Annotated in this window: 46 protein-coding genes (2 of these 46 running past the window's edge); 23 read left to right on the top strand and 23 right to left on the bottom strand. The window is 64.8% G+C overall.

All coding sequences use genetic code 11. The features are described 5' to 3' along the window. Window positions 1-2,058 carry the 3' portion of a YhgE/Pip domain-containing protein gene (locus tag FHG09_RS07440; protein ID WP_152347009.1) on the top strand. The gene continues 120 nt to the left of window position 1, outside the view, so the window shows 2,058 of its 2,178 coding nt (coding positions 121-2,178); the start codon falls outside the window, past its left edge; its stop codon occupies window positions 2,056-2,058. A 91-nt stretch (window positions 2,059-2,149) separates the two neighbouring features. Here the strand turns inward: FHG09_RS07440 and FHG09_RS07435 are convergent, their stop codons facing one another. Beyond that, entirely contained in the window at window positions 2,150-2,869 is a 720-nt protein-coding gene (locus FHG09_RS07435) for an AAA family ATPase (RefSeq protein ID WP_152347008.1), read from the bottom strand. A gap of 87 nt (window positions 2,870-2,956) precedes the next feature. After that, window positions 2,957-3,556 carry a LysE/ArgO family amino acid transporter gene (locus FHG09_RS07430; protein WP_227492618.1) on the bottom strand — a complete coding sequence of 200 codons (600 nt, stop codon included), beginning with the start codon at window positions 3,554-3,556 and terminating at the stop codon, window positions 2,957-2,959. Window positions 3,557-3,626: 70 nt separating this feature from the next. On the opposite strand from FHG09_RS07430, the gene FHG09_RS07425 reads away from it, so the two are divergent. After that, entirely contained in the window at window positions 3,627-4,526 is a 900-nt protein-coding gene (locus FHG09_RS07425) for an ArgP/LysG family DNA-binding transcriptional regulator (RefSeq protein ID WP_152347006.1), read from the top strand. A 20-nt stretch (window positions 4,527-4,546) separates the two neighbouring features. Here the strand turns inward: FHG09_RS07425 and FHG09_RS07420 are convergent, their stop codons facing one another. Beyond that, window positions 4,547-5,008 carry a DUF6176 family protein gene (locus FHG09_RS07420; RefSeq protein ID WP_227492617.1) on the bottom strand — a complete coding sequence of 154 codons (462 nt, stop codon included), beginning with the start codon at window positions 5,006-5,008 and terminating at the stop codon, window positions 4,547-4,549. Window positions 5,009-5,639: 631 nt separating this feature from the next. Beyond that, the gene (locus FHG09_RS07415; RefSeq protein WP_152347005.1) at window positions 5,640-6,224 is read right to left on the bottom strand and encodes a TetR/AcrR family transcriptional regulator; all 585 of its coding nucleotides are present in this window, start codon (window positions 6,222-6,224) and stop codon (window positions 5,640-5,642) included. Between the two features lie 147 nt (window positions 6,225-6,371). Between FHG09_RS07415 and FHG09_RS07410 the strand changes: the two genes are divergently transcribed. Then, window positions 6,372-6,845 (top strand): hypothetical protein, encoded by a 474-nt coding sequence (locus FHG09_RS07410; protein WP_152347004.1) that lies wholly within the window; start codon window positions 6,372-6,374, stop codon window positions 6,843-6,845. A 51-nt stretch (window positions 6,846-6,896) separates the two neighbouring features. Beyond that, window positions 6,897-9,071 (top strand): RecQ family ATP-dependent DNA helicase, encoded by a 2,175-nt coding sequence (locus FHG09_RS07405; RefSeq protein ID WP_413773145.1) that lies wholly within the window; start codon window positions 6,897-6,899, stop codon window positions 9,069-9,071. Between the two features lie 166 nt (window positions 9,072-9,237). Here the strand turns inward: FHG09_RS07405 and FHG09_RS07400 are convergent, their stop codons facing one another. Together FHG09_RS07400 and FHG09_RS07395 are read right to left on the bottom strand one after the other, a co-directional pair. Beyond that, window positions 9,238-9,999, bottom strand: a complete 762-nt coding sequence (locus FHG09_RS07400) for a VOC family protein (protein WP_152347003.1) — start codon at window positions 9,997-9,999, stop codon at window positions 9,238-9,240. A gap of 67 nt (window positions 10,000-10,066) precedes the next feature. Next, window positions 10,067-10,840: an isocitrate lyase/PEP mutase family protein gene (locus FHG09_RS07395; RefSeq protein ID WP_152347002.1), complete on the bottom strand. Its 774-nt coding sequence runs from the start codon at window positions 10,838-10,840 to the stop codon at window positions 10,067-10,069. A 123-nt stretch (window positions 10,841-10,963) separates the two neighbouring features. Between FHG09_RS07395 and FHG09_RS07390 the strand changes: the two genes are divergently transcribed. Next, entirely contained in the window at window positions 10,964-11,674 is a 711-nt protein-coding gene (locus FHG09_RS07390) for a DUF998 domain-containing protein (protein ID WP_152347001.1), read from the top strand. 78 nt (window positions 11,675-11,752) lie between these two features. On the opposite strand, the gene FHG09_RS07385 is transcribed toward FHG09_RS07390, so the two are convergent. After that, window positions 11,753-13,477: an amidase gene (locus FHG09_RS07385; protein ID WP_152347000.1), complete on the bottom strand. Its 1,725-nt coding sequence runs from the start codon at window positions 13,475-13,477 to the stop codon at window positions 11,753-11,755. 214 nt (window positions 13,478-13,691) lie between these two features. On the opposite strand from FHG09_RS07385, the gene FHG09_RS07380 reads away from it, so the two are divergent. Then, a complete protein-coding gene (locus tag FHG09_RS07380) occupies window positions 13,692-14,453 on the top strand; it encodes a winged helix-turn-helix transcriptional regulator (protein ID WP_152346999.1) in 762 nt (253 codons plus the stop codon). Here FHG09_RS07380 and narI read toward each other — a convergent pair. The 5 genes from narI to FHG09_RS07355 form a co-directional block, all read right to left on the bottom strand. Beyond that, window positions 14,447-15,178: a respiratory nitrate reductase subunit gamma gene (gene narI, locus FHG09_RS07375; RefSeq protein WP_152346998.1), complete on the bottom strand. Its 732-nt coding sequence runs from the start codon at window positions 15,176-15,178 to the stop codon at window positions 14,447-14,449. The two genes, FHG09_RS07380 and narI, sit on opposite strands and share 7 nt — an antisense overlap. After that, window positions 15,175-16,026 (bottom strand): nitrate reductase molybdenum cofactor assembly chaperone, encoded by an 852-nt coding sequence (gene narJ, locus FHG09_RS07370; protein ID WP_152346997.1) that lies wholly within the window; start codon window positions 16,024-16,026, stop codon window positions 15,175-15,177. The genes narI and narJ overlap by 4 nt, the downstream gene beginning before the upstream one ends. Window position 16,027: 1 nt before the next feature. Further along, the gene (gene narH, locus FHG09_RS07365) at window positions 16,028-17,680 is read right to left on the bottom strand and encodes a nitrate reductase subunit beta (RefSeq protein ID WP_152346996.1); all 1,653 of its coding nucleotides are present in this window, start codon (window positions 17,678-17,680) and stop codon (window positions 16,028-16,030) included. Between the two features lie 62 nt (window positions 17,681-17,742). Continuing rightward, window positions 17,743-21,525, bottom strand: a complete 3,783-nt coding sequence (locus FHG09_RS07360; protein WP_413773144.1) for a nitrate reductase subunit alpha — start codon at window positions 21,523-21,525, stop codon at window positions 17,743-17,745. After that, complete coding sequence (locus FHG09_RS07355) at window positions 21,522-22,865, bottom strand: MFS transporter (RefSeq protein WP_152346995.1); 1,344 nt, start codon at window positions 22,863-22,865, stop codon at window positions 21,522-21,524. The genes FHG09_RS07360 and FHG09_RS07355 overlap by 4 nt, the downstream gene beginning before the upstream one ends. Before the next feature lie 207 nt (window positions 22,866-23,072). Between FHG09_RS07355 and FHG09_RS07350 the strand changes: the two genes are divergently transcribed. Then, the gene (locus tag FHG09_RS07350) at window positions 23,073-23,987 is read left to right on the top strand and encodes a molybdenum cofactor guanylyltransferase (protein ID WP_152346994.1); all 915 of its coding nucleotides are present in this window, start codon (window positions 23,073-23,075) and stop codon (window positions 23,985-23,987) included. On the opposite strand, the gene FHG09_RS07345 is transcribed toward FHG09_RS07350, so the two are convergent. Then, window positions 23,968-24,276, bottom strand: coding sequence for a hypothetical protein (locus FHG09_RS07345; RefSeq protein ID WP_152346993.1), 309 nt, complete (start codon window positions 24,274-24,276; stop codon window positions 23,968-23,970). The genes FHG09_RS07350 and FHG09_RS07345 overlap by 20 nt on opposite strands. A 155-nt stretch (window positions 24,277-24,431) precedes the next feature. Beyond that, complete coding sequence (locus tag FHG09_RS07340; protein WP_227492616.1) at window positions 24,432-26,093, bottom strand: APC family permease; 1,662 nt, start codon at window positions 26,091-26,093, stop codon at window positions 24,432-24,434. A 543-nt stretch (window positions 26,094-26,636) separates the two neighbouring features. Between FHG09_RS07340 and FHG09_RS07335 the strand changes: the two genes are divergently transcribed. Beyond that, window positions 26,637-27,290, top strand: coding sequence for a GntR family transcriptional regulator (locus FHG09_RS07335; protein ID WP_152346992.1), 654 nt, complete (start codon window positions 26,637-26,639; stop codon window positions 27,288-27,290). Between the two features lie 111 nt (window positions 27,291-27,401). On the opposite strand, the gene ykgO is transcribed toward FHG09_RS07335, so the two are convergent. Then, on the bottom strand, window positions 27,402-27,524 hold the full coding sequence (gene ykgO / locus FHG09_RS07330) for a type B 50S ribosomal protein L36 (RefSeq protein WP_039212194.1): 123 nt from the start codon (window positions 27,522-27,524) through the stop codon (window positions 27,402-27,404). Window positions 27,525-27,593: 69 nt separating this feature from the next. Between ykgO and FHG09_RS07325 the strand changes: the two genes are divergently transcribed. Beyond that, window positions 27,594-28,604: a GTP-binding protein gene (locus tag FHG09_RS07325; protein WP_193627306.1), complete on the top strand. Its 1,011-nt coding sequence runs from the start codon at window positions 27,594-27,596 to the stop codon at window positions 28,602-28,604. A gap of 19 nt (window positions 28,605-28,623) precedes the next feature. Here FHG09_RS07325 and FHG09_RS07320 read toward each other — a convergent pair whose 3' ends face one another. Beyond that, window positions 28,624-29,025: a Fur family transcriptional regulator gene (locus FHG09_RS07320; protein ID WP_152346990.1), complete on the bottom strand. Its 402-nt coding sequence runs from the start codon at window positions 29,023-29,025 to the stop codon at window positions 28,624-28,626. Window positions 29,026-29,192: 167 nt separating this feature from the next. On the opposite strand from FHG09_RS07320, the gene FHG09_RS07315 reads away from it, so the two are divergent. The 3 genes from FHG09_RS07315 (at window position 29,193) to FHG09_RS07305 (ending at window position 36,010) form a co-directional block, all read left to right on the top strand. Then, window positions 29,193-30,371 carry a CobW family GTP-binding protein gene (locus FHG09_RS07315; RefSeq protein ID WP_152346989.1) on the top strand — a complete coding sequence of 393 codons (1,179 nt, stop codon included), beginning with the start codon at window positions 29,193-29,195 and terminating at the stop codon, window positions 30,369-30,371. Window positions 30,372-30,509: 138 nt separating this feature from the next. After that, window positions 30,510-31,931 (top strand): integrase core domain-containing protein, encoded by a 1,422-nt coding sequence (locus FHG09_RS07310; RefSeq protein WP_193627305.1) that lies wholly within the window; start codon window positions 30,510-30,512, stop codon window positions 31,929-31,931. 419 nt (window positions 31,932-32,350) lie between these two features. Further along, a complete protein-coding gene (locus FHG09_RS07305) occupies window positions 32,351-36,010 on the top strand; it encodes an efflux RND transporter permease subunit (RefSeq protein WP_152347252.1) in 3,660 nt (1,219 codons plus the stop codon). Window positions 36,011-36,095: 85 nt separating this feature from the next. On the opposite strand, the gene FHG09_RS07300 is transcribed toward FHG09_RS07305, so the two are convergent. After that, entirely contained in the window at window positions 36,096-36,836 is a 741-nt protein-coding gene (locus FHG09_RS07300) for a FadR/GntR family transcriptional regulator (protein WP_227492615.1), read from the bottom strand. A 324-nt stretch (window positions 36,837-37,160) separates the two neighbouring features. On the opposite strand from FHG09_RS07300, the gene FHG09_RS07295 reads away from it, so the two are divergent. Both FHG09_RS07295 and FHG09_RS07290 read left to right on the top strand, forming a co-directional pair. Continuing rightward, window positions 37,161-38,849, top strand: coding sequence for an L-lactate permease (locus FHG09_RS07295; protein ID WP_152346986.1), 1,689 nt, complete (start codon window positions 37,161-37,163; stop codon window positions 38,847-38,849). 71 nt (window positions 38,850-38,920) lie between these two features. Continuing rightward, complete coding sequence (locus FHG09_RS07290; RefSeq protein ID WP_152346985.1) at window positions 38,921-40,189, top strand: alpha-hydroxy acid oxidase; 1,269 nt, start codon at window positions 38,921-38,923, stop codon at window positions 40,187-40,189. An 80-nt stretch (window positions 40,190-40,269) separates the two neighbouring features. On the opposite strand, the gene fepB is transcribed toward FHG09_RS07290, so the two are convergent. Further along, the gene (fepB, locus tag FHG09_RS07285; protein ID WP_152346984.1) at window positions 40,270-41,304 is read right to left on the bottom strand and encodes a Fe2+-enterobactin ABC transporter substrate-binding protein; all 1,035 of its coding nucleotides are present in this window, start codon (window positions 41,302-41,304) and stop codon (window positions 40,270-40,272) included. 139 nt (window positions 41,305-41,443) lie between these two features. Here fepB and FHG09_RS07280 point away from each other — a divergent pair, with 139 nt between their 5' ends. Continuing rightward, entirely contained in the window at window positions 41,444-42,466 is a 1,023-nt protein-coding gene (locus FHG09_RS07280) for an ABC transporter substrate-binding protein (RefSeq protein WP_152347251.1), read from the top strand. A 31-nt stretch (window positions 42,467-42,497) separates the two neighbouring features. On the opposite strand, the gene FHG09_RS07275 is transcribed toward FHG09_RS07280, so the two are convergent. Continuing rightward, entirely contained in the window at window positions 42,498-42,881 is a 384-nt protein-coding gene (locus tag FHG09_RS07275) for a MerR family transcriptional regulator (protein WP_152346983.1), read from the bottom strand. A 188-nt stretch (window positions 42,882-43,069) separates the two neighbouring features. On the opposite strand from FHG09_RS07275, the gene FHG09_RS07270 reads away from it, so the two are divergent. From FHG09_RS07270 to FHG09_RS07245, 6 genes are all read left to right on the top strand, one after another. After that, window positions 43,070-44,593: a SulP family inorganic anion transporter gene (locus FHG09_RS07270; RefSeq protein WP_152346982.1), complete on the top strand. Its 1,524-nt coding sequence runs from the start codon at window positions 43,070-43,072 to the stop codon at window positions 44,591-44,593. 326 nt (window positions 44,594-44,919) lie between these two features. Next, window positions 44,920-46,782, top strand: a complete 1,863-nt coding sequence (gene dnaK, locus FHG09_RS07265) for a molecular chaperone DnaK (protein WP_152346981.1) — start codon at window positions 44,920-44,922, stop codon at window positions 46,780-46,782. Next, a complete protein-coding gene (locus tag FHG09_RS07260; protein WP_152346980.1) occupies window positions 46,782-47,456 on the top strand; it encodes a nucleotide exchange factor GrpE in 675 nt (224 codons plus the stop codon). Before dnaK ends, FHG09_RS07260 begins: the two co-directional genes overlap by 1 nt. 180 nt (window positions 47,457-47,636) lie before the next feature. Next, window positions 47,637-48,650 carry a DnaJ C-terminal domain-containing protein gene (locus FHG09_RS07255; protein ID WP_152346979.1) on the top strand — a complete coding sequence of 338 codons (1,014 nt, stop codon included), beginning with the start codon at window positions 47,637-47,639 and terminating at the stop codon, window positions 48,648-48,650. A 14-nt stretch (window positions 48,651-48,664) separates the two neighbouring features. Then, window positions 48,665-49,105 carry a heat shock protein transcriptional repressor HspR gene (locus FHG09_RS07250; protein ID WP_152346978.1) on the top strand — a complete coding sequence of 147 codons (441 nt, stop codon included), beginning with the start codon at window positions 48,665-48,667 and terminating at the stop codon, window positions 49,103-49,105. Window positions 49,106-49,136: 31 nt separating this feature from the next. Beyond that, window positions 49,137-50,012, top strand: coding sequence for a DUF1206 domain-containing protein (locus tag FHG09_RS07245; protein ID WP_152346977.1), 876 nt, complete (start codon window positions 49,137-49,139; stop codon window positions 50,010-50,012). Window positions 50,013-50,156: 144 nt separating this feature from the next. Here the strand turns inward: FHG09_RS07245 and FHG09_RS07240 are convergent, their stop codons facing one another. The 3 genes from FHG09_RS07240 to FHG09_RS07230 form a co-directional block, all read right to left on the bottom strand. Further along, window positions 50,157-51,512: an LPXTG cell wall anchor domain-containing protein gene (locus tag FHG09_RS07240; RefSeq protein WP_152346976.1), complete on the bottom strand. Its 1,356-nt coding sequence runs from the start codon at window positions 51,510-51,512 to the stop codon at window positions 50,157-50,159. Between the two features lie 241 nt (window positions 51,513-51,753). Further along, complete coding sequence (locus FHG09_RS19790) at window positions 51,754-53,901, bottom strand: hypothetical protein (protein ID WP_193627304.1); 2,148 nt, start codon at window positions 53,899-53,901, stop codon at window positions 51,754-51,756. A gap of 221 nt (window positions 53,902-54,122) precedes the next feature. Continuing rightward, entirely contained in the window at window positions 54,123-55,238 is a 1,116-nt protein-coding gene (locus FHG09_RS07230) for a diacylglycerol/lipid kinase family protein (RefSeq protein WP_227492614.1), read from the bottom strand. An 81-nt stretch (window positions 55,239-55,319) separates the two neighbouring features. Between FHG09_RS07230 and serS the strand changes: the two genes are divergently transcribed. After that, the gene (serS, locus tag FHG09_RS07225) at window positions 55,320-56,600 is read left to right on the top strand and encodes a serine--tRNA ligase (RefSeq protein WP_152346975.1); all 1,281 of its coding nucleotides are present in this window, start codon (window positions 55,320-55,322) and stop codon (window positions 56,598-56,600) included. A 111-nt stretch (window positions 56,601-56,711) separates the two neighbouring features. Continuing rightward, window positions 56,712-57,572, top strand: coding sequence for an HAD family hydrolase (locus FHG09_RS07220; RefSeq protein ID WP_227492613.1), 861 nt, complete (start codon window positions 56,712-56,714; stop codon window positions 57,570-57,572). A 62-nt stretch (window positions 57,573-57,634) separates the two neighbouring features. On the opposite strand, the gene FHG09_RS07215 is transcribed toward FHG09_RS07220, so the two are convergent. Then, a protein-coding gene (locus FHG09_RS07215) for an HAD family hydrolase (RefSeq protein WP_227492612.1) crosses the window boundary here: on the bottom strand, window positions 57,635-57,671 show its 3' portion. Its footprint extends 806 nt past the window's final position; 37 of the gene's 843 nt are visible here — the last part of the coding sequence; the start codon falls outside the window, past its right edge; it ends in the stop codon at window positions 57,635-57,637.

The following is a 57,671-nucleotide window of genomic DNA, read 5'->3' as shown; positions in this document are numbered from 1 at the left end:
TGGAACCCGACCGACCACCTCGACAAGCTGCAGGCGGCCGTCGTCAACGAGGATGCGGGGGCGGAGAAGCCCGATTCGGACGGGGAGAGGCTCGACGCAGGTAAGGAACTCGTCGACGAGATCACGCCGAAGGGCGAAGGCGGATTCGACTGGCAGGAGACCAGCCAGGAAGAAGCCGATGAGGGGCTGGCCGAGGGGAAGTATTTCGCGGTCCTCGAGATCCCCTCGGACTTCTCGGAGATGCTCGTATCCACGGGCGGTGACGATCCGGAGCAGGCAGGGCTGCGGCTGCGCACCGACGACGCCCACAACTTCATCGTCGGGCAGGTGGCCGGGACCATCCTCTCCGAGATCAAGGGAGGGCTGAGCGAGACGACGACTGCCGAGTACGTCAGCCAGGTGTACCTCGGTTTCAACGATATCCATTCGGAGACGGAGAAGGCTGCGGACGGTGCGTCCGAACTGCACGACGGAGCAGGCGAGCTCCACGACGGCACCGGAGAGCTCGTCGACGGGACGACGAAGCTCGACAAGGGCATCGGAACGCTGCAGACCGGGCTCATCGACCTCGACGACGGTGCGGGTGAGCTGAAGAAAGGCAGCGGCGACCTCTCCGAGGGCGCCGATGCCCTGGCGAAGTCCACCACCGAAGCGAAGAACGGGTCGAAGAAACTCGCCGACGGTGCCGGGCAGGTCGCCGACGGCACCTCCGAACTGCGCGACACCGCCGACGAGGCCACGCAGAAGGCCGAAGACGTCAAACGCAAGGCCGATGACGTCGTCGATGGGGCGCGTCCCAAGCTCGAACGCGCCGAAGGGGACTTCGACGATGCCCGGATCACCGTGCGCGGGGACATGGATGACAGGATCAAGCAGCTGCAGAAGGACTATCCGGACGACCCGAACGTCAAGAAGCTCGCCGAGGATGCCAACGGCCTCGGCGAGGACCTCGATTCCGCGCACAAGCGCGCCTCCGACGCAAAGGATGAGGCCAAGAGCCTCGAGGACAAGCTGACCGACGCTGTCGATGGAGTGATGGACAAGATCCGCACTGCCGATAGGAAGATCGGTCAGCTCGACGACGGAGCACAGAAGGTCGCGACCGGTGCCGATGACCTCCACTCGGGGCTGATCAAGCTCGACGCCGGTGCGGGAGAGCTCGCCAAGGGCGCCGGCGACCTGCATGACGGTGCGGTCCAGCTCAAGGACGGCACCGCCAAGGCCAAGGACGGTGCCGACGACCTCAAGGACGGTTCCTCGCAGCTCGTCGACGGGTCGACCGAGCTCGACAAGGGCGCGGGCAAACTCGATGACGGGTCCGAGGAACTCGCCGACGGGCTGAAGAAGGGGCTCGAGCAGATCCCGACGTACGACAAGAACGACCGGGAGAACCGTTCGGATGTCGTGGCTGTTCCCGTTGACGCGGACAAGGCCAAGGACAATGCGGTCGGTGCATATGGCGAAGGACTGTCCGCGTTCTTCGTCTCCTTGGCGCTGTGGATCGGCGGCATGATCACCTATATGGTGCTCAACGCCATTCCATATCGGGCGTTGTTCTCATCGGCCACCTCGTCGCGGATCGCCTGGGCAGGCTATGTTCCCGGGCTGCTCTTCGGCATCGCCCAGGTCGTGGTCCTCTATGCGATCCTCACTTTCGCCTTGGACTTCTCCGCCGGGGCGTGGGTGTGGACGCTGCTGTTCTCAATGCTCGTGGCGGCGTGTTTCCACTCCGTGCATCAGCTGTGTGTTGCGGCCCTGGGAGGGGTCGGCAGACTCATCGCGCTGGTCCTGCTCATGCTGCAGATCGCCTCGGCGGGCGGAACCTATCCGGTGGAGACGGCGCCGAAGATCTTCCAGATCATCTCGCCGTTCCTGCCGATGACCCACGCGGTCAGCGGTCTGCGTACCCTGGTCGCCGGCGGTGACATGTTCATCGCGGCGCAGGCCGCCGTGGTCCTGCTGCTGATGACCGCACTCTGTCTGGTTGCGACGATCGTGGTCTGCAGTCGCAAGCGCATGGTCACACTCACTCAGCTCCACCCGAGCCTGCAGCTGTAGGCCCGGGTCAGGGTGCGGGGCCGGCCAGGATTCGATCGTTTCCGCGATCGGCGACTCGGCTGTCGACTCGGCCTGACGCTCGATCGGCGACTCAGTCGTCGAGGTAGCGCAGGTACCTCTGCGGGTCGTGGAGGAAACGGCGCCAGTGATCGACCATGTCGAGGTCCTCCCACGCGGATTCGCGCAAGCCCCAGTCGCCGACCTCGACGATCTTCGCGTTGTCGGCCCGGGCCAGGATGGGGGAGTGGGTGGCCATGACGGTCTGCAGGCCCTTCCGCTGGCGTTCGCGGATGAGCTGAAGAAGAGTCAGCGAGGCCGTGAAAGACAGCGCGCTCTCGGGCTCGTCGAGGATCCACAGTCCCAGGTCCATGAAACGGCCCGTGAGCATGTCGAGGAACATCTCTCCGTGCGATCGATGCGCATAGTGATGGCCGCGCATCGAACCGACGCCCATGAGATAGGCCATGTTCTCGTGCATCGTTTCAGCGCGGAGGAAGAATCCGCTGCGGTTCGTCGTCGCTCCGCGCACGATCTGCAGATGTTCACTCAGCTCGGGAGGAGCCTCGACGTGGTCGCGCACCTCCCAATCGGAGCCGCCGCCGTGAGGGAGGTCGAGGGCAGTGGCGATGGCCTCGATGATGGTCGACTTGCCGGAGCCGTTCTCGCCGACGAAGACGGTTGTGCGATCGAACTCGAAGCCGGCCAGGACGTCGCGGACGGCCGGCAGCTCACGCAGCCAGGGACTCAGCTCGGGCGGGGACAGGCCGTGCTTGGCCACCGAGCGCAGCGGCAGATCGACTCGAGGATCCATGTCTGCGACGGTATGTGTCGGCACTGACACCGCCCCGGATCGACCAGCAAATCGGGGGCAACGCTGCGAGTCGCACCCAGCCGCTCCCTATCCGAGCGCGAGCCGCACCGCGAGGATGATGAGCACGATCGCGATGAGCACGTCGAGGACCTGCCACACCCGCGGCCGGCCCAGGTATCGGGAGAGCCCGCGGGCGCCGTAGCCGATGACGAGGAACCAGCTGATCGAGCCGAGCATCGCCCCGAGGGTGAACGGCCAGACTCCGTCCGCGCCCTGTTGGTTCGCGAGGTTGCCGAGCATGACGACGGTGTCGAGGTAGACGCCCGGGTTGAGGAACGTCAGAGCCAGAGTGGTGACGATGACGGACTTGAGGGTCCGCTGATGAGTGTCAGCCTTCAGCCCGGTGGCTTCGCGCGCCGATTTCAGGCTCGTCCACGCGAACCACAGCAGGTAGGCCACGCCCAGCCAACGCAGGACCTCGAGTGCCCACGGCGCGAGCAGCACGATCGCTCCGATCCCCACCGTGCCCGCTCCGATGAGCAGGACGTCGGCGACGATGCAGATGGTGACGACGACGCCAAGGTGCTCACGCCGGATCCCCTGTCGCAACAGGAGGGCGTTCTGCGGGCCGACGGCGATGATGAGCGACCAGCCGGTGAGGAGTCCGGTGACGAGATGAGTGAGCACGGACTCAAGATTAGAGACTGACTCGGCGTAAGAAAAACAACAGAATATGCATCTGATGCACAATTGCTTCATGAACATCGATCACGTCAAAGCGCTCGCTGCCGCCGTCGACGAAGGCACCGTCGAGGGGGCGGCCTTCGTCCTCGGCATCACCGCCTCGGCGGCGAGCCAGCGCATTCGCACGCTCGAGTCCCGCCTCGGGCAGGTGCTCATCCGACGGACGAACCCGGTAACCGTCACCGAGGCGGGGCAGGCCATCCTCCGCTACGCTCGGCAGGTCGAGCTGCTCGAGTCCGAGGCGCTCGACCGGCTGCACGGCATCGACGCCGATTCCCTCGGGCCGGGCGGATCCGGTGACAGGCGACGGGAGCCCACCGTGCTGAGGGTGGGTGTGAACGCCGATTCGATGGCGACGTGGTTCCGCCCGATCTTCGCCGAGGCGGCCGACTGGGACGATGTCGTCCTCCGCGTCGAAATGGTCGACCAGGACAAAGCCCTGCCGCTGTTGGCGTCCGGCGAGGTGCTCGGCACGATCACCTCGACGGCGACCGGCGGGTACGGGACGACGGTCGTCGAGCTCGGGACGATGCGCTATGTCGCTGTCGCCGAGCGCTCTCAGTTGGACCGGCATTCCACTGGCGCCGAGGCGGATCTGACGCGGCTGCCGATGGTGAACTTCGGGCAGGACGACGACCTGCAGTTCGAGTTCCTCCGCCGCCGTGGAGTCGAGGCAAGACCGCCGATGTCGGTCGTGCCGGGGTCAGCAGAGTTCGCAGCCGCGGTGGAGGCAGGTCTCGGCTGGGGAATGGTCCCGGTCCTGCAGCTCGACCGCCTCGATGCCGACCTCGTCGAGATCGGTGAGAACCCGCATATCGATGTCCCGCTGTACTGGCATCACTGGAAATTGGCCTCGGACAAGCTCGCCCGACTCACCGAGGCGCTGCGCCGTGCGGCCGCCGCCATGCGGTGACCACTTGAACATCATCAGGCTCAGCCGTTGTCATGCCCCGACTCGGCGTAGCGTTTCATTGATGCGAGCAACTGGGCGGGTGCCAACATGAAACGCGGCTCGAGCTCTTCCCAGCCCGGTTCCTTTGCCTGCTTGCTGTAGGCGACGTGCGCTGCATCGATGGGTATCGATTCGTCGTTCCCTCGGCCGTCTTCGCCCATGAGTGAGAGGTGATAGATCCACGTGGAGCCATCTGCTTCTGTGTGGCGAAACGTCGCTTCGAACAGTTGCCGCTCCGCTGGGAGACTCTCCTGCAATTCGTCCGGCCGGCTATTGAGCATGTTCATCCACTCGTCAAATGTCTCTTCTTGACCAGGTCGAATTCGGGATCGACTCAGTTCAAGCCGCATGCCCTTCGGGACGGAAGCCGGCATCGGAAACCCGCTGAAGTCGCGCGGGGTAGGGGTGAAAGGCATCTGGAACGATTGTTCAACATTGGACATGGTTCCAACTTAACGCTTTGATCCGGTGGCACGCTTGCGGTCATCCGAAATACTTGAGACACGGAGTGCGTCTTGTGCGATGTGGATTCGACGGAGGAGCAAGCCGCGATTCTCTTTTGGGACCGTGAGTTCCTTGGTGTCGTCCTACTTCGGCCGATGGCCAATTCATCTCCTCTTGTTTCCTGGATTGCACTACGACGATGTACCTGGCTACCTGACCTCAGAACCGGAATCAGCTGGTCAACTTATGCAAACCGCGTCCTTTGGCGGCCGACTATGGACCGCGAAGTAGAGGATTTCGGATAACTTGGAACTTTTGACCAGACGCCAACCAACCGATATTTCATCCCCATCTTCACTTATTGGGCAGAGCGCAACTGCAAGATTGGCTAGCGTGAAGCTGACGCTCTCAGCAGGGTCCCCAGCCATCTAAGTTGACTGCTTCGGCCGCAGCCATGCGGCCAGTCTCGGCCGAGGGCCAGCCGCTCATCGTTGAGCCGGTTCCCGGCCCACTGGGTGGACGAAATGGTCACGGAAAACCGTGCAGAGCGGGACCAGAATGACCACCCAAGAGTCTCTTTGGGCATCCCTGGATGCTTGCTGCTCGGGCACGAAGCGGCGGATCGGCCGCTCAGGGGCTGAGGAGCTTGTCGATCGTCCATCTCACCTGCTCGTGGGCGGCGTCGACAGTCATGGTCTCCGGGGTGATGATCGAATGCAGGGCGATGCCGTCGATGGAGGTGAAGAGGGCTTTCGCGATGGGGGCCACCTCGGTGGGGTCGACGTGCCCCTCCTCAGCGAGCAGATTCAGCCACCGATGCAGGCTGTCATAGGTGACCCGGTGACCGTGCTCGAGGAGCCGGCGGGACACGGCCCGCTTCTCGGCCCCGAGAGCATGCAGGTGCATGGAGAACCAGGTTTCGAGCTGCACGTCCCGATGCTCATGGGTCGGCAGGAACTGCGCACAGCATTCATAGAGCCGGTCGGCCGGGTCGAGGGCCGCATCGGCGATGGAGAAGTCATTGATGACAGTGTCGATGGACTTCAGCGCGACCGCCTCGTGGAGGTCGGACTGGGAGGGGAAATAGTGGCGCAGGGTCGACGGGCCGACACCGGCTTCCTTGGCCACGGCGCGCACACTGAGGTTCGCCTGCCCGGGTTGCGACCCCTCGGCCAGTCGGATGGCCGCGGCGATGATCTCATCTCGCTTCGACAACCGAACTCCTCGCTTCATTGACAATGATGCTTTCGCTCAGTGTATAGTACGTTGTACTAGTACGGTGTGCCAAGGCGTCGACGCGGCGCGGCAGGAACAGTGTGCTGACCCGACCAGAGGACCCGAACGGAAGAAGAGAGAGCCCTCATGATCGACAGTCTGCAGGAATTCGCCGGAAACTTTCCCGACTGGCTGCAGTGGGCGGGCGTTCTGCTCGTCTCCGCTATCCCGTTCGTCGAGTCGTACTTCGGCTCTGTCATCGGTGTTGCCATCGGCTTGCATCCCGTGGTTGCCATCCTCGTGGCCGTCATCGGCAATGTCGTCTCGATGCTCGCCTTCGTCTATGGGGCCGGTGCCATTCGTGACAGGGCGACGAAGAACAAGGAATCTGATGAGTCTCCGAAGCGGCAACGGCTCAAGCGCATGTTCGATAAGTTCGGCGTGCCGGGGGTCTCGCTGCTCGGCCAGACTCTCCTGCCTTCGCAGATCACCTCGTCGGCGATGGTCGGTTTCGGTGCCAACCGCAATGTCGTGGCTTTCTGGCAGGTCATCTCGATCATCCTCTGGGGCGTCCTCTTCGGTGTGCTCGCCACCCTGGGCGTCGAGTACGCACTGCGCTGAAGCTCGGGCGGCCGGCCCGGTCGTGTCAGGGCCTCCGCCTAGACTGGGCCCATGACGGAATCCACCCCGACTTCCTGGCCCGAGAGCACCCACGTGAACGGTTCTGCCCCCGAGCCGCCCATCTCCACGGACCGTGCTGGGGACGACTTCGCCGCCTCCGCGCAGTCGATGCTGACCGAGCTGACCGCAGACCCGAGCGCGCAGTTCCGCGACGGTCAGCTCGAAGCGATCCGTGACCTCGTCCAAGGCAGGAAACGCGTCCTCGTCGTCCAGCGCACCGGGTGGGGCAAGTCCGCCGTGTACTTCGTCGCCACCCGTATGCTCCGGGCCGCCGGCACCGGCCCCAGCCTCATCATCTCCCCGCTGTTGGCGCTCATGCGCGACCAGATCGCCGCAGCCGAACGCGCCGGAGTCCGCGCCGCCAGCCTCAACTCCTCGAACGTCACCGAATGGGACTCCGTTCTCGACGACCTCAAAGCTGGCAGCCTCGACGTCCTCCTCGTCTCCCCGGAACGGCTGAACAATCCGCAGTTCCGCGACGAAGTCCTGCCGCAGCTGCTGAGATTCCTCGGCCTCATCGTCGTCGACGAGGCCCACTGCATCTCCGATTGGGGCCATGACTTCCGCCCCGACTACCGCCGCATCGGCCGGATCCTGTCCGAACTGCCGCATGACACCCCGGTGCTCGCGACGACCGCAACCGCGAACTCCCGGGTCGTCACCGACGTCGCCGAACAGCTCGGCGACGACACCACCGTCGTCCGCGGTGAGCTCGCCCGCGACTCGCTGCGTCTCGGCGTCCTGCCCGGGCTCGATGCGAGTGCTCGCATTGCCTGGCTGTCCTCACACCTGAACGACTTCACCGGGTCCGGCATCGTCTACACGCTCACCGTCTCCGCCGCCGAGGACATCACCCGGATGCTGCGCGAACAGGGCCACGAGGTCCGCGCCTATACGGGCCGGACCGATGCCGAAGAACGTGCCGAACTCGAACAGCAGCTCAAGGACAACCGCCTCAAGGCGCTCGTGGCCACATCGGCGTTGGGAATGGGCTTCGACAAACCCGACCTCGGTTTCGTCATCCACATCGGTGCCCCGTCGTCGGCCGTGGCCTATTACCAGCAGGTCGGTCGCGCCGGCCGTGCCACGGACTCCGCCGACGTGCTCCTGCTGCCTGGGGCGGAAGACGAACAGATCTGGGAGTACTTCGCGACCGCGTCGATGCCGAACCAGGACGACGCGAATACTGTGCTCGCGGCCGTCGCCGAGGCGGACGCCCCACTGTCCGTGGCTCGCTTGGAGACGTTGGTCGGAACCAAGCGTTCCCGGCTGACCCTGCTGCTCAAGACCCTCGAGGTCGAAGACGCGGTGATGAAGGTCAAGGGAGGGTATGTTTCGACCGGTCAGGGCTGGACCTATGATCGACAGCGGTATGAGAAGGTCGCGGCCGTGCGTGCCGCGGAGGCCCGGGCCATGCTCGACTACGAAGCGACTGGTCAGTGCCGGATGGAATTCCTCATCCGACAGCTCGACGACCCCGACCCGCAGCCCTGCGGCCGCTGCGACAACTGCGCCGGCGTGTGGTTCTCCGCCGAGATCTCCGACGAACAGCGTCAGGCCGCGGCCGGAACCCTGCACAAGATCGGTCTGCCCATCGAACCGCGCAGCACCTGGCCCAGCGGCCTGGCCAACATCGGTGTGCCCCTCAAGGGGCGGATCCCCGCCGAAGAGCTGGCCGAGGAAGGGCGCGCGATCGCTCGCCTGTCCGACCTCGGGCAGGGGCAGAGCCTGCGATCGTTCCTCGCCCCGGATGCTCCCGATGCCGAGGTGCCCGGCCAGATCGGCAAATGGTGCCTCGAGGTTCTCGGGCAGTGGGACTGGACCACCCGCCCCGAAGTGGTCGTGTCGATCCCGAGCAACCGTCGTCCAGTGACCGTGCGGTCCCTGGCTGCGAATCTGGCTGCGGCCGGGCGGCTCCTCGACGGCGGTGAGCTGCTGCAGGTCGGTGACCACGGCACTCCGGACGTCAACAGCGCCTTCCGCGTCAAAGACTTGTTTGAGGCCTTCGTCGTTCCGCCCGAGGTCGAGGAAGCGGTGGCTGGGAAGTCGGTGCTGCTCGTCGATGACGAGGTCGTCTCCCGATGGACGATGACGATCTGCGCGCGCCTTTTGCGGCGGGCGGGCGCCGCCTCGGTGCTGCCGTTCGCGCTCGCGTTGCGGGCCTGAGGTCGCGGGGCACGACAGCGAAGACCGCTGCGGCGACGATCTCCCCGAGCCCGAGGCTGAGGAATCGTCGCCGCAGCGGTTCAAATCGGTCGGTGGTGGTCATGGTCGGATCAGTGACTGCCGCGCTGCAGCCGACTGGAACGGTGCCGGGCCGCCTTCGGGACGGTCACGGGTTCTGCTGCAGCTGGAACGTCGCACCTTCGGGATCGGTGACCGTGACGATGCGACCGTACGGGGAATCTTCGGGACCGGCGATCACCTTGCCGTCGAGCTCGGTCACCTTCGCGGCCGCGGCATCGGCGTCTTCGACGTTGAAGTAGGTGCGCCAAAAGGAATTCTGCACCCACTCGCTGGCATCGCAGATTCCGGCCACGGCATCGTCACCGTCGCCGTGCGTGGAGTACGGGAAGCCTTCCATCGGGGTGATGTCGAAGGAGAAGACCTTGCCGTAGAACTCATTCGCGGCCTGGTAGTTCGTCGTCATCAGCTCGAACCACACGGGAGTTCCCGGGGTGAGCGGAGTGTCGAAGCCGGAGAACTCTCCGGGCTGCCACATGCCGATGGGCGAACCCGTCGGATCGACGACGACGGCCATCTGGCCGAGCGGGCCGACGGGCATGGGGCCGACGACATCCGCGGCACCGGCGGACAGCGCGGCCTGGTGGGTTCCGGCGATGTCCCCAGTGTGCAGGTAGGTCGACCAGGCCGTGGGCATCTCCGGGCTCGGGGAACCGTCCATGTTCATGGCTCGCATGGCACCGCCGACGTCGCTTCCGTCCTTCCTGATCATGTGGTAGTGGCCGAATTCCTCACCCATGTCGGTGAATTCCCAGCCGAAGAGCTGGTTGTAGAAGTTTTGGGCGGCTTCGAAGTCCTGGCAGACATAGTCGATCCAGATCGGCTGGCCTTCGCGGGGGCTGGCGGGCATTGCGTCTCCTCTTGAGGTGGGGTGGAGGTGAGGTGCAGTTGTTCGTGCCGACAGCAGAGGGATGACCCTACTGCCAGGCGCGCGTGAAGTCGGCGAAGCAGTCGGTCACCGCCGCCTGCAGAAGCGGACCGAAGGTCACGCGCCCGACCCCGAGCTCGGTGAGCTGGGCGAGGTCGAGTTCTTCGGGCACCGCACCCTTGATCGGGTGAGCGGTGACGTTGAGCGGCAGAGTGATCTGGGCGAGGATCGACTTGAGCGTGCCCACATCGGGCAGCCGCACGGGGTAGACGGAGTCCGCGCCGGCCTCGGTGCACAGACGGAGACGACGGACCACCTCGGCGGTGGGATCGTCGAAGTCGCCGGGATATTTGAATACGTCGGTGCGGGCGTTGATGACGACGTGGACTCGTTGGGCTTCGGCGGCTTGGCGCAGGCTCCAGATGTATTCGGCGTGCTCCTCGGGGCTGCGCATGCTGCCCCGACTGTGGATCGTATCCTCGATGTTCACGCCGACCGCTCCGGCGTCGAGGAGGCCGGCGATGAGTTCGGGTGCGGGGGTGTCGTAGCCGGATTCGAGGTCCGCGGTGACGGGCACATTCACCGCCGAGGTGATCCGGGAGATTCCCTCGAGCGCTTGCTCGAGCGTCATGTTCTCTCCATCGGCATGGCCGAGAGAATCGGCCAGCGGGTGCGATCCGATGCTCAGGGCATTGAACCCGACGTCGACCATGGCGCGAGCCGACCAGGCGTCCCAGACGGTCGGCAGCACGAGCGGTTCGTCCTGGTGGTGTCCTTGCAGGAGGGTGAAGGCGCGTTCGGCGAGAACTGTGTAATCGACCATGGTCAATACTGTTCCATCCTGTGCGACCGACACGCCAGGGTTCTGGCAGGTTCACCAGAAGGTTTCAGGGAGGCGCGGTGATACCGTGAACAACATCCGAGGTAGTCGCACGGAGGGACCGAGATGGTCGGTTCGGGCACCATCCGCGTTTCGCCCAAACCCGAGCGGGTGTGGGCACTCCTCGCTGTGCTCGCCGGACTGGCCACCCTCCTCATCGAGATCCCCGCGGCGCTGCTCTCCGAAGGCGGCTACTCGTTCACCCAGCAGCCCATCAGCCATCTGGGGATGACCGGCTGCGGGGAATGGGGAGACGCCGAAATCCCGGTCGAGGGCTGTTCGCCGGCCCATCCCTTCGTCAACGGCGTCTCCATCATCGCCGGATCGATCCTCGCGATCATCGCCTTCATCTGGCACGACTGGATCGCCCCGAGTCGCTGGGGCAGGTGCGGTTCATTCCTGCTCGCCGCCGGTGGAATGCTGCTGGCAGGAACCGGAATGGTCCCGGCAGATATCTCCCCGACCCTGCACGCCGTCTTCGGATTCGGCGGATCAGCGATCCAGAACCTCGGCCTGCTCGCGGCTGGCATCGCTTTGATCCGGTGGCCGGAGAGTCGATGGATCGGCCCCGTCGGATTCGGCGGACTCACGCTCGGACTGGGCGTCCTGGGTCTCGCCGGAACACTGCTCATGACGAGCCCTGAGAGTTGGAACCTGCCCGATGGCATCATCGAGAGGGCCGCGTCCTACCCGTTCCTCGTCTGGTTCATCCTCGCCGGATGGATGCAGCTGCGCGACGCCTCCAGGCGAAAATGCGAACTCGCCTCCGGGCGCTGAGTCTCAGTGTTGAATTCTCGGGTCGGCGCGACAGGAACGATGCGACAGAGTCAGTGAACCCGTGCAGCCGAGATGGCCCTACAGCCGCGGAGCCCGCGGCGGCACCTCCCGGCGGTCACCGGTGGCTTCGAATGCCGCGGCGATCTCGATGAGCGCGGAATCGTCCCAGCCGCGCCCGGCGATCGTCAGACCCACCGGGATTCCGGTGTCGGCCATCGTGCCCATCGGCACCGTCACCGACGGGATGCCGAGGTGGCGGGGCACGAGGTTGCCATTGGCCACCCAGGTGCCGTTGCGCCACCCGAGATCGGCCGAGGCTTCGTTGACGTCCATGTCCGCCGGACCCACATCGGCTATCGCCGGGAAGACCACCGCATCGAGACCGTTGGCGTCCATCCACTCTTCGAGGTCGACCCGGCGGGTCTCCTCGAGTCCGCGCACACCGGATTCGAGCTCCGGAATCTCCGTCACCGAGGTGTACCGATTCGCCCGCACCTGCTCCGGATAGGTGGCGATGTCATCGTCGAAGCCGTCGTATCGGTCCGGCAGGGCGCCGGGCGGATGAGGGAAGATCAACGTTCCGTCCACGTCGGCGAGGGTGGAGAGATTCGGGTCGCCATTCGCTGAGAGGAAATCGTCCCACGCCCACGAGGACAGGTCGTTGATCTCCCGGTCGAGGTACTCGGCGGTGACGAAGCCGCGGGTCGCGATCGTCGGGGCACCGGGCCGGTCGCCTTCGTAGTTGCTCACGACCGGGAAGTCCGTCTCGATGACCTCGGCGCCCGCGGACTCGAGGTCGGCCCGGGCGGCCTCCCACGCCTCCATCACCGAGGCGCGGGTCACGATCCGTTGTCCCGTGGGCCCGCCGATTCCGCCGTCCGGGTTCGTTCCGGCCTCGTCATCGGCGTTGATGTACATCCGCGGCACCCCGAGGCGCTTTCCGGCGAGCACCGTGCGGGCCGCTTCGACGGATTCCGGGAGCAGGGCGGCGTATGAGTCGGGACGGATGGCGCTCGCCTGCGGGATCTCCACCCACGGCTGGACGCGCCAGAAATCCCCGCGGGTCTCAGCGTCGTCGCCGACGATGACGTCGAGGACTTCGATGAGGTCGGCCATCGTGCGGGTGTGGGGGACGACGACGTCCATCGTCGGCACAAGTGGCCAATTGCCGCGGACACTGATGACCCCGTGGGAGGGAGTGTAGGCGATGAGTGCATTGTGCGAGGCCGGAGCGCGACCCGAGGACCAGGTCTCCTCGCCGAGGCCGAAGGCCGCGAAGCTCGCCGTCGTTGCCGTGCCCGAACCGTTCGACGACCCGGACGCGAACGCGCTGGTCAGCCAGTCGGGATTGTAGGGGCTCTCGGCACGGCCGTAGAGTCCGCGCTGCATGCCGCCGTTGGCCATCGGGGGCATGTTCGTCAGCCCCAGGCAGATGGCACCGCCGTCGCGCAGCCGTTCGATCGTGAAGGCATCCTTCTGCGCGACGAGGTCGGCGAAGGCCGGCGACCCGGAGGCGACGGTGAGGCCCGCGACCATATAGGAGTCTTTCGCGGTGTACGGGATCCCGTCGAGGGGGCCGCGCGCGTCACCGCGCGCTCGCCGCTCGTCGGAGGCGGCCGCCTCGGCGAGGGCTTGCGGATTCTCAACGATCACGGAGTTGAGTGCGGTATTTGTGTCGGGGCCGTCGAACGCGGCGATCCGGTCCTGATAGGCCTCGACGAGCTCCACCGAGGTGGTGCGGCCGTCTTCGAGGGCGGCTCGCAGATCGGCGATGGACGTTTCGACGACATCGAACTTCGACATGTTCATCCTCCGGGCACTCGACGGTGCGTGGCGCACTCGACGGTGCGTGCGCGATGTGGGTGTGTTCCTGCCCAGAGTAGCGCCGATTCGGCTGGCCCGCGTTGCGGAATCCGTTGCCTCCGGCAGGTGAAAACAAATTCTACGCATTGTAGAATACAGGTGGAGATGGTCTCCGAACTGTTCCCCACTGAGGCAGTCGCAAGGACGTGATGGCATGCCGCGAAGAGTGAACGACTATCGAGGACTGGCCGAGGTCAGTCGGGTCCTGCTGCTGGGCGCGGTACAGAATCACCCGGGCAGCCGACTCAGGGAGCTCGCCGACGAGGTCGGATTGCACATCAACACGGCCCGTGACCATCTGCGGGTGCTCATCGACGAAGGATTCATCTACCTGCATCCCAAATCGACGGGAGTGAGAGGCAGACCGCCGATGGTCTACCACCCGGTCGACGATCCGGAGTCGAACTCGGTCGCGGCCGAACGCATCGCCCGAGCCCGCGAACATCACGAGGTGCTGACCCGCCTGATGGCTGGCGCGGAGCTGCGGCCGACCGGTCTCGACGCTCTCGGCGACCAGGCAGGCACTCAATTCGATCTGCTCTACGAACATCTCGACGATTCGGGAATGGAGCCCGAGCCCGATGCCGAAGAGCTGCGAATCTCGTTGGCTCCATGTCCGCACTATCGGATGGTGGGCGAGGACCGAGCGATCGCCTGCGGAATCCACGCGAAGATCGTCAGGGATCTCCTCAGCCAGCTGCCGGGTCCGCTGGAACTCGACCGGCTGCAGCCGTTCACTTCGGCGGACACCTGCCAGATCCTGCTGCGCGACGCCCACTGCCCGGGCACCTCGGCGGAGTCGGAAGCCGGACCGGGGGCCGGACCGGAAGTCGGACCGGGGGCCGGTGCCGCGCGGGGCTCCCAGCCCGAGCCGGGCAATGAGGCCGACTCGGATTCGGAGGACGGTCCTCAGTAGTCGATGGTCTCCCATCCGCGGCGCTGCGGCTGACGCTGCCTGTCCTTCGAGCGGTAGATGATGTACGGCCTGGTCAGGTAGCCCAGCGGGGCGGCGAAGACGTGGACGAGCCGGGTGAACGGCCACAGCGCGAAGATGAGGATCGCGGACATGACATGGACCTGGAAGCCCAGAGGCGCCTGTGCCATGAGGCTGACATCGGGCTGGAACATCCAGAACTGGCGGAACCACACGGACACTCCCTCACGGTAGTCGTAGCCGCTGAGTGCGGAGTCGAAGATCGTCGAGTACACCCCGGCGAGGATGACGATCGCGAGCATGAGGTACATGAGCTTGTCGAGGCGGGTCGTCGCCCCGAAGACGCGGTTGTTCGTCCGTCTGCGGTAGATCAGCAGGGCGAGTCCGCCGACCGTCGCAGCCGCAGCTCCCAGGCCGACCGTGATCGCCATGAAGTGGTACATGTGGTCGGTGATGCCCACGGCGGAGGTCCAGGTCTTCGGGATGCCGAGGCCGATGACATGGCCCAGGAAGACGAAGATGATGCCGTAGTGGAACAGCGGTGAGCCGATCCGCAGCAGCTTCGATTCGTAGATCTGGCTCGACCTCGTCGTCCACCCGAACCGGTCGCGACGGAAGCGCCAGACATGGCCGAGGACGAACACGGCCAGCGCCATATAGGGGATGATCACCCACAGGAACGTCTCGAGCACTGTCGGTGAGTTCATGATCGCTCTCCTGTCACTTCCGTCAGCGGAATGAATGTCTGCCCTCCGCCTGACGAGCAGCCGCCCGGTGCCGCCCGGGCCGAGCCGGGCGGCATCGAAGCGCCAGGTGCTGCTGCCATCGCCGCTGCGGTCTCGGCCGCACTCGGCGGGGCGTCGCCGTACCCGCCGAGCCCGTCGATCCCGACGGTCTCCGTGGCCGGGCCCTCGGCGGCCAATCGTTCGACGGCATGGATGTCGTCACCGTCGAGGGCGGGCAGGGTGGCGCAGACCGCACGGATGGTCCCCGCCCAGGGCGAACCGATCTCGGCCAGGTGCAGGCGCAGCAGCTCGATCCCGGCTCGGTTGGCCAGCAGGATCCGCACCCCTGCAGTGAGATCATGCCCGGCGGCGAACTCGAGGACATAGGTGAGATGGTCCGGCAGCTGCGATTCGTCCATATCCAGTCCCGCCGCCCGATAGATCTCCTTGATCTCGAGCAGCGCCTGCCCGCGCTTGCGCGTGTCCCCGTTCGAGAAATACGTGAGGAACAGACAGCCGCGCCGCCTGGTATCGAAGGTCTCGACATAGTCGGCGCGCAGACCGATGGGATCACCGGCACCGAGGTGGCCGATCGTCGCCCCGAGATCCTCCCTCAGGTGATCAGGCACTCCCGCATGGTCGAGCAGTACTGAGAACTGCGGAAGCCGTTCAAGCAGATCCTCATCGGGGTAGTCGATGAGCCACGATGCGACTGCGAAGACGGCTCGCAGCGCCTCATCGTCGAGCCCCGGGGCCGTCTGCCCACCGGACTCGGCATGCGCGGCGGCGCGTTTCGTCCACTTGGACAGGAATTTCAGCGGTCTGTACATCTCAGGCCCCTGCCGGTCCGTCTGCGCTGGGGAACAGGCCGGTTGGTCGGCCCTTCCCGTTCCAATTCAGCAGGTTGAGCCGACCGCGCAGATGCGAACGCTCTTCCCCGTCCTCGGCGCTGCGTTCGGCCAGCGGATCCGAGACCCCCGTGGTGCCCGCGAATCCGCTGGAGGCGATATCGGGCATCTCGCTCATCCCGGGTCCGCCCTCGGCATTGAGGGGGCAGTCGGAGCCGATGCCCTCGAGGCTGTGCGCCTGTTCCGAGTGGCCGGCGGGGATGACATAGCGTTCGTCGTACTTCGCGATCGCCAGCAGCCGGTACATGTCCTCCATCTCCTCGGGCCCCATCCCCACCGAGTGCGGGATGCGCTCATCGGGTTCGACGCCCATATTGATGTCGCGCATGAACGCCCGCATGGCCGCCATGCGCCGGAGCACATCGGCGACGACATCGGTGTCGCCGGCGGTGAAGAGGTTCGCGAGGTACTCGATGGGGATGCGCAGCTCGTCGATCGCGGCGAAGAGATTCACCGCGTTCTCCGCGTCGTAGCCGGTGTCCTTGACGACGTCGACGACCGGCGACAGCGGCGGGATGTACCAGACCATCGGCATCGTCCGGTACTCCGGATGCAGCGGCAGTGCGAGGTCGTAGTCCTTGATGAGCTTGTACACCGGGGAGCGCTGGGCCGCCATGATCCAATCGTGCGGGACGCCGGCCTGTTCGGCTGCGTTCATGACATCGGGGTCGTGCGGGTCGAGGATGAGGTCCTTCTGCGCTGCGAAGAGGTCCTGCTCATCGGGGACCGAAGCCGCCTCGGTGACACGATCGGCATCGTAGAAGACCAGCCCGATGTAGCGCAGACGGCCGACACAGGTCTCCGCGCACACGGTGGGTTCGCCGTTCTCGATCCGCGGGTAGCAGAACGTGCATTTCTCGGCCTTGCCGGTGCGGTGGTTGAAGTAGATCTTCTTGTACGGGCAGCCGGAGATGCACATCCGCCAGCCGCGGCAGGAGTCCTGGTCGACGAGGACGATGCCGTCCTCCTCACGCTTGTAGATTGCGCCTGAGGGGCACGAGGCGACGCAGGAGGGGTTGAGGCAGTGCTCGCAGATGCGGGGCAGGTAGAACATGAAGGTCTCTTCGAACTCAAGCTTGACCTTGTCTCCGATCGATTTGAGCATCGGGTCGAGATCGGCCTTCGCGTAGGTTCCGCCGAGGTCGTCGTCCCAGTTGCCCGACCATTTGATGTCCATGCGCTCGCCGGTGAGCAGGGACTTCGGCGGGGCCGTGGGAATGTGCTTCTGCTCCGGAGCCGAGAGCAGGTTGTCGTATTCGTAGCTCCACGGCTCGTAGTAGTCCTCGATGCCCGGCAGCTTCGGGTTCGAGAAGATGGACGCGAGCTTCTTCAGCTTGCCGCCGGCCTTGAGCTTGAGCCGACCGTTCCTGCTCAGCGCCCAGCCGCCCTGCCACTTCTCCTGATCCTCGTAGCCGCGCGGGTAGCCCTGCCCGGGCCGGGTCTCGACATTGTTGAACCACACGTATTCGGTGCCCTTGCGGTTCGTCCACGCCTGTTTGCACGTGACCGAGCATGTGTGGCAGCCGATGCATTTGTCGAGGTTCATCACCATCGCCATCTGCGCCATGATTCTCATCAGTGTGCCTCCTGTTCCCGAGTCGGTGTCCGGTGCTGGTCGTCTGTGTCGGCCACGGCTGCTCAGTACTCCACGTTCTGATTTCTGCGACGTCGGATCACGGTCACCTCGTCGCGCTGATTGCCTGTGGGCCCGTAGTAGTTGAACGCGAACGACAGCTGGCCGTACCCGCCCACGAGGTGGGTCGGCTTGATCATGATCCGCGTCAGCGAGTTGTGGATGCCTCCGCGCCGTCCGGTCGTCTCCGTGAGCGGAACGTTGACCGTGCGCTCCTGCGCGTGGTGCATGAACGCCGTCCCCTTCGGCATCCGGTGGGACACGACGGCGCGGGCGGCGACGACGCCGTTGCGGTTGATCGCCTCGATCCAGTCGTTGTCGGAGATGCCGACGGCCTCGGCGTCCTCGACGCTCATCCAGATCGTCTGTCCGCCGCGGCCGAGGCTCATCATGAAGAAATTCTCCTGATACATCGAGTGGATCGCCCATTTGTTGTGCGGGGTCAGGTAGCGCACCGCGATCGAGGTGCCGTCCGAGTCGCCGATCTGCGGTTCGCCGAACAGCGCGTTCATATCCAGGGGCGGGCGGAACGTCGGCAGTGCGTCGCCCATCTCGAGGAACCAGTCATGGTCGACGTAGAACTGATAGCGCCCGGTCAGCGTGTGCCAGGGTTTGAGCCGCTCCACATTGATTGTGAAGGGGGAGTAGCGGCGGCCGCCGGATTCGGAGCCTGACCACTCCGGGGATGTGATCACAGGCACGGGTGCGGCCTTCGCATCCTCGAAGGAGACCTGCTTGCCCTCGTGCTCGGCGGACAGATCGGCCAGCTTCTGCCCGGTGCGCCGCTCGAGGGTGGTGAAGCCCTCGGTGGCCATCAGTCCGTTCGTCGTGCCGGACAGGCCGAGGATGTAGTCGGCGGCGCGCCGGTCGGTGTCCAGCCGCGGCTGGCCCTTGCCCGCACCCTTGCTCGCGACTCCGTTGAGCCGACGCAGCCGTTCGACGTGATGGTCGACGTCATAGCGGATGCCGCGGGCGTTCATCCCCTGGGACTCGAGCAGCGGACCGATCGAGGTGTATTTGTCGTGGATGGCAGTGTAGTCGCGTTCGACCTCGACGAGTTTGGGCATGGTCCTGCCCGGCACCGGTTCGCATTCGCCGAATTTCCAGTCCTTGACCCGCCCATGCGGGGTGTTCAGCGCGTCCGGGCTGTCGTGCTGGAGCGGTTGGGCCACGACATCTGTGCGTGTGCCCAGGTGGGTGCGGGCGAGCTCGGAGAACCTCTCGGCGATCGTCGCCCAGGTCTCCCAATCGTTGCGCGACTGCCACGGGGTGGAGATCGCCGGATTGAACGTGTTGACGAAGGGATGCATGTCCGTCGTCGACAGGTCATGCTTTTCGTACCAGGTTGCCGCCGGCAGCACGACGTCCGAATGCAGCGTGGTCGTGGTCATCCTGAAGTCGAGGGTCAGCAGCAGGTCGATCTTGCCCTGGGGCGCGTCTTCGCGCCAGTCGACGTCGCGCGGTCGCAGATTCTCGGGCGTCTCCTCGGCGGAGACCGAGTTGTCCACACCGAGCAGGTGCTTGAGGAAGTACTGGTCGCCCTTGGCCGAGGAACCCAATGTGTTCGCCCGCCACATCGACCAGATGCGCGGATAGTTGTTCTGCGCATCCGGATCCTCGACGGCGAAGCGAAGCCTGCCGGCCTTGAGCTCGTCGACGATGTGCTCCGCGCTTGTCTTGCCGGCCGCGCTCGCCGCCTCGGCGATGTCGAGCGGATTGTCATCGAAGGTCGGATAGTACGGCTGCCAGCCCAGACGCGCGGATTGGGCGACGGCATCGGCGGTCGACATCCCCGTGAACTTTCCGTGCCCGGCCCGCGCCGAGAGCATATCGGCCCCGAACTGGTCGTAGCGCCATTGATCGGTGTGCATGTACCAGTACGTCGTCTGCGTCATCTGCCGCGGCGGACGCACCCAGTCCAGGGCATTGGCCAGGTGCAGCCACCCGGTGAAGGGACGGATCTTCTCCTGCCCGACGTAGTGGGCCCAGCCGCCGCCGTTGACTCCCTGCGTGCCGCACAGCGTGGTCAGGGTGAGGAAGGTGCGGTAGGTCTGGTCCGAGTGGAACCAGTGGTTCGTGCCCGCGCCCATGATGATCATCGACCGGCCCTTCGAATCACGCGCATTGGCGGCGAATTCGCGGCCGATGCGGGCCGCTGCCTGCCACGGCACACCCGTGATCGCCTCCTGCCAGGCCGGGGTGTTCGGACTCGACGCGTCCTCATAGTTCTCTGCCCACGTCCCGGGCAGGCCCGGCCGTCCGACACCGTATTCGGCGAGCATGAGGTCGAAGACCGTGGTCATGATCCTCTCGCCGAGGCGGACGACCGGAACCCCGCGCGTGATCTCATCGATCTCGCCCTGGGCGGCGATGTCGAAGCGCGGCAGCCGGACCTCGACGGCATCGGCGTCGGTTCCGGCGGCCTCGGCGATGGACAGGGCCGGGTCGATGTCCTCGAGGTCGAGGTTCCACCTGCCCTCACCATCGGCGGCGAAGCGGTGGCCCAGGGTTCCGTTGGGCACGGCCGGTGAGTTCGTGGTCCTGTCCCACATCGCAGGTTTGAAGTCCGCGTCCTCGGTGTCGGCCTCGGGCGTGACCGCGGAGCCGAGATCGGTGGCGGTGACGAAGCGACCGGGCCGATAGCTGTCGCCGTCGCGTTCGAGTTCGACGAGGAACGGCAGATCCGTGTACCTGCGCACATAGGAATCGAAGTAGTCCGTCGTCGTGTCGACGAAGAACTCCTTGAGGATGACGTGGCCCATCGCCATGGCCAGGGCTCCGTCGGTTCCGGTGGCCGGTGCCAGCCACTCATCTGCGAACTTCACGTTCTCCGCATAGTCCGGGGCGATGGAGATGACCTTCTGCCCGTGGTAACGGGCCTCGGCCATCCAATGGGCGTCCGGGGTGCGGGTCAGCGGCACATTCGAGCCCCACATCATCAGATACGAGGAGTTCCACCAGTCACCGGACTCGGGCACATCGGTCTGATCGCCGAAGACCTGCGGGGAGGCCGGCGGCAGGTCCGCGTACCAGTCATAGAAGGACAGCATCGACCCGCCGATGAGCTGATGGAAGCGGGCGCCGGAGGAGAAGGAGACCGGGCTCATGGCGGGGATCGGAGAGAAGCCGGTCGTGCGGTCGGGGCCGAGATATTTCACGGTGTAGACGTAGGCGGCGGCGACGATCTCGACGGCCTCGGCCCAGGTCGCACGCACGAGCCCGCCCTTTCCGCGCACGGATTTGTAGCGGCGGGCCCTGACCGGGTCCTCGACGATGGACTTCCATGCCAGCACCGGGTCGTGGCCGTTGGCGGCCTTGGCCTCCCGGAACAGGCGCAAGAGGGCACCGCGGACATAGGGGTAGCGGACTCGGGTGGGGGAGTAGGTGTACCAGGAGAACGAGGCACCGCGGGGACAGCCGCGCGGCTCGTATTCGGGCATGTCCGGGCCGGGGCTCGGATAGTCCGTGGCCTGGGACTCCCAGGTGATGAGCCCGTCCTTGACGTAGACGTGCCAGGAGCATGAGCCTGTGCAGTTGACGCCGTGGGTGGAGCGGACGACCTTGTCGTGTGACCAGCGGTTGCGGTAGAACGAGTCGCCCTGCCGGCCGCCGGAATAGTGGATCTCGCGCTTGTCCTCGCTCATCGTCGCCCGGGGCGTGAAGAACTTCCGACTGCCGATGAGCGCGTCCATGAGCGAGTTGTCGGTGCCCGGACGGTCGGTCCCAGGCGTCGAGGACTCCGCCGGCGTGTGCTGATCTCTGCCGTGGGCCATGTTCTCGGTGCTCATGACCGTGTCTCCTTGTCGTCGTCGCTGATTCGTGACTTCGTGGGGCCGCTGTCGGTTCCAGCGCGATCGGCGCGGGGGTCGGTGGCAGGACCTGAGGCTGTGTCGTCAGTGGTCACGGCCTCGGTCGTCGTCGGCGGGTTGGCGCCGATCCAGAGTGTGATGAGCAGGGCGATGACCGTGAAGCCGGCGAGCAGCAGCAGACCCAGGGAGTAGTCGTGGGTCGCCGACCACATCGCTCCCAGCAGCAGCGGCGGGACGAATCCGCCCAGTCCGCCGGCGGCGCCGACGAAGCCCGTGATCGAACCGACCCGGGAGGGATCCGAGCGCTGCGCGATGAGCGCGAAGGTCGCGCCGGAGGCCAGTCCGAAGCCTGCCGACATCGCAATGAACTCTGAGGTGTAGACGATGAACTCCACGGGATGGAAGGACAGGGCGATGGCGCAGATGGCGACGAGTGAGTAGGCTACGCCGAGGGTCTTCACCGCCCCGAGGCGATCGGCGAGGATTCCGCCCAGCGGGCGGGTGATGACTGCGACGATGACGAAGCCGGCCATGCGCAGGGACGCATCGGCTGGTTCGAGGTCGTAGTCGTTGTTGAGGAAGGTCGGCAGGTAGACGGAGAAGGCGACGTAGCCGCCGAAGGCGAGAGCGTAGAGATAGGCGGCCTGCCAGGTCAGCTTGACCGACAGCGTCTGTCCCAGGGTGGCGATGAGGCTCTGGCGCACCGGTTGCCAGTCGGGTGGATTGCGCATCATCGTGAAAGCCAGCAGCGCGTAGACGACGAGGACGACGGCTGCGATCACGAAGGGCAGCTGCGGCCAGATGTTGTGCAGGGGCACCGTGGTGAAGGCCGCGATAGCGGTGCCGCCCATGCCCATGCCGTAGACGCCGATGGCCGAACCGCGGGACTCCTTGGGGAACCAGCGGTTGACGTAGGGGACGCCGACGGCGAAGCTCGTCCCGGCGACGCCGAGGAAGAATCCGCCGACGATGAGTGTGGCGTAGTTGTACTGGCCGATGAAGCCGACGAAGAGCACCGGAATGACCGTGATGAGGGCGATGAACGACATCATGAGGCGGCCGCCGAGGCGGTCGGTCAGCGCTCCGACGACGATGCGTCCCAGCGAGCCGACGAGGACGGGCACGGCCACGAGCAGAGCCGAGTCATCGGTGAGCTCCTCCTCGACGAAGTGCGGACCCAGCGGGCTGATGAGCGACCACGCCCAGAACGTGACGGTGAAGCCGAGGGTGGCGAAGACCAGTGCCCGGGTCCGCTGCGATTTCGTGGGCGAAGCGGGTGGTCCCCCGGTCGATGATTGATATTTCTCAGGCCGTGACATCTTCCGCCCTCCTCGACGAACGTGCCGACTGCTTTGATCACAGCAGAGTTGAGGGGAAAGCGGAACAGTTTCCGCCGTGTTTAATCAGAAGGCCGCTCGGGCCGCGTCTCTGTGGAGGATCGAACCCCGCCCACGAGGTCACGAAGTGATATACGTCATAATTGTGTGACTGATTCTACTGTCGGTAGAAAAGCGTATGATCGAGCCATGTCGATCACGGTGATGATTCTCAGCGGCGGCCGCTCCCGACGGTTCGGGGGCGTGCACAAGCCCGGGGTCCGCCTCGGCGGGCAGACAGTGATCTCGCGCATCCTCGGCACCGTCCGGCAGGCCGTGCCGGAAGCGGAGGTGTGGGTGGCCGGAACCACTGTCGGACTCACGGACGCCGAGGCGGACTCGGTCGGCAGTGTACGGGAGGAACCCGAGTTCTCGGGCCCCCTGGCCGGGATCGAAGCCGCTGCCCGGACGATGGGTGACTCCGAGGTCACCGTGATCCTGGCCGGGGACATGCCGCTGGTGCGGCCGGACCATCTGCGGGCGCTCATTGCCGCGAGCCGGGAGTCCGGGCTGCCTGCCGCCGGCGTCGACGATCGCGGCAAGCTCCAGTTCCTCTGCGCCGCGTGGCCCACTGCGCTGCTGCGTCGACGTCTGGCCGATATCGGCCAGACGCAGGACAGGGCGGTCAAACTCCTCTTCAGCGGGCTCGAGGTCGCACCTGTCGACGTCGACCCCGCGGAGATCGTCGACTTCGACACTCCCGAGGAATACGAGCGCGTCGCCGTCAGGGTCGAGGCGGCGGACACGATCGGCAGTCTGCCGGGTGCGTCGGATGTTGAGGCGACAAAGGCTTCACCTGGCGCCAGAGCCGTACCGGAGCAGGTGCTGCGGATGCGGGACCTCGCGGCGACCGAGCTTCCGGAGGGGGTGTGGATGACCGATGCCGAAGTCGCGGCCGTGCTCGATTTCGCCTCGCACATCAAGCATTCGGACTCATCGCTCAGTCCGGTCCTCGCCGCGTTCCTCGCCGGCAGGCTCCATTCCGCGGTGCCGAGGGAGGGGCGGGCGTCGGTCGCCGAGGCGCTGGCTCGGGTGGAACAGATCCTCACTCGTCCTCGGGGCTGAGCCTGTTCACCAGACTGTCGACGAAGTCCAGGCCCTGGCGGTCACGGTCCGCGCCGGCCACCTGGTCGTCGCGGTCTGCCCCGTCGACGCAGCCGGCGAGGAAAGTGCCGAAGGGCCCGGAAGCCCGGGTCCCCGTCTCGTCGGACCAGCGTGCACTGGCATCGAGCAGCTCTGTGACGAGTTCGACGGCGGATTCGGTCTCCGTGAGAGGGACTCCCAGTGTGTGCGCGGCGGCCGAGAGTTCGTCCGCCATCGCCGCGATCCGGTCCGGTGAGTAGTCCCTGGGCATGTCGTCCTCCTTGGCCACCGACCCTAGCGCAGGGGTGATGGCGGGCGCGCTGTTTCGACCGTGAATAAATCCGGCCCGCCTCGGCGTTGGTGCCGAAGCGGGCCGGAACCGGCGGTCATCGGTATTCCTCACGGCCGCCTCGGCGAGGGTATCCCTCAGTCGTCGATCTGGGTCTGTTCGACGGCTTCGACGGCCTCTTCGGGGGTCAGGCGGCAGGCGATGCCGACGTAGAAGACGATGATCGAGAAGATCACGGTCACGACCTCGCCGACGATGAAGCCCATGAGATCGAGTCCGCCGCCGTAGTGGCCGATGAGGCTGAGGACGACGAGACCCGCCATCCACAGGATCATCCACCAGCCCGAACGCATCTTCAGGTCGGGCAGGCGCGACTTGTCCGTGGCGAAGATGTGGTGGGCGATCATCACGACGTAGCCGATGGCCACAGCGAGGAACAGCTTCCAGTTCGTCTCCCATCCCGTCCAGTAGACGATGAGGTTCGCGCAGACGAAGCCGATGATCGGCAGGACGTCACCGCCGGGCAGTCTGAACGGGCGCTCCTGCTCGGGCAGCTGTCGGCGAAGCGCCGCAACGACGACCGGTCCGGTGGCGAAGGAGAGCACCGTGCCCGAGGTGATGAACCCGACGAGCTTCGCCCATGAGGGGAACGGCAGGAACATGATGCACGAGACGATGAAGACCACGAGCAGCGAGATCCACGGCACGCCGTGCTTGTTGAGTTTGGCCAGGGCGCGCGGGGCATTGCCGACCTTCGCTTGCGAGTACGACAGCCTGGGGGCCAGGGCCGTGTAGATCAGGCCGGTGTCGGCGGGGGAGATGATCGCATCGCCGTAGAGGATGATCGCCAGCCACACGGCGCCCAGCAGCAGGGAGATCTCGGCCAGCGGTCCTGCATCATTGGTGAACGCGAGGCTCGCCCAGCCGTCCTTGAGCAGGTCGGTCGGCAGCGCACCGATGAAGGCGGCCTGCAGGAGGATGTAGATGAGACCGGTGACGAGGATCGACCCGACGACGGCGAAGGGCACGTTCTTCTGCGGGTTCGTCGTCTCGCCGGCGAACTCCACGCCTTGCCGGAAGCCGAGATAGGAGAAGACGATTCCGGCGGCCGGCAGGGCGGCGAGGATCGGGGCGACCCCGTTGGGGGCGAAGCCGCCGAACTGCTGCGAGGCGAAGTGGCCGGGATTGAAGGCCAGGGCGAAGAACACGACGATGACGAGCAGGATGACGGCGAGCTTCCACCACACGAGCACGTTGTGGAAGCGAGCGAACAGCGAGACTCCGTAGAGGTTGATGATGCTGAAGACGAGCATGAGCCCGATGCTCACCGCAATGCCGGGGCCGGTGAGGACGGCGACGCCGTCGACGGTGTGCATGAGCCACGGCAGATAGCTCGAGGCGTACTGCACGGCGGCCATGACCTCGATCGGCACGGTCGCCGCGACCGACAGCCACGTGATCCAGCCCGAGGTGAAGCTCGCGAAGGAGCCGAAGGAGAAGTGCGGGAAGCGGATGACGCCGCCGGCGACGGGGAACATCACGCCGAGTTCGGCATAGTTGAGCGCCACGAAGATCATCATCACCGCGCCCAGAGCCCATGAGATCAGCGAGGCGGGGCCGACCATCACCGAGGCGTTGAAGGCACCGAAGAGCCATCCGGATCCGATGATCGACCCGACTCCCGTGAACAGGAGGCCGACCTTGCCTATATCTCGTTTCAGTCCCTTGTCGCTGCGGACGTTGACCTTCATCGGTCTGCCGGCGTCGGAGGCCGCAGCTCCGGACGTCGGGGGATTCAAAATGGACATCATTGCCCTTTCGATTGTGAAACCACTTTTAGACTGTTGTAGTGTGCGCCGCTCGAATTCTGATGTCAACGACCATCTGAGGAATTAGGCACCGAATCGATCCGGCCTTAGCTGCACCGGATGACCAGCACAAATGATCAGACTTCACAGCTTTTGAATGAGCGGGAATGGATTGGATCCAATCGTGCGGATCGGTCGATTTCGAAACGGGAAAAATGGGAATGCGAAACAAGGATGGAAGACTGATCGGATCCGATCTGCGGGTGCCTTCACGGATTTTTTTCAGAATCGATCGGCGCTGAAATGCGGAGAATTCGCCGGATTGCAATTGGATTGCGATTTTTCTCCTGCCCCGCGCGTCGCCTCACAGGTCTATGCTTCACAGCGAAGGGCGTTGTGCGCCGCGGCGTGCGTGACCGAGGTATGCGGAACCGTGGCAGGGCGTATTCGCGGCGTACGGAATCACGGTGCGCGTAGCCGCGCAATGCACGACCGGGGAGGGGATCCGCCTCGGCGGGATGAGGGAGCCAGACGATGACGCATGATCCAGCTCGCAGCGGTGCCATCGCGGCCGAACTGCGCTCGCGCATCATCGCCGGTCAGCTGCCGCCCGGTGCTCGCATCCGGCAGGAGGAGATCGCCTCCGAGTTCGGCGTCAGCCGGATCCCGATCCGTGAGGCCCTGCGCGCCCTGGCCGATGCGGGGCTCGTGACCCTGATTCCGTCGACGGGCGCATGGGTGACCGAGCTCAGCCTCGAGGAATGCCGCGAGGTCTACCTCATGCGCGAACGCCTCGAACCACTGCTGCTGTCCCTGGCGATGCCCATGCACACAGCCGAATCGCTCGCGGAGTTCGTCCGTCTCGCCGAGGCGGTCGAGGCCGCAAGCTCGCCCGGTGAGTTCCTCGAACGCGACCGAGACTTCCACCGCGCCATCATGGCCGCGCCCGGTGCGGACCGGCTGAGCAGGACCGTCGATCGCCTGTGGAATCTCAGCCACTACTATCGCAGGCGGCTGCTCGTTCTGCAGGTGAGCAGCCGGAAGGACGACATCTTCGCCGAGCATCGGACGATCCTGCGGGCGCTCGAGATCGGTGATGTCGAATCCGCCGAGGCGGTCATGGCCGCCCATATCCGCCACACCCGCAGGCTCGTCGAGTCCGCCCCGCAGCTGTTCGAGCGCGACTGAGCCTCACCGGCCCGGTGGCGCGACGAATCATGCCATCAGTGTGGTGACGCTGCAGCGGCTTGGTGCATGCACCGAGCTGCTGCAGCGTCACCACGCTGAAGCGCAAGCGGCTCAGCCCTGGCGGGCCTTGAACCGAGGATTCTTCTTGTTGATGACGTAGACGCGTCCGCGGCGGCGGACCACCTGCGAGCCGGGCTGGGACTTCAGCGAACGCAGAGAACGGCGAACCTTCATGGGCGTGACTCCTTAATGGGAATGAGTATCATTAGTTGCAATACTATGTTCTCGATCGAAGGGAAGCCAATGCGGGAATCAGGCAAGCGAGGGCAGGGTGCCGTCGCCGACGGAATCGAAGCGATCGCCGTCGTCGGACTCTGTGCGACCGAGCGCCGGCAGTATGCGATGGGGCTGGCCAGGGACCGCGGCTATGTCTTCGTGCCTGCGGAGCAGACTGAGCAGGGCATCGAGGCGATCGACCGCCTCGTCGACCTGGTCGGAATGACCTCCGGGGTGCACGGCTTCGTCCTCGAATACGGGCAGGGTGCGGACTGTGCGGAGATCATCGGAGCCTTGAGTGCCTCGGACACACGGGCCGTGCTCACCGACCTCGTCTGCGTGCTCGATCTTGCGTGCCTGCACAGCGATCTCGATTCGGAAGCACGCGTCGGAGCCCTCGTCTCGCAGATCGAATTCGCTTCGACTCTGGCCCTGTTGGCACCGGATTCCTCCGACCCGGACGGGATCGAGGCGGCCATCGGACTGATCGCGCACCTGGCACCCGAGGCCAGGCGCTTCCTGCTGTGCGACGGCGCGGTGCATGAGCCGGTGTGCTGGCAGTTCGGGCAGCGGCCTCCTGCAGCGGGATGGACGGCGATACTCAACTCGGAGTTTCGGCACCCGGACCGATCGGGAGGTGTTCGCGCCTGCCGCTTCGAACAGGTGCGCCCCTTTCACCCGCAGCGACTGCAGGCAGTGCTGGGCGCGGCACTCGGCGAAGCGTACTGGGGCCGCATTGTTCGTTCCGCCGGCTTCGCGAAGCTGGCCTCCCGGCCCTATGTGACCGCGCATTGGGATCAGACGGGCACCCTGCTCACGCTCTCGCCCCTGACCGCCGATCCCCTTCCCGGCGGGGGCGCGGAACTGTTGGCGCTCGGCCAGGATCTGGCATTCATCGGCTTCGACCTCGACGAGGCGGGGCTGTGCGAAGCGCTCGACCGTGCCGTTCTCACCGATGCTGAGCTGCTGGCGGGCCCGATGGCCTGGCTGAAGTACTGCGACGAGTTCCCTGCCTGGGACTCCGCACGCCGAGGCTGAGGCTCATCGGCTCGGCGACTCAGCCGGCGGCCCTGCATTCGGCGCACAGGCCGAAGATCTCGAACACATGATGCGTGATCTCGAAGCCGTTCGAGGCCGCGACCTGACGCATCCAGTCCTCGCTGGGCGGGTCGATCTCGACGGCGGTGCCGCAGCGCTCGCAGACGAGATGGTGGTGGTGTTCGGTCTGTGCACAGGCGCGGAAGAGCTGGGTCTCGGCGATGGTGATCGTATCGGCGTCGCCGCCGTGCGCGAGCGCATTGAGCTGCCGGTAGACCGTGGCCAGGCCGACGCTCGCGCCTTCGTCTTCGAGGCGGCGGTGGAGCTGCTTGGCGGAGACGAAGCGGGTCTCGGTCTCCAAGGCGGAACGGATGAGAGCCTTCTGCGCGGTGCTGCGCGTCTTCTTCTGCGGAGCTGCCATGGGGAATCCTCCCTGATCGTCCCTGTCGGAGGCGCATATGCGTGAACGTGCATATGCGAGAGAAATAATGAAACACGTTACCATTAATGGGCGGTTCGACCCACCCCGACGATGAACCCAGTACCGGAGCCCGTGCTTTCGAGCCGCCCGGCACGAAAGGAGGCGCAATGAGCGGACCCAGGCACAGACCGGCGATACCGGTCATCCTGCTCACCGGCTACCTCGGCGCCGGAAAGACGAGCCTGCTCAATCACCTCCTGCGCCACCCCGACGCCCGCATCGGCGTCATCGTCAACGACTTCGGTGATCTCAACATCGACGCCGGACTCGTCGTCGGCCAGGTCGACGAGCCGCTGTCGATCTCGGGCGGATGCGTGTGCTGCCTGACCGATGACTCCGAACTCGAGGACGCGCTCGTGGCGATGACGAACCCTGGGCTGCGACTCGACGCGATCATCGTCGAAGCCAGCGGATTCGCCGAACCGCTGACCTTGGCCCGGATGATCACCCGCATGGGCCACCACCGGTTCCACCTCGGCGGGGTCATCGACGTCGTCGACGCCACCATGTACTTCGACACCGTCGACACATCACATCTGCCGCCCGTCCGCTATGCCGCGACGACATTGGTGCTGGTCAACAAGCTCGACCAGCTGCCTGCCGCCGACCGGAACGCCGCAGTCGAAGCCGTCCGCGCCCGCGTCCATGAACGCAATCCGCGCGTGATCGTCATCGGCACCCACCATGCCCGGCTCGACCCCACCCTGATCTTCGATCCGGGCGAAAGCGAGCGAGACCCTCGCCGAGGCGGCTCCGACGGCGGCGAGGACCCGATCCAGCCCGAGTTGCCGATCCGGGAACTCCTGCGGCAGGCCTATGCCGAAGCCGCCGCCGACCAGCTCGGTGACGACGGGATCGACGAGGAATCCGTGCCACACCGCCACGCCCAGTCGGTGACCGTCACCGGCACCGGGCCCGCCGACCCGGACGCGGTGATGGACTTCGTCGAGGACCTTCCGGCCGGGGTGTACCGGGTGAAAGGCACCGTGCTCGTGGCCGTGGGAACAGGTCAGCGACACTTCGGCGTGCAGGCGGTCGGCCCGAACGTCTACGTCGCCGAGGCGGTCCGCACCGCCCCGACGGCTCTGGATTCGAATGCGGTCGACAGTGATCCGGACAGCGTCCTCGTCGTCATCGGTGAGGATTTCGACACCGAGGCTGCCGAATCCACTCTGACTGCCGCGCTCAACGCCGACGCCGCAGGACCGGCCGCCACGGCGTCCGGCGGCAGCCGAGATGCCGATCGCTCCGAACGCCTCCTCCACCACGTCCGCCTCCACACCTGAACCCCTATTGCTACCTGACGGCGGCTGAGCAACCTCGCGCGACGTTGCTCAGCTGTGTTGTCTCAATAGGTTGCTGACAACCTGACTCAATACGTTGCTGACAGTATGTCTCAATACGTTGTTGACACACTTCGGGCCATGCCTGAAGCACTTTCAATAGCCCAACGCCGCGCAATCATCGACTTCGACCCCAACGCACCAGACTCACCATCGATCACCGAGTTCTGCCGTCAACACAGCGTTACTCGAACGTCGTTCTATGCGATCCGCAAACGGTACAAAACCGAGGGGCTGCAGGCACTCCATGCCCGTTCATCGGCACCGAAGAACACCGTGCGAATCTACGACCAAGAAACCACCGATCTCGTCTTGAAGATCCGTGCCGAACTCGAGTCCACCGGGTGGGATGCCGGACCGAAATCGATCTGGTACGAAGGCGTCGATACCGGCCGATTCACCGAACCCATCCCATCGGTGGCCACGATCGGACGGATCCTTTCCGACGCTGGACGGGTGAAGGCGAACCCGAAGAAGCGTCCCCGATCATCATTGATCCGATTCGTCCGTGCCAACGCCATGGAACTGTGGCAACTCGACGCTTTCGAATTCGAACTCCCCGGCAGCACCACCAAGATCACGGTGTATCAGCTCCTCGACGATTCCACCCGCTTCGACGTCGGCACACAAGCCTTCCACGGAGTGGAAAACGGCAATCATGCGATCACGACGATCTCTGATGCCTTCGCCAACTATGGGGTGCCCCAAGAGATGCTGACCGATAACGGCAACGCCTTCAACGGCAACAGGCAGGGTTGGGTCGTGGCCACTCAGCTCTTCCTCGCCGACCATGGGTGCCGAGGAATCTCCGGCATGCCCGGACACCCACAAACCCAGGGAAAGAACGAACGTGGCCACCAAACACTGCTGAATGTCCTCAGGGCCCACCGACCCCGCAGCCTCGCTGAAGCACGGAAAGTGATCGCGATGTTCCGCGACCGCTACAACTATCGACGCCGGCATCAGTCACTGCCACGAGACATGAATCCTCACCAAGCCTGGCAAGCAGCAATCCACACTCCTTCAGACGGCACACCGATCCCGCATGCTGAAGTCGAAGCGATCGCACGTGAGTACGCTCAACGGCGACGCGTCCTAGCCGCAATGAACCAACCACACGTCGATGACGAGAACTCAGCTGGTGAACCCATCCCGACCGCAGCTGACTCAGTACCAGACCGTGTCGTCATCGCTGCGGGCAATCCACAGATCTATTTCCATGCCGTCGGACTCGGAGTACCGAGAACATTGGCCGGAACTTATCAATCAGTCGTCACTGACGACTTCTACGCACTCTTCGACACGACCACTGGCGAGGAAGCGGTGTACTTCCCACTCCCCATCCGCACCGCGGAAACGCAGAGACGATATCCGCTGTGGAGAGTCGTCGGTGCCAGAATGCATGGAGCTTCGAGCCTGTGGTTGAAGAAGCAGCGCGACTACATGCTCAAGCATTTCCCCAGCGAGGCTCCGGCTAATCGAATCGTCACGAAATGCCACTGACAACCCCACTCATTTGGTGTGAGCAACCTATGGAGTCAGGTCGTTCGCAACCTAGTGAGCGAGGTTGTCAGCAACGTGTTGAGTGAGGTTGTCAGCAAGGTCGCGAGTTTCCACACGACGTTGCTCAGCCGCCGTCAGGTAGTTCGGGGGAGGGGATCCTCCGCTTTCCCTCCGAGTTTCCTGATGGCGGTCTGGGGGTCAACACCCGTGTCGGGTGCTGGTGAGCGCTTCTAGGATCAATCGTGATCCACCGAACGGTCATGATCGACCCGCCGAGAACGGCAGTGAGAAATCATCCTTTTGGGGGACACCGTTGACTACTTTCGGGCGATCCGCTGAGGCGCTTCGCTTGGAAGACTGACTGGAGCGCCCTGCTCACACCCCCGAACCCGGAGGAACCCGTGCACCTGATCACCCGGATGAGTCTGAAGAACCGCCTCATCGTCGGATTGCTCACCCTCGTGATCGCCGTCTTCGGCATCGTCGCGACCACCTCACTCAACCAGGAGACGATGCCCTCGGTCGACCTGCCCGGCACCTCGGTGCAGGCCACCGTCCCCGGGGCCTCCCCGGAGGTGATCGAGGAGACCGTGACCAAGCCTCTCGAGACCGCGCTCGACGGGGCCGGAGAACTCGAATCGGTGACCACCTCCACCTCCTCGGGGATGATGACCGCCGAGGTGACCTGGCCCTTCGGAAAAGATTCCGAAGAGATGACCGACGCCGTCCGCTCCGCCGTCGACGAAGTGAAATCGGATCTGCCCGCCGATGCCGAGGCCGAGGTGCTGTCCTATCAGATGGACGAGGTCCCGGTGACGATGTTCGCCGTCTCCGGCGGGGACCCGAAGACTCTGGGCGATCGCCTCGAGACCGACCTCGTCCCCGAACTCCGCTCCCTCGACGGGGTCTCGAACATCGAGGTCACAGGCCAGGACGAGCAGCGGGTCTCCATCACCTTCCGCCCCGAGGACGTGGCGGAGAAGAACGTCGTCGAGTCCTCCGTTCCCGATGAGCTCGAAGCCGCCGGCACGGTCGTCCCTGCCGGCCAGAGCTCCCAGGGCGACACCTCGATGGCGGTCGAAGTCGGCACAGAGGTCGACGCCGTCGAACAGATCGAGAAGACGCCGTTGCGCACGTCGGACGGCACCGTGCTCCTCGGGGAGGTCGCCGACGTCGACCTCGACTCGATCGAGAAGACCTCACTGTCCCGCGCCGACGGCAAGGACTCCGTGACGGTGTCGGTGACCAAGGACCAGGACGCCAATGTCGTCGACGTCTCCCACAAGGTCGCCGACACCCTCGACCGGGTGGGCCCGAAGCTCGGCGAGGACACGCAGTTCTCGACGATCTTCGACCAGGCGCCGGAGATCGAGAAGTCGATCCACGACCTCTCCGTCGAAGGCGGGCTCGGCCTGATCTTCGCGATCTTCGTCATCCTCGCCTTCCTCGGCTCGTTCCGTTCGACCATCGTCGCCGCGATCTCGATCCCGATGTCCCTGCTCATCGCGATGATCGGGCTCATGGTCGGCGACTACACCCTCAATATCCTCACCTTGGGTGCCCTGACGATCGCCGTCGGCCGCGTCGTCGACGACTCCATCGTCGTCATCGAGAACATCCGCAGGCGGCAGGGCACGAGCGACCTGACGGTCGAGGACATCGTGGCCAGCGTCAGACAGGTCGCCGGAGCCATCACCGCTTCCACGCTGACCACCGTCGCGGTGTTCCTGCCCATCGCTTTCGTCGACGGCATCGCCGGACAGCTCTTCCGGCCCTTCTCCGTCACTGTCAGCCTGGCGCTGCTGGCCTCGCTCCTCGTGGCACTGACGATCGTCCCGGTCTTCAGCTACTGGGTCCTGCGCCGCAGCCCCAAACCGCTCTCACCCAAACGACAAGCCGCCACGGACCACAGCTATGAGCTGTGGGCGGCCAAGCAGCACCGGCGCTCAGTGGCGCGCGCCGAACGCCGCCAGAAGACGATCGAGAAGAAGAACGCCAAGCGCGCGGCCAAGGGCAAGGATCCGCTGCCGGATGCGACCGTCGAACCCGTCGTCGCTCCGGCACCCGGCAACGGTGAGGCCTCCGGCAGAGTCGATCGCCTCCAGCAGCGCAGCCTGCCGGCGATCATCTCCGCCCTGCACCACCCCTGGCGGACCATCGTCTTCTCCGTCGTCATCTTCATCGTCACGATGATGTGTGCGACCTTCCTCAAGACGGATCTGCTGGGCTCGGCCGGGCAGAACTCCGTAAACATCACGCAGACTCTGGCCGCGGGCGCTTCGCTCGAAGCCGGTGACAAGGCTGCCAAGCGCGTCGAGGCCGTGCTCGGTGACGACCCGGACGTCGACACCTATTCGACGACGGTCAACGGGCCGGAATCGGGAGCGGAGAACCAGTTCAACGTCACCCTGGCCGAGGACTCCGAGGCCGAGGTCGCGACGAACCGCCTCCGTACCCAACTGGACGACCTCGGGAAGGACGCCGGTGAGATCGACGTCCAGGACGCCGGCGGTTCCGTCAGCGAGGATGTCGAGGTCACGCTCTCGGGCACCGACCTGGGTGCACTGCGGAAGGCCGCCGACGAGGTCACCGACAAGATGGCGGACACCGATGGTGTCCAGTCTGCCCGCAACGACCTCGCCGCCGACCAGCCGGTCATCGAAGTCGACGTCGATCGGGAGAAGGCCGCCGACTTCGGGTTCAGTCAGGCTGAGGTGGGGCAGGCCATCGCCGCGGCCCTGCACGGCACCGAGGCGGGAACGCTGACGATGGAAGGCAAGGAGCGCGATATCTTCCTTGCCCCGACCCACCCGGACGCGACCCCGGATGAGATCCGCGCCCTCAAACTGCCCGTCACCGAGGTGCAGACGCAGAACGCCCAGGAAGACGCGACGGATCGGGTCGAGGAGAAGACCGATGCCCGCGCCGAGGAAGCCAAGCGCAAGGCCGCAGACGAATCGGCCGAGCAGCTCGAATCCGCCCGCGAGGCCCGTGACGATGCCGCCGACCAACTCGAAGAGGCCCGCAAGGCCCTGCGCGATGCCGAGAATCCGCCGCCGGCACCGAGCCCGGGCGACATGGCTGCCGACCAGGTGGAGCAGGCCCGCGAAGGAGTCGAACAGGCAGAGAGGGGACTGCAGGAAGCCAATGATGCCATCGACGATCTCATCGACGGCCAGCGTGAACAGGAGCAGAGCCAGGAGGAGGAACAGGCCCTCGCCGATGAGCAGGCCGCCATCCCCGACATCACGGGCGAACCGATCACCGTCGACGAGATCGCGGAGGTGAAGAAGACCGAGACCCCGGCGACGATCGACCGCGCCGACGGAGATCGGAAGGTCACCGTGTTCGCGACGCCGACCAGCGGTCAGTTGGAGACGGTCACCGCAGCGGCCACCGATCTGACTGAGTCCATGGACCTGCCCGACGGAGTCAGCTTCGACGTCGGCGGCGCCAGCCAGGAGCAGGCGGAATCCTTCGGCCAGCTCGGTATGGCGATGGCCGTGGCGATCGTCCTCGTGTTCCTCGTGATGATCGCGACCTTCCGCAGCTTCGTCCAGCCGCTCATTCTGCTGGTGTCGATCCCCTTCGCCGCGACCGGTGCCGTGCTGCTCCTGCTGATCACGGGCACACCCTTGGGCATTCCCTCACTCATCGGTCTGCTCATGCTCATCGGCATCGTCGTGACGAACGCGATCGTGCTCATCGATCTCATCAACAAGCTGCGTGAGGACAGGCTGGACCTCATGGACGCGATCGTCCACGGCACCCGGCTGCGTCTGCGCCCGATCCTCATGACCGCTGCCGCGACGATCTTCGCCCTCGTGCCGATGTCGCTGGGGCTGACCGGCGGGGGCGTGTTCATCTCGCAGCCGCTGGCGATCGTCGTCATCGGTGGGCTCACCTCGTCGACGGTGCTCACGCTCATTCTCGTCCCCGCCCTCTACCTCCTCGTCGAACGACGCAAAGAGGTCAGGGCCGCCCACCGAGAGGAGAAGCGCGCGCAGAAGCGGGCCGACGATGAGGCGAGGATCGAAGCGGAAACCGCCGAGGTGGCCCTGCGTACCGACGAGCAGTGAACCCATCTAACTACTACCTGACGGCGGCCCAGCAACCTCGCGCGAGGTTGCTGGGCCGCCGTCAGGTAGCAAGGGACGGGACTGCTCAGGTCTCGGTGAGCCCGGGGAGCGCCGAGGCGGCGAAGCGGATGTGCTCCTCGGTCACCCGCGCCGCCTCCTCCGTGTCGCCGGCGATGATGGCTTCGAGGATCTGATGGTGCTGAGCCTGCAGCCGGGACATGAGCTCCTGCGGATCGTCGACCCTGTTGAAGGAGGCGAAGATCGACGTGCGCAGGGAGGTGCGGATCGCCCCTGTCAGATCGGAGAACAGCTGATTGCCGGCCGCTTGGGCGATGGCGACGTGGAACGCCGTGTCCGCGTCGTTGAAGACGTCGATGCTGATGCCGGGCGTGTCCATCATCGCGAGCTGAGCATTGATGGCGGCCAGCGAATCCTTGTCGGCGCGAGCGGCCGCGAGGATCGAGCTCGAGCGTTCGAGTTGGATGCGCGTCTCCGTCACATCGTCGATGCTGAAGTTCGCCAGAGCGACATGGAGGCGGAGGAAGCGGGTGAGGGCGGCCGAGGGCATCGCAGCGATGAAGGTTCCCGCACCGCGGCCCGACCCGCCTGAGGAGCGGACGACACCTAGGCTTTCGAGGACTCGCAGGGCCTCGCGGACGCTGGCCCGGCTGACGCCGAGCTTCGTCGCCAGATCGCGTTCGGCGGGCAGGGGGTCGCCGACGGTGAGCGAGCCGGCCATGATCTGCTCTTCGACGGCGTCGATGACGAGTTCATAGGTGCTCGGCCGGGTCACGGGCTTCCACATTGCGCCCTTGTCCTCGCTCATGGTCTCCTCCATCGGATCATCATGTCATGTCCCTTCTCGCATCAGTACTCTGCCTACACCGGCGTCACCGCTGCTCTGCCCGCACCGCCACGGTCACTGCTCTGCCCGCACCGGAGTTACCGTTGCTCTGCCCGCGTTGCCGGCCGGCCGCCTCGGCGGGGACTCCCGACCGATTGCTTGACGCAGATCACATCACCGTCCTATGCTCAGGTTAATGGTCTGACCTCATAAAGGCCATACTGAACAATTCGATCATTCGAGTTCGGAGCGCGTTCACAGGGGAACGGACCCGCAGTGGGCATGCCCGGCCATGTTGGAGAAACCATGTACACACCCGAAATCGCCCCGGTGGCCGACAGCCTGCTGTGGTCGTCGCTGCTGGCGATCCTGCCGCTGCTGACGATCTTCGTCACCCTCGGCGCACTGAAGTGGAAGGCCCATTGGGCCGGACTGACGGCAGTCGGCGTCGCCCTTATCGTCGCCATCGCCGCCTACGGAATGCCCGTCGGGCTCGCCGCGCTGTCGGCGACGCAGGGATTCGCCTTCGGCCTGTTCCCGATCATGTGGATCGTCATCACCGCGATCTGGCTCTACGAACTCACCGTGCGCTCGGGCCGCTTCGAAGACCTGCGACTGGTCATCAACGTCATCTCCGATGACCCGCGCATCCAGGCCATCATCATCGCCTTCTGCTTCGGCGGACTCCTCGAGGCGCTCGCCGGATTCGGTGCACCGGTGGCGATCACCGGTGTCATGCTCGTGGCAGTGGGCTTCACCGCCATGCGTGCCGCGGTCGTCGTCCTCGTCGCGAACACCGCTCCTGTGGCCTTCGGTGCCATCGCCATTCCGATCATCACCGCCGGCACGCTCACCGGCATCGACTATCAGGACATCGGTGCGATGGTCGGTCACCAGACCCCGTTCCTGGCCGCGATCGTCCCGCTCTTCCTCGTCATGCTCGTCGACGGTCGTCGCGGACTCCGCCAGATCTGGCCGCTGGCCCTGGTCGTCGGCCTCGTCTTCGGTGCCGCTCAGTACGTGTCCTCGAACTTCCTCTCCGTCGAACTCACCGACATCATCGCCTCCCTCGTCGGCCTCGCCGCCGTCGTCATCATGCTCCGGTTCTGGAAGCCGAAGGGCGGACGGGATGCACTCGACCGCATGGCCGAGGAGCGCGAGCACGAGGGCGCCGACGCCCCCGATGCGGGCACTGCCTCCGCGGCCGTGGCCACCGATGTCAAGAAGGAGACGACGCCGCTGACCGGGTCGCGGGTGTTCCTCGCGCTCTTCCCCTATCTGCTCGTCATCGTCATCTTCTCCGTGGCGAAGCTCGTCCCCGCGCTGAACAACTGGCTGGCCTCCACCGATGTGAAGATCCCCTGGCCGGGCCTGGACGGGAACATCCTCAACTCGGCAGGCGAGGTGTCGACGAGCACGATCTACAACTTCCAATGGCTGTCCTCGCCGGGAACGCTGCTGCTCATCTCCGGCATCATCGTCGCCATCGTCTACAAGATGACGGCCAAGGATGCCCTCGACGTCCTCGTCGTCAATGTCGTGAAGATGCGGTTCTCGATCCTCACCGTCGGTTCGGTGCTCGCCCTGGCGTATGTCATGAACCTGTCGGGGCAGACCATCACCATCGGCACCTGGATTGCCGGCACGGGCGCCTTCTTCGCGTTCCTCTCACCGATCCTCGGCTGGTTGGGCACCGCTGTCACCGGATCGGACACCTCGGCCAATGCCCTGTTCGCCACGCTGCAGCAGACGGCCGCACATGAGGCCGGACTCGACCCGCTGCTGCTCGTCGGGGCCAACAGCTCCGGCGGCGTCCTCGGCAAGATGGTCAGCCCGCAGAACCTCACGATCGCAGCCACGGCCGTCGGGCTCCTCGGCAGGGAGGCGTCGATCTTCCGCCGCGTCATCGGCTGGTCGCTGGGGCTGCTGGTCATCATGTGCCTGCTCGTCGGACTCCAATCCACGGTGCTGTCGTGGATGGTCCCCTCGTCCTGACGCAGGAGTCGCGCCCGCCTGCCCACACCCTGAGAATCCCAGCTTTTTCGCCACAGAAAGGACCGACAGACATGGTCAAGAGACAGATCCCGCAGCCGGCAGAGATCTTCGAACTCATGAAGTTCAAGAAGTTCGAACTCGACTCGAAGAAGCGCCGTCTGGAGAACGCGCTGACGATCGAGGACCTGCGCACTATCGCGAAGCGCCGGACACCGGCCGCAGCTTTCGATTACACCGATGGAGCCGCCGAGGGTGAGATCTCGATGGAGCGGTCGATGCAGGCCTTCCGTGACATCGAATTCCATCCCTCGATCCTCAGAGACGTCACGAATGTCGACACCTCCACCCAGATCATGGGCGGCAGCTCGGCCATGCCCTTCGGCATCGCCCCGACCGGGTTCACCCGACTCATGCAGACCGAGGGTGAGACCGCCGGGGCCGGGGCCGCCGGAGCGGCGGGAATCCCGTTCACCCTCTCGACCCTGGGCACGACCTCGATCGAGGACGTGAAGAAGGTCAACCCGCACGGTCGCAACTGGTTCCAGCTCTACGTGATGAAGCAGCGCGATATCTCCTACGGGCTCGTCGAACGCGCGAAGAACGCCGGCTTCGACACCCTGTTCTTCACCGTCGACGCCCCCGTGGCCGGGGCTCGCCTGCGCGATACGCGCAACGGCTTCTCGATCCCGCCGCAGCTGACTCCGCAGACGATCCTCAATGCGATTCCGCGTCCCTGGTGGTGGTGGGACTTCCTGACCACGCCGAAACTCGAGTTCGCGTCCCTGTCGGAGACCGGCGGAACCGTCGGCGAGCTCCTCGATTCCGCGATGGACCCGTCGATCGACTTCGATGACCTCGCCGAGATCCGCGCCATGTGGCCCGGGAAGTTCTCCGTCAAGGGGGTGCAGACCGTCGAAGACGCGAAGAAGCTCGCCGACCTCGGCGTCGACTCGATCGTCCTGTCCAACCACGGCGGACGACAGCTCGACCGAGCGCCCGTTCCTTTCGAACTCCTCCCCGAGGTGGCTCGCGAGATCGGCAAGGACGTGGAGATCATCATCGACACCGGCATCCGCAACGGAGCCGACATCGTCGCCTCGCTGGCCCTCGGCGCCGACTTCACGCTCATCGGCCGCGCCTACCTCTACGGCCTCATGGCCGGAGGTCGGGAAGGTGTGGATCGGACGATCGGGATCCTCGGCGAGCAGGTCGAACGCACCATGCGTCTGCTGCAGGTGGCCGATGTCTCCGAACTCAATCCTGCTCACGTGACCCAGCTGCGCCAGCTCAGCCGCGACGACCGGGCCGAGATCATCGGCTCCCGTCCGGCCAGGGACTGATCACCGAGGCGGCACCGCGGATTCAGAACGGACGGTCGGCAGCGAAGGCGATTCTTCGCTGCCGACTGTCCGTTTCGTCGTCACTTGCCGAATTCGTCCTCGATCCGGTCGAGGACGTTCGTGGCGGGATAGTAATCGAGGCGGAACGAGTCGAGGCCGAGGGCGAAGACCGCATCGTTCTTCACCGCAGGGGTGCTCTCGACGAGAGAGTTCTTCTCATACGACTCGGCGGTCTTCTCATTCGCATTGAAGAGGAAGACGGATTCACCGGTGACGGCCTTGGAGAGGTTCTCACCGGTGACCTCGACGATATCGGCGCGCTTGCCCATCTCGCCTTGGCCGGCCGTCCCCTCAGGGACGTCGGCGAGTTCGAATCCGACCTCTTCGAGGAGTTTTCCCTGCGCCGATTCCGGCGTCCAGATGTTCGCACTGGACCCAGATCCGCCTCCCTTGGCCTTCTCGTTGAAGACCATCCCGGTGACGGGCTGCGCGGGGGCGTCGATCGACTCCTTGACTTCCTCGGCGCGAGCGTCGAACTCGTCATTGACCTTCTTTGCGTCGTCCTCGTGGCCGGTGATCTCGCCGAGGCGGCTCGTGACCTCCTGCCAGTCCTTGTCGCCGTAGTCGATGACCACGGTCGGAGCGATATCGCTGAGCTGATCGTAGATCGCATTCGCCGAGTCCTGGCCGGTCTTCGAGACCACGATGAGGTCGGGTTCCTCGGCCAGTACTGCCTCGACGTCGGGATCGCCCTGGTAGAGGGCCTCGATATCCTTCTCCTTCGCGACATCGCTCCACTGAGTGAAGAAGCCCTGGTCGTCGGCGACGGGGGAGTTCGGCATGGTGGCACCGGAGGCGGTGACCGGTGCGTCGATCGCAAGCAGGCTGCCGGTGAGGGTGACGGCGGTGGAGACGATCGTCGTCGGCTGCTCCTCGATGGTGACCTCGTGTCCGGCATCGTCCGTGACAGTCAGGGGCCATTCGCCGGAGGCGTCGGCAGTCTTCCCGGAGTCGGCGGAGTCCGTTCCGCCGCACGCTGACAGGCCGAGGGCGGTGATGAGAGCAAGCGAGGCGAGCACGCGGGTGCGGACACCAGGCAGGACGAGGCGGGACATGGGGACCTTCCGGTTGACTGAGAAGTGATATAGCTGAGCCTAACCTAAGTCCACCGAAAACTGCACGTGTAATGGACCGCGAGGTGGCCAGGTGCGGTCTGGAAGCAGTGGTGGTTAGGGTAGGCTCAGCTCTGTGACAATGAGAATTCGCAACCGGGCTGCAGTGTGTGCGGCCGCCGCCGTGGCAATCGCCCTGCTCGCCACCGGCTGCGCCGCTGAGGAGGACAAAGCGTCCGGAGGCGAATCCGGAAACAAGGACGTCGCGCCCGGCGGAGAAGCCTTCGGCACTGCCGATGAGGAGACCGCGAAGCTCGGCAGCGATGCCGAGGCCGGCGTCTTCCCTCGCACGGTCAAGCACGCCAATGGCACGACCGAGATCGAGAAGAAGCCCGAACGAGTCGTCGTCCTTGACACGGGTGAGCTCGATGATGTCCTCTCGCTGGGCATCAAGCCCGTCGGCATGGTCACGACCGAGGGCGCCAATCCTGTGCCCAGCTACCTCGAGGACCAGGTGGAGGGAGTCGAGACGGTCGGCACGATTCAGGAGCTTGACCTCGAGAAGATCGCTTCGCTCGAACCCGACCTCATACTCGGCAGCCAGCTGCGCGCCGACAAGCTCTACGACGAGCTCGATTCGATCGCTCCGACCGTGTTCTCGATCAGGCCGGGGTTCCCGTGGAAGGAGAACTTCCGCCTCGTCGGTGAGGCTATGGGGATGGAAGACGAAACCGCGGCGAACCTCAGGGAGTATGCAGAAGAAGCAGAAGGTCTGAGGGCAGATGTCGACGGAGACCCGACGATCTCGCTCGTGCGCTTCATGCCCGAACGCCTGCGCCTGTACGCAAACCAATCGCTCATCGGAGTCATCCTCAGTGATGCCGGGTTCAAGCGTCCGAAGAACCAGGCCGTCGACGAGCTCGCCGTCGAGATCTCTCCGGAGAACCTCGACCAGGCCGAAGGCGACTACGTCTTCTACACCAGCTATGGCGATCCGGAGGCGACCGGAGAGGAGACGGCACTCGACTCCAGCCAGTGGAAGGGGCTCGATGCGGTCAAGGACGGCAAGGCCGTCCGCGTCAACGACGACGTGTGGTTCCTCGGCCTCGGCCCCACCGGTGCCGGGCAGATCCTCGATGACCTGGAGGACCACCTCGGCGAGTGAGCCGAATCCTCAGCTGCCGGAAGTCGCTCGTCTACGCAGTGATCCGTGAGTTGAGCTGATCGATGAACTCATCGGCGGCGGCGAGCTGCCGTGCGAGTCTGTCACGGCGTTCGTGAGCATCATCGAGAAACTGCGTCAGCTCATTGGCTCCATCGGCCCGGGATGGTTCGCTTCCGCGAGCACTCTCCAGTGCCCGGAGCAGGTCACCCATCTGCTCCAGCGAATACCCCAGCGGCTTCATCCTGCGAATCAGCATCAGCTGGTCGTGATCGTCTTCCGTGTAGAGGCGGAAACCTCCCTCCGACCGGCCCGAAGGAGTCAGCAGGCCGATCTGGTCGTAGTGGCGAATCGTTCGCAGCGACAGCCCCGTACGTTCAGCCAACTCTCCGATGTGCATCATCCCGGTCTCGGCCATCGACACTCTCCTCAATTCGCAGCAACCCTTACGTTACGTTAGGGTTGGCTTCAGCGCCCGAACGGCACCGCGGTGCGTTCCCGGATTTCGCCTTTCGCGTGAAGCGGGAGCATGCCGACCGCGCGCAAGCGCATCCCTCTTTCAGATGGTGCCACACCTGACGTGCTCCCGGCCTTGGAGGCTCGAACATGACGACGAACACGACCACCGCCGACGATCGGAGTCGCTACCTTCCCGACCCCTCAGTGGCGACCGCACTGAAGACTCCGCGTATCCTCACGCGAGAAGTCCTCGCGGGACTGGTCGTTGCGCTGGCGCTGATCCCTGAGGCGATCTCGTTCTCCATCATCGCTGGTGTCGACCCGAAGGTCGGCCTGTTCTCCTCATTCATCATGGCCGTGACCATTGCCTTCGTCGGCGGGCGCCCGGCGATGATCACCGCCGCGACCGGTGCAGTCGCGCTCGTCATCGCACCGGTGGCCCGTGAATACGGAATGGACTACTTCATCGCCACCGTCCTGCTTGCCGGAGTGCTGCAGATCGTGCTGGCCGTGTTCGGTGCCGCGAAACTGATGCGTTTCATCCCGCGCAGCGTCATGATCGGATTCGTCAACGCTCTGGCGATTCTCATCTTCACTGCTCAGCTCCCGCAGCTGATCGATGTGCCCTGGATGGTCTACCCGCTCGTTGCGGTCGGCCTGGTCATCATGATCTTCATGCCGAAGATCACCAAAGTCATCCCCGCTCCGCTGATATCGATCATCATCGTCACTGTCGCAGTCGTGGCCTTCGCGATCAGCGTCCCCACCGTCGGCGATCAGGGGGAGCTGCCCCGCAGTCTGCCGGAACTGTTCATCCCCGGCGTACCCCTGACCTGGGAGACGTTGACGATCATCGCCCCCTACTCTCTGGCGATGGCCCTCGTCGGACTCATGGAATCACTGATGACGGCGAAGCTCGTCGACGATGTCACAGACACGCATTCGAACAAGACCCGCGAAGGCTGGGGACAGGGAGTAGCGAACATTCTTTCGGGGTTCTTCGGCGGCATGGGCGGATGCGCCATGATCGGGCAGACCATGATCAACGTCAAAGCCTCCGGCGCCCGCACCCGCATTTCGACATTCCTCGCCGGGTTGTTCCTGTTGATTCTCGTCGTCGCTCTCGGAGACATCGTGTCCGTCATTCCGATGGCGGCCCTCGTCGCCGTGATGATCATGGTCTCGGTCGGCACTTTCGACTGGCACTCGATCAGACTCGCCACGCTCAAGCGAATGCCCAAGAGCGAAACTGCCGTTATGGTCATCACTGTCGCCGTGGTCGTCGCTACTCACAACCTCGCCATCGGCGTCGTCGTCGGGGTGTTCGTGGCCTCTGTGATGTTCGTCCGTCGCGTTGCCCATCTCATCGACGTCCGCCGAGAGGTCCAGGTGCAGAGTGGTCAGGAGGTCGCGCACTATGCAGTCGAAGGCCAGCTGCTGTTTGCCTCCAGCAACGACCTGACGACACTGTTCGAACACGCTGACGATCCGGATCGGGTGGTCATCGATTTCACGAAGTCGCATATCTGGGACGCGTCGACCGTCGCCGCTCTCGATACGATCGAGACGAAATACGAGCAGCACGGGAAATCTGTGGAGTTCGTCGGCATGAACGACTTTACGACTGCGTTCCATGCTCGACTCACAGGCGGCCTCGGCGGCGGCCACTAGAAGCTGTTTCGCCCTTTGCCCGACTCTGACGGGCGGCATAGCCAGCGGTTCTTGGCCTCCGGCCTCTGCGTGTCGAAGTCGAGTTCGCAAGCCTCTAGCCGCCTGCGCAAAGATTCTCTCGCCGGTCGGAATAAACACGCCCTCATCAAAGTTGAGTCTAGTGTACGCAACTTTGATGAGGCCGACTTGACGGTCGGATCCTCGAAGAGAATACTTGAGTCCGGTTGGCTCAATGTGTGCGGTCGAGTGGTTCTGCTCGTCAGCGGTGCCGCCCGATCGCACACATTCGAGTCGCAGAAACTCACGATCTGTAAGGAGAGAAAACTATGGCACGTGCAGTCGGAATCGACCTCGGAACCACGAACTCCGTCGTCACCGTCCTCGAAGGCGGCGACCCGAAGGTCATCGCAAACGCGGAAGGCGGTCGCACGACCCCGTCCGTCGTCGCAGTCAACAAGAACGGCGACTCCCTCGTCGGTGAGATCGCCAAGCGCCAGGCCGTCACGAACATCAAGAACACCGTCGCTTCGGTCAAGCGCCACATGGGCACCGACTGGTCCACCGAGATCGGCGGCAAGAAGATGACGGCCCCCGAGGTCTCGGCCCGCATCCTCCAGAAGCTCAAGCACGACGCTGAGGAATACCTGCAGGAGAAGGTCACCGACGCGGTGATCACCGTTCCCGCATACTTCAACGACGCTGAGCGCCAGGCTACGAAGGACGCCGGTGAGATCGCCGGTCTCAACGTCTCGCGCATCATCAACGAGCCCACCGCTGCTGCTCTGGCCTACGGCCTCGAGCGCGGCAAGGAAGACGAGCTCATCCTCGTCTTCGACCTCGGCGGCGGTACCTTCGACGTCTCCCTGCTCGAAGTCGGCAAGGACGAAGATGACTTCTCCACCATTCAGGTCCGCGCGACCTCCGGCGACAACCGCCTCGGCGGTGACGACTGGGATCAGCGGATCGTCGACTACCTCGTCGAGCAGGTCAAGAACAACTACGGTGTCGACCTGACCAAGGATGCCACTGCTCTGCAGCGTCTCAAGGAAGCCTCTGAGCAGGCCAAGAAGGAACTGTCCTCGGCCACCAGCACGAACATCTCGCTGCAGTACCTGTCGATGAGCGAGAACGGACCCATCCACCTGGATGAGACCCTCACCCGTGCGAAGTTCGAGGACCTGACCAAGGACCTACTCGAGCGCACCAAGGCTCCGTTCCACGCAGTCATGAAGGATGCCGGCGTCTCCGTCAACGACATCGACCACGTCGTCCTCGTCGGCGGCTCGACCCGTATGCCCGGCGTCTCCGCCGTCGTCACCGAACTCACCGGAGGCAAGGAGCCCAACAAGGGCGTCAACCCCGATGAGGTCGTCGCCATCGGCGCCGCCGTGCAGGCCGGTGTCCTCGTGGGTGAGCGCAAGGACGTCCTGCTCATCGACGTCACCCCGCTCTCGCTCGGACTCGAGACCAAGGGCGGTGTGATGACCAAGCTCATCGAGCGCAACACCCCGATCCCGACCAAGCGTTCGGAGACCTTCACCACGGCTGAGGACAACCAGCCCTCCGTCTCGATCCAGGTCTTCCAGGGCGAGCGTGAGTTCACTCGCGACAACAAGAACCTCGGCACCTTCGAGCTGACCGGTATCGCTCCGGCTCCGCGCGGTGTGCCGCAGATCGAGGTCGCCTTCGACATCGACGCCAACGGCATCGTCCACGTGTCGGCCACCGACAAGGGCACCGGCACCGAGCAGTCGATGACGATCACCGGCGGTTCCGCACTGCCGGAGGAAGATATCGAGCGCATGGTCCGTGAGGCCGAGGAGCACGCAGAAGAGGACAAGAAGCGCCGTGAGGCAGCCGATGTCCGCAACAATGCGGAGAACCTCGCCTACCAGACCGAGAAGCTGCTGACCGACAACGCGGACAAGCTGCCCGAAGAGATCAAGACCGAGATGCAGGGCGATGTCGACGCCGTCAAGGAAGCCCTCAAGGGTGAAGACGACGACGCCGTGAAGAGCGCCTACGACAAGCTCATGGAGAACCAGCAGAAGATCGGCGAAGCCATCTACAATCAGCAGGGCGGTGCCGAAGGCGCCGAGGCCGCTGGTGAGGGAGCAGCCGATGCAGGCGCAGACGACGATGTCGTCGACGCCGAAGTTGTCGACGAAGAGGATGAGGAGAAGAAGTAATGACTGCCGAGGGCAACGACAAGTCGTCCGAGGAGCCAGGCTTCACCTTCAGTGACAAGCGCCGGGTCGATCCGAACACCGGCGAGGTCCGTCCCGAGGCCGACGCCCAGTCGGCCCCGGACGGGGCCGGCGAGGAGCCGACCGCGGACCCGAACGCCGAGCAGGCAGAAGCGGCCGATGCCAGCGACCTCGGTGTGGACATCCCCGCTGATGTCTCGGGTCTTGAGGACTCGGAGCCGGCGGCCGAACCCGAACCGGGTTCGGAGGCCGCGGGCTACCTGGCTGACCTCAAGCGCATCAACGCCGAATATGCGGCATACCGGATGCGCGCCGACCGTGAACGTGAGCGTGCGGCGCTCGGCGGCACGATCAAGGTCGTCGAGGCCCTGATCCCCGTGCTCGACGAGGTCAAGCTCGCCCGCGAGAACGGCGATGTCACCGGGCCTTTCGAGACCCACGTGAACAAGCTCGTCGAATCGCTGAACAAGATCGGCGTCGAACAGTACGGAGAGGTCGGCGACGAGTTCGATCCGAACATCCACGAAGCGCTCATGCAGCAGCCTTCGGACGAGGTCGAGAATCCGACGCTCTTCCTGGTCATGCAGCCGGGCTACCGAATCGGGGAGCGCATCATCCGCGCCGCCCGCGTCGGTGTCCAGCAACCGCAGGACTGAGACACGACCACGATCGCCGAGGCGACCGCCCGCCCCGTGCGTCAGTGAACTGACGTACGGGCCGGGGGAGCCACCTCGGCGGCGGTCCGGATCTTCGGGGCATTGCCCCGGGGTGCGGATTGTGAGAGGACAAGTGAATACCGTGATGACAGGATTGATTGGAAGGAAAGGAGGTGCCAGGTGAATACCGGACCTCAGAATGATTGGTTCGACAAGGACTTCTACAAGACCCTCGGCGTCTCCAAGGATGCTTCCGATGCCGAGATCAAGAAAGCCTATCGCAAGCTCGCGCGCAAATATCACCCGGACGCCAACCCCGGTGATGAGAACGCCGAGGAGAAATTCAAGGAGATCGGCCAGGCCCACCAGGTGCTCTCCGACAAGGAATCTCGGGCACAGTACGATCAGGTCCGCGCGATGGGCGGCGGCGCCAGATTCAGTGCCGGCTCCGGCGGACCCGGCGGTGCTGCCGGCGGCGGATTCGAGGACGTATTCTCCGACCTCTTCGGAGGCGGCGGACGGACGCGGACCCGCACGACCTACGGCGGCGGGGGAGACGTCCCCCCGGACCTGGCAGATCTGCTCGGCGGATTCGGCGGAGGCTTCGGTGGCGGCGGATACGGCGGCTACCAGCCTCCGGTCAAGGGCGGCGACATCAAGTCGAGCACGACGCTGTCGTTCACCGAGGCCATCGACGGCGCCTCGGTGAAGCTGAACATGCCCGGCGGAAAGCCGCTGACCGTGCGCACCCCGATGGGGGTCAAGGACGGACAGAAGATCCGCCTTGCGGGCAAGGGCAAGTCCAGTCCCAACGGCGGTGAGGCCGGAGACGTGATTCTCACCGTGCATGTGAGTCCGCACCCTGTGTTCACCCGTGACGGTGAGAACCTGCGGATGGATCTGCCGATCAGCTTCGACGAGGCGGCCCTCGGCGCCGAGGTCAAGGTGCCGACCCTGGGCGGAATGCCCGTCAAGGTCAAGGTCGCACCGGGCACGCCTTCGGGGCGGACCCTGCGCGTGCGAGGCAAGGGTGTGAAATCGAAGAAGGGCACCGGCGATCTGCTGGCGACGGTCGAGATCGTGGCGCCGAAGAATCTGTCCAAAGAAGCCAAGCAGGCGGTCGAGTCGTTCAAGGCCGCCACCGAAGGTGAGGATCCACGCGCCGGCTTGCTGGACAAAGCCAAGGCCAGTTGAGGTGGTGAATCACAATGCACATTTCATCGAGTGCGGCGGTGTATGTCATCTCGGTGGCTGCGGATCTGGCGGGTATGCACCCGCAGACGCTGCGGCAGTATGACCGCCTGGGCCTCGTCATTCCGGAACGCACTGCGGGTCGGGGGCGGCGCTACTCCGGCAAGGACATCGCCAAGCTGCGACTGATCCAGCAGCTGTCGCAGGACGAGGGAGTCAACCTCGTCGGGATCAAGAAGATCATCGACCTGCAGAATCAGGTCGATGCGCTCAGGTCGCGCAATGAGGAGCTCGAGGACGAGGTTCGGGCACGCAGGTCGGCGCAGGAGCGCGATGCGCGTGTCTTTGCGGCCGGCACCATGGGCGGCGACGTCGTCTCGATCTCCAGGGGGCGTCGTCCGCAGGGCCGTCCCGAGCCCGGGGCACTCGTGCTGTACAACCGGTACCGACGCGGCTGACTGGAGCAGCAGCTGTGCAACACTGAACTTCATGAGCGACTCCGAGAAGTTCAAGCAGGTAGCCGATTCAGCCGATGCGGTGGCCCAGGAAGCCGCCGACAGTCGGTGGTTCGAACGGATAGCCCGCGCGGGCTTCATCGCGAATGGGCTGGTTCACGCCGTGCTCGGTGTCACGACCATGGCGATCGGGCTCGGCCGAGGTGGCGGTGAAGCCGACCAGGCCGGAGCCGTCGGACAGATCGCGGCGGAGCCCTTCGGCATGGTGCTCATCGTCATCTGCCTCGTCGGATGTGCGTTGATGGCGCTGTGGTGTCTGATCAACGCGTTCTTCGGTTCGGGCTCTCTGCGCGGAGCCGGGACCCGAGACCCGCAGCAGAAGCAGGGCCGACGTCGCTGGATCGACTTCCTCAAGATGCTCGGATTTGCCATCGCCTACGCAGCGATCGCCGCGACCTTCTCGCAGTTCGTCCTCGGCGGCGGAGCAGACTCGGGGAAAGCCAGTTCACAGGCATCAGCGACAGTGGCGAAAGCCCCGGGAGGCCTTTATCTCCTCATGGCGGTAGGTGCCGTCGTCGCGATTGCAGGTGTCGCCTTCTGCGTCAATGGATTGCGCCGCAAATGGGGCGCTGAGCTGCGCAGGCCCAACAGCAGCGTCACTCGTTTCGTGCTGGGGCTCACCGGCGTCGTCGGATACCTGGGCAAGGGGGTGACGCTGTTGTCGATGGGCATCCTCGTGGCGGTCTCGGCGGCGAACGGAGATCCGGGAAATTTCACGGGCATCGACGGGGCGTTGAAGGGGATGCGTGATCAGCCGTTCGGCCCGTATCTGCTGTTGTCCGTGGGAATCGGCCTCGTACTCTATGGAATCTTCCTTGTCCTGCGTTCCCGCTACGACCGGATGGAGTGAGCCGAGGCAGCTGGTGTCGGTGATCCAGCCCGCGGACAGGCAGCGCCTGAGCGGTCGACGGCAGGAACGAGAAGAGCGCGTACCCGATCGGGTCCGCGCTCTTCTCAGTCGGTCTTGAGCTCGTGTCAGCTCAGACGATCACTCTCAGATCTCAGCGGGATCCTGGGCGGCCTTCTTGCGGCGCATGGTCAGTGCGACTGCGACCCCACCGATGAGGAGGAGGCCTGCGCCGCCGACGAGGCCGGTCAGCTCGGTACCAGTGCGGGGCAGGTCGCCGCCGTTGCCGGCATCTCCGTTGTCGCCGTCGTCGTTTCCGCCGTTGCCATCTTCATTGCCGTCGCCGCCACCGGCGTTCGGGTCCTTCTCGACCGAGAAGTCGCCGGTCAGTTCGTCATCGCCGCAGGTGACGGTCACATCGTAGTCTCCGATGTAGGCCGAGGCGTTGGAGGCGCTGGTGCCGTAGACGTTGACGTTGGCCTTGCCCTCGTCGTCTGGCTGGACGGTCTTGTCGAAAGCGGTGACGTTCGACTCGCCCTCGGGGTTGACGAGGAAGCGGACGTCTTCACCGGGCTCGCAGTTCTCGACGGCGAGTGTGACGCCCTTGTCTTCCTTGACGAAGTCAGCAGGCGTGATGGTCTCGGGGGAGACGGTCAGCTTGGCTTCTTCAGCAGGAGTGGTAGGCTCTTCGGCCTCGTCTTCGGTGATGGTGAAGTCCTGAGCCGGGGAGTTGGTCTCGGACTGCTGGTCGACACCCCAGACGGCATAGTCGCCGGCCGGGAGCTCGCCTTCACCGTCGAACTTCAGAGTTGCGGAGACCTTTCCGTCTTCGTCGGCCTCGACTTCGAGGGTGGCGAAAGCGGACTGCGCGCCTCCGCCGACGACGGTGACCTTGCCGCCGGGGGTGAAGCCCTCACCGGTGACCTTGATGCCGTTCTCCGCGAAGTTGGTTTCGGAGATCTCATCGGTGTTGAGCGAGACCTTCGGGTCGGCGGTGGGGGCCTCGGGCTCGTCGGCTTCGCCCTCAGTGACGCTGAAGGTCGTGTTGTACGTTTCGCTCTCGTCAGCAACGTTCGTGACGGTGACCTTGTAGTCTCCGACGAATGCCGGGTTTGCCTCGCCGACGGCTTCGACTCCGTCTTCAAAGGCACCGTCTGCATCGGTTGTGACAGTTGTTTCGAAGACGTTGACGTTCTGCCCACTGGCAGGTTCAACGGTCATCGAGTATTCGGTGTCTGCTTCGAGACCAGCCCCAGCGATGCCAACGCCGTTCTCGGCGAATTCGTCGACGGTGACGCTCGTAGCCGACACTGCAATTTCGCCAGCCTGCGCGGTGACTCCTTGTGCAGCGGCCTTCTGGAGCTGAACAGGGGACTTGGCGGCAGGCGATGCACCGGGCTGCTGAGTTGCCGAGGAGGGAGCCTCGGGAGCAGCGATGACTGGGGATGCGGCCAGGCCGGTGATGGCGATGGCCACCGCGGGGGCGAGGGCGAGCTTCTTCATTTATTTCCTTAGAAAATTACAGCTGGGTGTGAAGTATTACGAATGTAACAGTAATGCAACATTCACCACACGCATAGTTGTGGTCGTTTTGTTCAGCATTGAGTTCGGACTGGTCGCAGAGTTCATTCTCCGTTCACGATGAACGGTCGTTTCGGCGCGAACATCAGAACAGAAGGAGGGGCGGCTCAGCGTGTGCTGAGCCGCCCCTCCTCTGCTGATCAGGCTGTCCGCCTGTCTCAGATCAGAAGCTCGTCGGAGTCTGTCCGAACTTTTTCTTGCGGCCGGTCAATGCGATCGCGGCACCACCGACGAGGAGGAGCAGCGCTCCCGTCGTCAGTCCACCGAGGTCGGCACCGGTGCGAGGCAGCTGACTGCCGTCGTCTCCGCCGTTTCCGTTGTCACCGCCGTTGCCGTCGTCGCCACCAGCCTTGGCGCCTGCGGTGACCTTGAAGGAGTCCTTCATCGTGTCATCGCCGCAGGTAGCCGTCGCGGTGTAGGCACCGACATAGGCCGAGACGTCGGACGAAGTACCGAAGACATTGACGGAAGCATTTCCTTCGTCATCAGCCTTGACGGTGTTTTCGTACGCCGTGACGTTGATGCCCTTCGGGTTGACCTCGAAGTGGACATCTGCTCCGGACTCGCAGTTCTCTACGGCGAGGGTGACGCCCTTCTTCTCATTGGCGAAGTCCGCGGCCTCGATCGTCTTCGGGGAGACCTTGAAGGTCGCCTCGGCGGGAGCCTCGGTCCCATCTTCGTCGACGACGTTGATGTTGCCGTTGAGAGTCTCCGACTCGGTGCCTTCACGGTCGATGGTGACGGTGAACGGAACCTTGCCGACCTCGAGGCTTGCGGGGTTGCCCTCGTACCAGAGGTGGAGCTTGTAGTCGCCGTCGGCATCCGCGGTCTCGGACTTCCCGGTGAGGGAATCGGTGATCTTGTCACCCTTCTTCACGCCGGAGACGGTGACGGTCACGCCCTTGTCCTTGTTGGCGAGGTCCTTGGCGGTGATCTCCTTGGGGTCGACGTTGAGCGAGGCGTTGATCGGATCGACGGCCTCGTCTTCGGTGACGGTGAAGTCCTGAGCCGGAGAGGTGACATCTTCCTCCTGGTCAACGCCCCAGACAGCGTAGTCGCCGGCCGGGAGCTCGCCATCACCGTCGAACTTCAGAGTTGCGGAGACCTTTCCTTCTTCGTCGGCCTCGGCTTCGACGGTCGCGAAGGCCGACTGTGCACCTCCGCCGACAACGGTGACCTTGCCGCCCGGGGTGAAGCCCTCACCGGTAACCTTGATACCGTTCTTAGCGAAGTCGCTCTGTGAGATCTTGTCGGTGTTGAGGGAGACCTTCGGGTCGACTTCTGCTACTTCGTCGACGACGTTGATATCGCCCTCGAGGGTCTCTGACTCTTCGCCCTCACGATCGATGGTGATGGTGAAGGGGACTTTGCCGACTTCGAGATCGGCGGGGTCGTCTTCGTACCAAAGGTGGAGTTTGAGGCTGCCATCGGTGTCTGCAGTCTCGGTCTTGTTGGTGAGAGAATCGGTGATCTTGTCACCTTCTTCAAGACCGGTGACAGTGACGTCGACGCCCTTGTTCGCATCTGCGAGATCCTCTGCGGTGATCTCTTCTGGGGAGACCGAGAGCGAAGCGTCGATGGCTGCCTGGATGTCGACCTTGGCGGTGCCCGCGACTTTCTTAGCATCGGTGCCTGCACGCTGCACCTGGACTGCGAAGGAAACCGACTCCTGCGTGACCTCCGTGGCGGAGTGCAGCTTGAGAGTGGCGGTCGAACCCTGAGCGGTTGCCGACGGACCCGTCAGGCCGGACTTCGCCGAGACCTTGTCGCCCTTCTCGAGGCCGGTGACCTTGACCGTCACGCCGTCTTCGGCGAGCTCTTCGGCAGTGACCTCACCGGAGGTCACCTGCACCGAAGCGTTGATCGGATTGGCCTTGTCCTCGGACTTGTCATCGTCTTTGGCGTCTTTGTCCTCGTCCTTGGGGGCAGGGGCGGGCTTCGGATCGACCTTCTTCGGCGGCTTCTCGGCGTCGTCCTTCTTGTCCGCCTTGCCCTCGGCGTCCTTCTTCGCGTCCGCCTTCTTCTTGTCTGCGGCGGCCTTCTTCGCGGCCTCAGCCTTTTCCTTGGCCTTCTTCTCAGCCTCTGCCTTCTCTGCAGCCGCGTTCTTCTCGGCTTCAGCCTTCTCAGCCGCGGCCTCTTCGGCCGCCTTCTTCGCGGCCTCTTCCTTCTTGGCCTTCTCAGCTTCGGCCTTCTTCTGCTCGGCCTTCGTGGGGGCCGACTGGGAGGAGGGGGATTCCGCGGCGGCGACCGGGCTCGCGACAAGCCCGGTGAACGCGAGCGCGACTGCCGGCGCGAGGATGATCTTCTTCATTGGAGTGCCTTCAATCTCTGTGACGAGGGGTGTGATACGGCACTCATCCTAGGTTCTAAGGGTTTTCCAAACTATTTCTGTACGTTTTGTTCAGGTTTAGATGCTGTAACGCTTAGGTGAATTCCTTTAACCGTTTCGTGACCTACTCGACGGTAGAAGGATGACTGTCAGGGCCGCCTCGGCGAGGGGAGCGGCGGCTGCGGGAACCCAGCGGTCTCGCCCTACACCGGCCAGGCCTCGGCGCGGATCTGCTTGCGCTGTTCGACGGTGGGCACACGGACGGTCAGAGCCGAAGGATCGACCTCCATCTCGAGGTAGGACGACTGTCCCAGGGGATCCCCGTCGATCTGGATATCAACCTCGTCACCGGCTTCGATGACGACCTTTCGGCACTTCCGGATGTTCGTGTGCAGTCCGCGTGAAGCCCGGCGACCGGCGATCGATGCGAGCACGCCGACCCACTGTCCGAGGTTCTTCGGGCTGACGATGAGCACGTCGAGCATGCCATCGTCGATGACCGCCTGCGGCAGCAGCTGGATGCCGCCCTGCAGTCGGCCGCAGTTGCCGCCGAGGACAGAGCGCACCCTCGCCGAGATCCGGTATTCGTCGTCGAACGTGACCTTGACATGACTGGGTTTGCCGGTGAGCTTGCGTGATCCCGCTTCGACATAGGCGAGCCATCCGAGGCGGGCCTTGAGGTCGTCGCTGGTGTCGGCCATGACAGCGGCATCGAATCCGAGCCCGGTCATCACGGTGAAGATATGGGTGTCGCCGTCCGGGGCGGTCTTCGCCTTCCCCACGTCGATCTCCCGGTTTCGCCCCCACAGGGCGATCCGCAGAGCCCACTCTGTCTTGTCGAGGACGAGGTCGATGTTGCGGGCGAGCAGATTCCCGGTCCCCAGCGGGACGATCCCCAGCGGAGTGGAGGTGCCCGCCAGCGCCGAGGCGACCGCGCGGATGGTGCCGTCCCCACCGGCGGCGATGACGACGTCGACCCCCTCGTCGAGGGCGCGGACCGCAGCCCCTTCGCCGGAGTCCTCACGGGTGGTTTCGATCACGAGCGGAGGATTCCACCCTTCGAACCGACAGATCGCCTCGGCGGTGGAGGCCAGGTTGTGCACATCGGTCTTCGTGGGATTGACGATGAGGGCGGCGCGATACCTGGCCGCGTCATTGACCACCTCGTCGGAGAGGTTCGCCGGGTGGTTGTAGTGCCGCACCCGGGCAAGGACGCGTCGTGCTCCGGTCCGGCGGCCGAGGAGGAACACGGCCGCGAGCACCACGAGGGCGCCGAAGATGATGATCCAGGTCATCACGGGATCCAGCTCGATGGTCATGGCCCAAATCTACAGTGCCCAAGTCGTGTGCAGGCTGAGCGCCGAATGTCGAAAACAAGCCCGGCCCGTTAAGCTGAGAGGGTGATCGATCTAGCGCTTCTCAGAGACAACCCGGCCCTGTTCAAGGCATCGCAGGAGGCTCGCGGGGCATCCGTCGAGCTCATCGACGAGGTCATCGCCGCCGATTCCGCTCGTCGTGCGGCCATCACCGCCTTCGAAGACGCACGTGCGGATCAGAAGTCCTTCTCCTCCCAGATCGCGAAGGCGGCGAAGGAAGACAAGCCGGCACTCATCGCCGAGGGCAAGGCGAAGTCCGAGGCCGTGAAGTCGCTGTCGGCGGAGTCCGAAGAAGCCACTTTCGCCTTCGATCAGCTCGTGTCGAAGGTCCCGAACCTCATCATCGACGGCATCCCGTCCGGCGGCGAAGAGAACTTCGTGACGCTCAAAACCGTCGGCGAACCCCGGGACTTCACTCCGGACGGCTTCGCACCGCTCGACCATCTCGAGATCGGTGAGAAGCTGAAGGCCATCGACACCACCCGCGGCACGAAGGTCTCCGGTTCGCGCTTCCACTACCTCACCGGGTTCGGTGCCAAGCTCGAAATGGCTCTGCTGAACCTCGCCCGCGACGTCGCCGAGGAGGCCGGGTTCAGCCCGACCATCACCCCGACCCTCGTGCGCCCCGAGGTCATGCGCGGCACCGGGTTCCTCGGTGAGCACGCCGATGAGGTCTACCGTCTCGAAGCCGACGACCTGTTCCTCGTCGGAACCTCCGAGGTGCCCCTGGCCGGCTACCACATGGACGAGATCATCGACCTGTCCGACGGTCCTCTGCGCTACGCCGGAATCTCGTCCTGCTACCGCCGCGAGGCCGGCTCCTACGGCAAGGACACCCGCGGCATCATCCGCGTCCACCAGTTCCAGAAGGTCGAGATGTTCGCCTACGTCCCGGTCGAGGACGCCGAGGCCGAACACGAGCGGATGCTGTCTCTGCAGGAGAAGATGCTCGGACTGTGCGAGCTGCCCTACCGGGTCATCGATACCGCCGCCGGCGACCTCGGTGATTCGGCTGCCCGGAAGTTCGACTGCGAAGCCTGGGTGCCGACTCAGGGCACGTACCGCGAACTGACCTCGACGTCGAACTGCACGACCTTCCAGGCCCGTCGCCTGCAGATCCGCGAACGCCGTGACGGATCGACCCGCCCGGTGGCCACCCTCAACGGAACCATGGCCAACACTCGCTGGCTGGTGCCGATCCTGGAGAACCATCAGCAGGCGGACGGCTCGGTCACGGTGCCGGAGGCACTGCGGCCCTACCTCGGCGGGATGACCGCACAGGGACCGGAGGGGCCGCGCTACTGAGACCGTGCCGGGTCGCGGGGCACTGACCGTTCGGTGGAACTCCGCAGAACTCGGTTCGGTTCGGTCGCCTCGGCGCCGGCGAGAACGACCACAGGAAAACTTACGCATACGTTGGGAGACACATTGACCCCGCACCTCATCGCACTCGATGTCGACGGCACGATCGTCGGTTACGACGGCTCCCTGTCGGAGTCGGTGAGGCAGGTGCTCGATCGGCTCGCCGGGGCAGGCCACCACCTCGTGATCTCCACCGGCCGTGCCCTGCCGGGTGCGCTCGAGGTCGTCCACGCGCTCGATCTCAAGCACGGGTACGTCGTGTGCTCGAACGGATCCGTCGTCGTGCGCCTCGACCCGGAGCTGCCGTTGGGCTGGGAGCTGCACCATGTGGTGTCCTTCGACCCGAAGGATGCGCTTGAGCAGATGCATGCGGCGCTGCCGACGGCCCTGTTCCTCGTCGAGGATCCGGACCTGCACAGGTGGGCGTCCGGGCCGTTCCCGGCGGGGGAGCTCGCCGAATCCGATACTCTCGATATCGTCGACTTCGAGGAGCTGCTGACCAAGCGAGCCACCCGCATCGTGATGCGCGAGGTCAACGGCACAGCGGAAGAATTCGCGGCCGCCGTGGACTCGCTCGGACTGCACGAGGTCAGCTATTCGGTGGGCTGGAGCAACTGGCTCGACATCGCCCCGGACGGGATCTCGAAGGCCAGCGGTCTGGAGAACGTGGCGAAGGAGCTCGGCGTCGACCATGCGCACACCGTAGGCGCCGGGGACGGACTCAACGATCTCGAGATGATCGAATGGGTCGAACACGGAATCGTCATGGGCCAGTCGAAGGACGAACTCAAGGTGCTCGCGAGCGTGGTCACCGATTCGGTCGCCGACGACGGACTGGCCACCGCCCTCGTCGATTACTTCAACCTCGACGCTAGCCTGCTCAACGCAGAGGGCTCCACGAGCACCAGCCCCTGATTACTACCTGACGGCGGCCCAGCAACCTCGCGCGAAGTATCTGGGCCGCCGTCAGGTAGCAGTTAGGGGAGGTGGGCCTCTAACACTGCGTCGAGGTAG

This window comes from Brevibacterium sp. CFH 10365, assembly GCF_009299785.1.
Lineage (GTDB): Bacteria > Actinomycetota > Actinomycetes > Actinomycetales > Brevibacteriaceae > Brevibacterium > Brevibacterium limosum.
Note: the sequence above shows the minus strand (reverse complement) of the source record. Positions and strands in the feature narration are given on the sequence as shown.

Coding starts and splice junctions, on each gene's coding strand:
- narJ (WP_152346997.1), bottom strand. CDS start 16,026: ATGTACAGACCGCTGAAATTCCTGTCCAAGTGGACGAAACGCGCCGCC.
- FHG09_RS07390 (WP_152347001.1), top strand. CDS start 10,964: ATGGTCGGTTCGGGCACCATCCGCGTTTCGCCCAAACCCGAGCGGGTG.
- FHG09_RS07260 (WP_152346980.1), top strand. CDS start 46,782: ATGACTGCCGAGGGCAACGACAAGTCGTCCGAGGAGCCAGGCTTCACC.
- dnaK (WP_152346981.1), top strand. CDS start 44,920: ATGGCACGTGCAGTCGGAATCGACCTCGGAACCACGAACTCCGTCGTC.
- FHG09_RS07230 (WP_227492614.1), bottom strand. CDS start 55,238: ATGACCATCGAGCTGGATCCCGTGATGACCTGGATCATCATCTTCGGC.
- FHG09_RS07350 (WP_152346994.1), top strand. CDS start 23,073: ATGTCGATCACGGTGATGATTCTCAGCGGCGGCCGCTCCCGACGGTTC.
- FHG09_RS07425 (WP_152347006.1), top strand. CDS start 3,627: ATGAACATCGATCACGTCAAAGCGCTCGCTGCCGCCGTCGACGAAGGC.
- FHG09_RS07420 (WP_227492617.1), bottom strand. CDS start 5,008: ATGTCCAATGTTGAACAATCGTTCCAGATGCCTTTCACCCCTACCCCG.
- FHG09_RS07395 (WP_152347002.1), bottom strand. CDS start 10,840: ATGGTCGATTACACAGTTCTCGCCGAACGCGCCTTCACCCTCCTGCAA.
- FHG09_RS07335 (WP_152346992.1), top strand. CDS start 26,637: ATGACGCATGATCCAGCTCGCAGCGGTGCCATCGCGGCCGAACTGCGC.
- FHG09_RS07355 (WP_152346995.1), bottom strand. CDS start 22,865: ATGTCACGGCCTGAGAAATATCAATCATCGACCGGGGGACCACCCGCT.
- narI (WP_152346998.1), bottom strand. CDS start 15,178: ATGAACTCACCGACAGTGCTCGAGACGTTCCTGTGGGTGATCATCCCC.
- FHG09_RS19790 (WP_193627304.1), bottom strand. CDS start 53,901: ATGAAGAAGATCATCCTCGCGCCGGCAGTCGCGCTCGCGTTCACCGGG.
- FHG09_RS07435 (WP_152347008.1), bottom strand. CDS start 2,869: ATGGATCCTCGAGTCGATCTGCCGCTGCGCTCGGTGGCCAAGCACGGC.
- FHG09_RS07310 (WP_193627305.1), top strand. CDS start 30,510: ATGCCTGAAGCACTTTCAATAGCCCAACGCCGCGCAATCATCGACTTC.
- FHG09_RS07360 (WP_413773144.1), bottom strand. CDS start 21,525: ATGAGCACCGAGAACATGGCCCACGGCAGAGATCAGCACACGCCGGCG.
- FHG09_RS07275 (WP_152346983.1), bottom strand. CDS start 42,881: ATGGCCGAGACCGGGATGATGCACATCGGAGAGTTGGCTGAACGTACG.
- FHG09_RS07300 (WP_227492615.1), bottom strand. CDS start 36,836: ATGAGCGAGGACAAGGGCGCAATGTGGAAGCCCGTGACCCGGCCGAGC.
- FHG09_RS07400 (WP_152347003.1), bottom strand. CDS start 9,999: ATGCCCGCCAGCCCCCGCGAAGGCCAGCCGATCTGGATCGACTATGTC.
- FHG09_RS07305 (WP_152347252.1), top strand. CDS start 32,351: ATGAGTCTGAAGAACCGCCTCATCGTCGGATTGCTCACCCTCGTGATC.
- ykgO (WP_039212194.1), bottom strand. CDS start 27,524: ATGAAGGTTCGCCGTTCTCTGCGTTCGCTGAAGTCCCAGCCCGGCTCG.
- FHG09_RS07240 (WP_152346976.1), bottom strand. CDS start 51,512: ATGAAGAAGCTCGCCCTCGCCCCCGCGGTGGCCATCGCCATCACCGGC.
- FHG09_RS07320 (WP_152346990.1), bottom strand. CDS start 29,025: ATGGCAGCTCCGCAGAAGAAGACGCGCAGCACCGCGCAGAAGGCTCTC.
- FHG09_RS07315 (WP_152346989.1), top strand. CDS start 29,193: ATGAGCGGACCCAGGCACAGACCGGCGATACCGGTCATCCTGCTCACC.
- FHG09_RS07325 (WP_193627306.1), top strand. CDS start 27,594: ATGCGGGAATCAGGCAAGCGAGGGCAGGGTGCCGTCGCCGACGGAATC.
- FHG09_RS07250 (WP_152346978.1), top strand. CDS start 48,665: ATGCACATTTCATCGAGTGCGGCGGTGTATGTCATCTCGGTGGCTGCG.
- FHG09_RS07380 (WP_152346999.1), top strand. CDS start 13,692: ATGCCGCGAAGAGTGAACGACTATCGAGGACTGGCCGAGGTCAGTCGG.
- FHG09_RS07290 (WP_152346985.1), top strand. CDS start 38,921: ATGGTCAAGAGACAGATCCCGCAGCCGGCAGAGATCTTCGAACTCATG.
- FHG09_RS07245 (WP_152346977.1), top strand. CDS start 49,137: ATGAGCGACTCCGAGAAGTTCAAGCAGGTAGCCGATTCAGCCGATGCG.
- FHG09_RS07295 (WP_152346986.1), top strand. CDS start 37,161: ATGTACACACCCGAAATCGCCCCGGTGGCCGACAGCCTGCTGTGGTCG.
- FHG09_RS07410 (WP_152347004.1), top strand. CDS start 6,372: ATGATCGACAGTCTGCAGGAATTCGCCGGAAACTTTCCCGACTGGCTG.
- FHG09_RS07270 (WP_152346982.1), top strand. CDS start 43,070: ATGACGACGAACACGACCACCGCCGACGATCGGAGTCGCTACCTTCCC.
- FHG09_RS07405 (WP_413773145.1), top strand. CDS start 6,897: ATGACGGAATCCACCCCGACTTCCTGGCCCGAGAGCACCCACGTGAAC.
- FHG09_RS07345 (WP_152346993.1), bottom strand. CDS start 24,276: ATGCCCAGGGACTACTCACCGGACCGGATCGCGGCGATGGCGGACGAA.
- FHG09_RS07280 (WP_152347251.1), top strand. CDS start 41,444: ATGAGAATTCGCAACCGGGCTGCAGTGTGTGCGGCCGCCGCCGTGGCA.
- FHG09_RS07385 (WP_152347000.1), bottom strand. CDS start 13,477: ATGTCGAAGTTCGATGTCGTCGAAACGTCCATCGCCGATCTGCGAGCC.
- fepB (WP_152346984.1), bottom strand. CDS start 41,304: ATGTCCCGCCTCGTCCTGCCTGGTGTCCGCACCCGCGTGCTCGCCTCG.
- narH (WP_152346996.1), bottom strand. CDS start 17,680: ATGAGAATCATGGCGCAGATGGCGATGGTGATGAACCTCGACAAATGC.